This window comes from Pseudomonas sp. ACN8 (genome assembly GCF_002303925.1).
GTDB lineage: Bacteria > Pseudomonadota > Gammaproteobacteria > Pseudomonadales > Pseudomonadaceae > Aquipseudomonas.
On sequence record NZ_MRCS01000006.1, the window covers coordinates 115344 to 158940 of the forward strand.

40 protein-coding genes and 4 pseudogenes (1 of these 44 running past the window's edge) are annotated in these 43597 nt (G+C 62.1%); 17 read left to right on the forward strand and 27 right to left on the reverse strand.

Translation table 11 applies throughout. The features are described 5' to 3' along the window. From paaZ to paaF, 15 genes are all read right to left on the reverse strand, one after another. Positions 1-556: the 5' end (the start) of a phenylacetic acid degradation bifunctional protein PaaZ gene (gene paaZ, locus BSF44_RS05110; RefSeq protein ID WP_095942559.1), read on the reverse strand. It extends 1514 nt beyond the left edge of the window; only the first 556 of its 2070 coding nucleotides appear in the window; the start codon lies at positions 554-556; its stop codon lies beyond the left edge, outside the window. A 58-nt stretch (positions 557-614) separates the two neighbouring features. Then, a complete protein-coding gene (locus BSF44_RS05115; protein ID WP_095942560.1) occupies positions 615-1868 on the reverse strand; it encodes an OprD family porin in 1254 nt (417 codons plus the stop codon). A 22-nt stretch (positions 1869-1890) separates the two neighbouring features. Further along, positions 1891-3537, reverse strand: coding sequence for a cation acetate symporter (locus BSF44_RS05120; protein ID WP_056722557.1), 1647 nt, complete (start codon positions 3535-3537; stop codon positions 1891-1893). Beyond that, positions 3534-3842: a DUF485 domain-containing protein gene (locus tag BSF44_RS05125; RefSeq protein WP_095942561.1), complete on the reverse strand. Its 309-nt coding sequence runs from the start codon at positions 3840-3842 to the stop codon at positions 3534-3536. The genes BSF44_RS05120 and BSF44_RS05125 overlap by 4 nt, the downstream gene beginning before the upstream one ends. A gap of 168 nt (positions 3843-4010) precedes the next feature. Then, complete coding sequence (paaE, locus tag BSF44_RS05130; RefSeq protein WP_095942562.1) at positions 4011-5087, reverse strand: 1,2-phenylacetyl-CoA epoxidase subunit PaaE; 1077 nt, start codon at positions 5085-5087, stop codon at positions 4011-4013. Between the two features lie 34 nt (positions 5088-5121). Beyond that, positions 5122-5655 (reverse strand): 1,2-phenylacetyl-CoA epoxidase subunit PaaD, encoded by a 534-nt coding sequence (gene paaD / locus BSF44_RS05135; protein WP_095942563.1) that lies wholly within the window; start codon positions 5653-5655, stop codon positions 5122-5124. Further along, on the reverse strand, positions 5642-6403 hold the full coding sequence (gene paaC, locus BSF44_RS05140; protein ID WP_095942564.1) for a 1,2-phenylacetyl-CoA epoxidase subunit PaaC: 762 nt from the start codon (positions 6401-6403) through the stop codon (positions 5642-5644). The genes paaD and paaC overlap by 14 nt, the downstream gene beginning before the upstream one ends. A gap of 8 nt (positions 6404-6411) precedes the next feature. Then, the gene (gene paaB / locus BSF44_RS05145) at positions 6412-6693 is read right to left on the reverse strand and encodes a 1,2-phenylacetyl-CoA epoxidase subunit PaaB (RefSeq protein WP_007943393.1); all 282 of its coding nucleotides are present in this window, start codon (positions 6691-6693) and stop codon (positions 6412-6414) included. Positions 6694-6721: 28 nt separating this feature from the next. After that, a complete protein-coding gene (paaA, locus tag BSF44_RS05150) occupies positions 6722-7711 on the reverse strand; it encodes a 1,2-phenylacetyl-CoA epoxidase subunit PaaA (RefSeq protein ID WP_095942565.1) in 990 nt (329 codons plus the stop codon). A 441-nt stretch (positions 7712-8152) separates the two neighbouring features. Next, entirely contained in the window at positions 8153-9478 is a 1326-nt protein-coding gene (gene paaK, locus BSF44_RS05155) for a phenylacetate--CoA ligase PaaK (protein WP_095942566.1), read from the reverse strand. A 99-nt stretch (positions 9479-9577) separates the two neighbouring features. After that, positions 9578-10789 carry a 3-oxoadipyl-CoA thiolase gene (gene pcaF, locus BSF44_RS05160; RefSeq protein ID WP_095942567.1) on the reverse strand — a complete coding sequence of 404 codons (1212 nt, stop codon included), beginning with the start codon at positions 10787-10789 and terminating at the stop codon, positions 9578-9580. After that, positions 10782-11231: a hydroxyphenylacetyl-CoA thioesterase PaaI gene (gene paaI / locus BSF44_RS05165; protein ID WP_095942568.1), complete on the reverse strand. Its 450-nt coding sequence runs from the start codon at positions 11229-11231 to the stop codon at positions 10782-10784. Before paaI ends, pcaF begins: the two co-directional genes overlap by 8 nt. Next, positions 11224-12741 carry a 3-hydroxyacyl-CoA dehydrogenase PaaH gene (gene paaH, locus BSF44_RS05170; protein WP_095942569.1) on the reverse strand — a complete coding sequence of 506 codons (1518 nt, stop codon included), beginning with the start codon at positions 12739-12741 and terminating at the stop codon, positions 11224-11226. Before paaH ends, paaI begins: the two co-directional genes overlap by 8 nt. Before the next feature lie 3 nt (positions 12742-12744). Beyond that, positions 12745-13536 carry a 2-(1,2-epoxy-1,2-dihydrophenyl)acetyl-CoA isomerase PaaG gene (paaG, locus tag BSF44_RS05175; RefSeq protein ID WP_095942570.1) on the reverse strand — a complete coding sequence of 264 codons (792 nt, stop codon included), beginning with the start codon at positions 13534-13536 and terminating at the stop codon, positions 12745-12747. A gap of 39 nt (positions 13537-13575) precedes the next feature. Then, the gene (gene paaF, locus BSF44_RS05180; protein WP_095942571.1) at positions 13576-14349 is read right to left on the reverse strand and encodes a 2,3-dehydroadipyl-CoA hydratase PaaF; all 774 of its coding nucleotides are present in this window, start codon (positions 14347-14349) and stop codon (positions 13576-13578) included. Positions 14350-14697: 348 nt separating this feature from the next. Here paaF and paaY point away from each other — a divergent pair, with 348 nt between their 5' ends. The 3 genes from paaY to feaR all read left to right on the forward strand — a co-directional run bounded on the left by paaY (position 14698) and on the right by feaR (position 17391). Beyond that, complete coding sequence (paaY, locus tag BSF44_RS05185) at positions 14698-15294, forward strand: phenylacetic acid degradation protein PaaY (protein ID WP_095942572.1); 597 nt, start codon at positions 14698-14700, stop codon at positions 15292-15294. Positions 15295-15451: 157 nt separating this feature from the next. Further along, positions 15452-16375 (forward strand): phenylacetic acid degradation operon negative regulatory protein PaaX, encoded by a 924-nt coding sequence (gene paaX / locus BSF44_RS05190; RefSeq protein ID WP_095942573.1) that lies wholly within the window; start codon positions 15452-15454, stop codon positions 16373-16375. Positions 16376-16476: 101 nt separating this feature from the next. Then, on the forward strand, positions 16477-17391 hold the full coding sequence (feaR, locus tag BSF44_RS05195) for a transcriptional regulator FeaR (RefSeq protein ID WP_095942574.1): 915 nt from the start codon (positions 16477-16479) through the stop codon (positions 17389-17391). A 137-nt stretch (positions 17392-17528) separates the two neighbouring features. Here feaR and tynA read toward each other — a convergent pair whose 3' ends face one another. Then, complete coding sequence (gene tynA / locus BSF44_RS05200; RefSeq protein WP_095942575.1) at positions 17529-19817, reverse strand: primary-amine oxidase; 2289 nt, start codon at positions 19815-19817, stop codon at positions 17529-17531. 232 nt (positions 19818-20049) lie between these two features. On the opposite strand from tynA, the gene BSF44_RS05205 reads away from it, so the two are divergent. The 3 genes from BSF44_RS05205 (at position 20050) to BSF44_RS05215 (ending at position 24096) form a co-directional block, all read left to right on the forward strand. Beyond that, complete coding sequence (locus tag BSF44_RS05205) at positions 20050-20550, forward strand: sigma-70 family RNA polymerase sigma factor (RefSeq protein WP_095942576.1); 501 nt, start codon at positions 20050-20052, stop codon at positions 20548-20550. Positions 20551-20590: 40 nt separating this feature from the next. Continuing rightward, complete coding sequence (locus BSF44_RS05210) at positions 20591-21574, forward strand: FecR family protein (protein WP_095942577.1); 984 nt, start codon at positions 20591-20593, stop codon at positions 21572-21574. Between the two features lie 98 nt (positions 21575-21672). Then, positions 21673-24096 carry a TonB-dependent receptor gene (locus BSF44_RS05215; RefSeq protein ID WP_095942578.1) on the forward strand — a complete coding sequence of 808 codons (2424 nt, stop codon included), beginning with the start codon at positions 21673-21675 and terminating at the stop codon, positions 24094-24096. A gap of 111 nt (positions 24097-24207) precedes the next feature. On the opposite strand, the gene BSF44_RS05220 is transcribed toward BSF44_RS05215, so the two are convergent. After that, positions 24208-25359 carry an MFS transporter gene (locus BSF44_RS05220; protein WP_095942579.1) on the reverse strand — a complete coding sequence of 384 codons (1152 nt, stop codon included), beginning with the start codon at positions 25357-25359 and terminating at the stop codon, positions 24208-24210. A gap of 164 nt (positions 25360-25523) precedes the next feature. Here BSF44_RS05220 and BSF44_RS05225 point away from each other — a divergent pair, with 164 nt between their 5' ends. After that, the gene (locus BSF44_RS05225; RefSeq protein WP_095942580.1) at positions 25524-26516 is read left to right on the forward strand and encodes a diaminopimelate epimerase; all 993 of its coding nucleotides are present in this window, start codon (positions 25524-25526) and stop codon (positions 26514-26516) included. Between the two features lie 111 nt (positions 26517-26627). Here the strand turns inward: BSF44_RS05225 and codA are convergent, their stop codons facing one another. The 4 genes and pseudogenes from codA to BSF44_RS05245 form a co-directional block, all read right to left on the reverse strand. Next, positions 26628-27872 (reverse strand): cytosine deaminase, encoded by a 1245-nt coding sequence (codA, locus tag BSF44_RS05230; RefSeq protein WP_095942581.1) that lies wholly within the window; start codon positions 27870-27872, stop codon positions 26628-26630. Between the two features lie 182 nt (positions 27873-28054). After that, positions 28055-28153, reverse strand: a pseudogene (locus BSF44_RS05235) (alpha/beta hydrolase); the annotation flags it as partial. Positions 28154-28404: 251 nt separating this feature from the next. Next, positions 28405-28761 (reverse strand): 6-carboxytetrahydropterin synthase QueD, encoded by a 357-nt coding sequence (queD, locus tag BSF44_RS05240; protein ID WP_008049817.1) that lies wholly within the window; start codon positions 28759-28761, stop codon positions 28405-28407. 75 nt (positions 28762-28836) lie between these two features. Then, positions 28837-29916 carry a hypothetical protein gene (locus BSF44_RS05245; RefSeq protein ID WP_095942582.1) on the reverse strand — a complete coding sequence of 360 codons (1080 nt, stop codon included), beginning with the start codon at positions 29914-29916 and terminating at the stop codon, positions 28837-28839. Positions 29917-30239: 323 nt separating this feature from the next. Between BSF44_RS05245 and BSF44_RS05255 the strand changes: the two genes are divergently transcribed. From BSF44_RS05255 to BSF44_RS05265, 3 genes are read left to right on the forward strand one after another with little or no spacing between them, the layout of a single operon-like run. Next, positions 30240-30560: a PepSY domain-containing protein gene (locus BSF44_RS05255; protein ID WP_095942584.1), complete on the forward strand. Its 321-nt coding sequence runs from the start codon at positions 30240-30242 to the stop codon at positions 30558-30560. A gap of 3 nt (positions 30561-30563) precedes the next feature. Beyond that, positions 30564-31232 carry a response regulator transcription factor gene (locus tag BSF44_RS05260; RefSeq protein WP_095942585.1) on the forward strand — a complete coding sequence of 223 codons (669 nt, stop codon included), beginning with the start codon at positions 30564-30566 and terminating at the stop codon, positions 31230-31232. Continuing rightward, entirely contained in the window at positions 31229-32545 is a 1317-nt protein-coding gene (locus tag BSF44_RS05265) for a sensor histidine kinase (protein ID WP_095942586.1), read from the forward strand. The genes BSF44_RS05260 and BSF44_RS05265 overlap by 4 nt, the downstream gene beginning before the upstream one ends. A gap of 120 nt (positions 32546-32665) precedes the next feature. Here BSF44_RS05265 and BSF44_RS05270 read toward each other — a convergent pair whose 3' ends face one another. The 3 genes and pseudogenes from BSF44_RS05270 to BSF44_RS31010 all read right to left on the reverse strand — a co-directional run. Continuing rightward, positions 32666-34342 carry an MFS transporter gene (locus BSF44_RS05270; RefSeq protein WP_095942587.1) on the reverse strand — a complete coding sequence of 559 codons (1677 nt, stop codon included), beginning with the start codon at positions 34340-34342 and terminating at the stop codon, positions 32666-32668. Positions 34343-34660: 318 nt separating this feature from the next. Then, the gene (locus BSF44_RS31005; protein WP_371918219.1) at positions 34661-35416 is read right to left on the reverse strand and encodes a methyl-accepting chemotaxis protein; all 756 of its coding nucleotides are present in this window, start codon (positions 35414-35416) and stop codon (positions 34661-34663) included. 102 nt (positions 35417-35518) lie between these two features. Then, positions 35519-36808, reverse strand: a pseudogene (locus BSF44_RS31010) (HAMP domain-containing protein); the annotation flags it as partial. 240 nt (positions 36809-37048) lie between these two features. Between BSF44_RS31010 and BSF44_RS05280 the strand changes: the two are divergent. The 4 genes and pseudogenes from BSF44_RS05280 to BSF44_RS05290 all read left to right on the forward strand — a co-directional run bounded on the left by BSF44_RS05280 (position 37049) and on the right by BSF44_RS05290 (position 40621). Continuing rightward, entirely contained in the window at positions 37049-38365 is a 1317-nt protein-coding gene (locus BSF44_RS05280) for a Na+/H+ antiporter family protein (protein ID WP_095942589.1), read from the forward strand. Between the two features lie 198 nt (positions 38366-38563). Next, positions 38564-39382 (forward strand): annotated as a pseudogene (locus tag BSF44_RS31015) (cache domain-containing protein); the annotation flags it as partial. 102 nt (positions 39383-39484) lie between these two features. Beyond that, on the forward strand, positions 39485-40240 hold the full coding sequence (locus tag BSF44_RS31020) for a methyl-accepting chemotaxis protein (protein WP_371918220.1): 756 nt from the start codon (positions 39485-39487) through the stop codon (positions 40238-40240). A gap of 225 nt (positions 40241-40465) precedes the next feature. After that, positions 40466-40621: a metallothionein gene (locus BSF44_RS05290; RefSeq protein WP_007998919.1), complete on the forward strand. Its 156-nt coding sequence runs from the start codon at positions 40466-40468 to the stop codon at positions 40619-40621. 27 nt (positions 40622-40648) lie between these two features. Here BSF44_RS05290 and BSF44_RS05295 read toward each other — a convergent pair whose 3' ends face one another. Both BSF44_RS05295 and BSF44_RS05300 read right to left on the reverse strand, forming a co-directional pair. Continuing rightward, positions 40649-40927: a hypothetical protein gene (locus BSF44_RS05295; RefSeq protein WP_095942591.1), complete on the reverse strand. Its 279-nt coding sequence runs from the start codon at positions 40925-40927 to the stop codon at positions 40649-40651. A gap of 33 nt (positions 40928-40960) precedes the next feature. Beyond that, positions 40961-41188, reverse strand: coding sequence for a DUF6555 family protein (locus tag BSF44_RS05300; RefSeq protein WP_095942592.1), 228 nt, complete (start codon positions 41186-41188; stop codon positions 40961-40963). A gap of 146 nt (positions 41189-41334) precedes the next feature. On the opposite strand from BSF44_RS05300, the gene BSF44_RS05305 reads away from it, so the two are divergent. From BSF44_RS05305 to BSF44_RS05315, 3 genes are all read left to right on the forward strand, one after another. Continuing rightward, positions 41335-42114, forward strand: a complete 780-nt coding sequence (locus BSF44_RS05305; protein WP_095942593.1) for a helix-turn-helix domain-containing protein — start codon at positions 41335-41337, stop codon at positions 42112-42114. Between the two features lie 106 nt (positions 42115-42220). Further along, entirely contained in the window at positions 42221-42394 is a 174-nt protein-coding gene (locus BSF44_RS05310; protein ID WP_008049832.1) for a DUF1427 family protein, read from the forward strand. A 27-nt stretch (positions 42395-42421) separates the two neighbouring features. Beyond that, on the forward strand, positions 42422-43378 hold the full coding sequence (locus BSF44_RS05315; protein WP_095942594.1) for a zinc-binding alcohol dehydrogenase family protein: 957 nt from the start codon (positions 42422-42424) through the stop codon (positions 43376-43378). Between the two features lie 40 nt (positions 43379-43418). Here the strand turns inward: BSF44_RS05315 and BSF44_RS30605 are convergent. Then, positions 43419-43597 (reverse strand): annotated as a pseudogene (locus BSF44_RS30605) (IS110 family transposase); the annotation flags it as partial.

Sequence of the window (43597 nt, forward strand, 5' to 3'; positions counted from 1 at the left end):
TGCACGGCATGCCGGCGAGGAAGCTCGGGGCGAACTTTTCCAGCATGCCCCAGATCGGGAAGTTGAACGCGTTGATGTGTACTGCCAGGCCACCACGAGGCACCAGAATGTGCGTACCGGCAAAGGTGCCCATTTTGCTCAGCTGCATGGCCGGGCCTTCGTGGACGATGTTGCCCGACGGCAGCTCGCGGGAACCGAGGCTGGCGTAGGTGAACAGCGTGCTGTTGCCGCCTTCGATGTCGATCCAGCTGTCGGCACGGGTCGCGCCGCTGTGGTGGGATATCGCGTAGAGCTGTTCCTTGCGCTCGCTCAGGTACAGGGCCAGGGCCTTGAGACGCTGAGCGCGCTGCTGGAAGTCCAGCGCCATCAAGCCACTGATGCCCTGGCGACGGCCGTGCTCGATGGCTTCGGCGAAGTCTGGGCGCTCCTCATGGGTGCGGGCGATTTCATGGCCGTCGATGGCGCTGCGCAGCACTTGTGCGCCCTGTTGACCGATCCAGCGACCGGCGATGAAACTCTGCAGGGTAGGGGCATGCAGTGTAGGTGAAGAGGACATCACGATTGCTCCTGGTTTTGAAGGGTTGTGGCGCGGTCGCGACCGCGCCATTCAGGGATTACCAAAGCGCCAGGGTGTAGCCGACGATCAGCCGGTTTTCATCCAGGTCGGTCGTCAAGCCATTGCCGGATCGGAAGGTCACGTTGCGCCAGCGCAGGCTGACGTTCTTCAACACACCGCTCTGGATGACGTAGCTGATATCGGTGTCGCGCTCCCATTCGCTTCCGTTGTCGACGGTGCCTGCCTTGACATGGGTGCCGTCGGTGTAGCGAGTCATGAAGGTCAGGCCGGGAATGCCTTGCGCCGCGAAGTCATAGTCGTAACGCAGCTGCCAGGAATCCTCGTCGGCGCGGGTAAAGGTGTTGAACGTCACCAGGTTGACCACATACGGATCGCCGCCGTTGAGGAACGGAAAGGCGCTGTCGCCGGACAATTGCTGGTAGGCGGCACTGACCTTGTGGGCACCGTGGGACACCGTGAGCATGCCGTTGAAGTTACGGTTGTCGATGCGCCCGGCCTTTTCCGCGCCGTCACCCCGGCTGTCGAAATAACGCAGGTCGCTGCGCAGGTTGAAGCCGTTGCCCAACGGTTGCGTATGCACCAGTCCGGCGAATTGCTGGCGATAGATCTGGTCGAGCTTGCCGTAGTAGTAGCTCAGGTTCAGTTGCGGACTGAACGCGTAGCTGCCGCCGCCGAAGTCGAAGTGATCGCTGGTGGCGGCGCCGAAGCCGATGTCATCGTTGCTGGAGGAGTCGCGCAGGTTGTCCTTGGTCAGGCGCCCGGCATTCACCGTCAGGCCGTCGATTTCCTGGCTGGTCAGCAAGCCGCCTTCAAAAGTCGAGCCCAGCAGGCGCGTGTCGTTGTAAGTCGCCACTGGCAACAAGGGTTGCAGGGTGCCGAGTTTCAATACGCTTTTGGAGACCCGCACTTTGCCGGTCAGGCCCAGTTCGCTGTACTCGTCGTCGGGCTCATGGCTCTGCGGGCCGAACGGCAGCAGGCCGGTGCCACGGCGATCCGGGCTGGAGTCGAGCTTGAGCCCCAGTTCGCCCAGTGCGTCGAGACCGAAACCGAAGGTGCCGTCGGTGAACCCGGATTCGATGCGCGCAGTGAATCCCTGAGCCCATTCTTCGGCCTTGGATTGCGGCGCGTTGTCCTGACGGAAATCGCGGTTGATGTAGTGGTTGCGCATATCAATGCGGGCCTTGCTGTCGCCGATGAAGTCGGCCATGGCGCTGGGGGCGATCATGGGCAGACTCATTGCGGCGGCCAGCGAAAACAGTGATGGGTAAGACGTGGTACGTGCGGGCTTCATTATTTTTATTCCCTGCCAATATTTAGTGTTTGCTGGCGCCGGTGGCACCGATGCCGGTCATCGAGCGGATGAACTGCGCCAGATAACGGCCACGCTCAAGGGCTGCACGAGGCGAGGTGTCGGTGACGGAAAACAGCCATGCACTAAAGAACGCCAGGCTCATGGAAAACAGCGCCGGGTTGGAGTACGGGAACAGCGCCTTGTCGTGATGCATCACGTTGACCCACACCGCCGGGCTCAGCACCAGCAAGACAATCGCCGAGACCAGTCCGGACAGACTGCCGAGAACCGCGCCGCGGGTGGTCAGGCCTTTCCAGTACATCGAGAGGAACAGCACCGGGAAATTCACCGACGCGGCGATGGCCAGCACCAGACCCGAGAGGAAGGCGATGTTCTGCGACTCGAACAGCAGGCCGAGGATGATCGCCAGCACACCGATGCACAGGGTGGCGATGCGCGACACGCGCATTTCTTGCTGCTCGCTGGCCTGGCCTTTGCGCATCACGCAGGCATACAGGTCGTGGGACACCGCCGAGGCGCCGGACAGCGCCAGCCCGGCAACCACTGCCAGGATGGTGGCGAAGGCGACCGCCGAGATGAAGCCGAGGAACAGGTTGCCGCCTACTGCCTGGGCCAAGTGCACGGCGATCATGTTGCCGCCGCCGATGATCGCGCCGCTGGCGTCACGGAACGCTGGATCGGTGCCGACCATGACGATGGCGCCAAAGCCGACGATGATCAGCAGCAAGTAGAAGTAGCCGATGAAACCGGTGGCGTAGAACACACTTTTACGCGCTTCCCTGGCATCGCTGACGGTGAAGAAACGCATCAGGATGTGCGGCAGGCCGGCGGTGCCGAACATCATGCCCAGCCCCAGGGATATCGCGTCGATCGGGTTGGACAGCAAGCCGCCGGGGGCCATGATCGCATTGCCCTTGGCATGCACGGCGGTGGCGCCGGCAAACATCGCCTCAGTGCTGAAGCCGAAGTGCTTGAGCACCATGAACGCCATGAAGCTGGTGCCGAACAACAGCATCACCGCCTTGATGATCTGCACCCAGGTGGTGGCGAGCATGCCGCCGAAGGTCACGTAGAACACCATCAACACGCCGACCAGCATGACTGCGTAGAGGTAGTCGATACCGAACAGCAACTCGATCAGCTTGCCGGCGCCGACCATCTGCGCCACCAGGTACATCAGGGCCACTGTCAGGGTGCCGAAGGCCGAGGTCAGGCGCACCGGGGTCTGTTCCAGGCGATAGGAAACCACGTCGGCAAAGGTGTACTTGCCCAGGTTGCGCAGGCGTTCGGCAATCAGGAACAGGATGATCGGCCAGCCGGCCAGCACGCCCAGGGCGTAGAGCAAACCGTCGTAGCCATTGAGGAACATCATCGCGGAAATGCCGAGGAACGAGGCGGCCGAGATCATGTCGCCGGCAATCGCCAGACCGTTCTGGAAACCGGTCATGCCGCCGCCAGCGGTGTAAAAGTCGCTGGTGGAGCGGGTGCGAAGAGCCGCCCAGCGTGTCACGCCGAGGGTGAACAGCACAAACACCAGGAACATGCCGATGGCGTTCCAGTTCAATGGTCGGGACGCGCCGTCGGCGGCCATCGCAACATCAGTGACAGCCGCCAGCGGCAGCAGGAACAACGCAAGAAGGCGGTTCATCGGGCGCACTCCTGCTTGAGTTTTTCATTCAGCGGATCGATCACGTTGTTGGCGCGATAGACATAGAACCCGGTCAGCGCAAAGGCCAGCCCGACGATGACGACACCCACCAGCATGCCCACGGTGGTCACGCCGCCGCTCAGGGATTGACCGAGGGTAGAAGGGGAGAAAGCTACCAGCAGCACGAAGCCGTAATAGATCACCAGCATGGCCAGGCTCAATGACCAGTACAGCTTCTGTTTACGGCGAACCAGCTGGATGAAATCCGGGTGCTGGCGAATGAGTTCTACTTCATGGGGTGTCATGACGCGCGCTCCTTTGTTGTTTTTGTTTTGGGTGAAACTACGGCTCGGCCCCTGTAGGAGCGAGCCTGCTCGCGATGGTCGTCAACGATAACGCTGGGTGCCTGATACCCCGTGGCGATCTCGGGTCCATCGCGAGCAGGCTCGCTCCTGCAAGGGTTTTGTGTTGATTCAGAGCTGATCGAAATCCAGCACTACCTTGTCGCTGACCGGGAACGCCTGGCACGACAGCACATAACCGGCCGCCACTTCGTAGTCTTCCAGGGCGTGGTTGCTGTCCATTTCCACTTCGCCTTCGATGACCTTGCACTTGCAGGTCGAGCACACGCCGGCCTTGCACGAGTAGGGCAGTTCCGCACCTTGCTCGTTACCCGCTTCGAGGATGCTCTGGCTGTTGCGCGGCAGGTCGAACGCCAGGGCGCGGCCGTCGCTGATCACAGTGATCTGGCTGACCGCCGCATCCACCTGGCGGGCGGCTTCACGGGCGGCGCGTTTTTGCTCGCTGCCGACGGCGGCGAACAGTTCGAAATGGATGCGCTCTGGTTGCATGCCCTTGGCCTTGAGGCTGTCGCGCACGGTCTCGGTCATTTCCTGCGGGCCGCAGATGAAGGCGGCGTCGAGGGCCTTGACGTCGAGCCAGCGGCTGAACAGTTGCTCGCATTTCTCGGCGTTGATCCGGCCGTTGTACAGGTCGACATCCTGCTGTTCGCGGCTGAACACGAAGATCAGGTTCAGGCGTTGCAGGTAGCGGTTTTTCAGGTCTTCGAGCTGTTCGCGGAATAGCGCCCCGGAGCTGGAGCGGTTGCCGTACAGCAGGGTGACGCGGCTGTGGGGCTCGGTTTGCAGGGTGGTCTTGATGATCGACAGGATCGGCGTGATGCCGCTACCCGCCGCCACAGCCAGGTAATTGCCATGGCGCGCCGGGTCGAGCTCGACGCAGAAGTGCCCGGCCGGTGGCATCACTTCCAGGGTGTGCCCGGCTTTCAGCTGTTCGTTGGCAAACGCCGAGAAGCGCCCACCCGCCACACGTTTGATGGCGACACGCAGTTCACCGTCGTTGACCCCGGTGCAGATCGAATAGGAGCGGCGTACTTCTTCGCCGTCCAGTTGGGTGCGCATCACCAGGTGCTGGCCTTGGGTAAAGTGGAAGCTGTCCTGCAAGTGCTGCGGAATCTCGAAGGCGATGGACACCGCGTCACGGGTCTCGGTGCGCACGTCCTTGATGGTCAGGCTGTGAAATTTGCTCATTGTTGTTCTCCAGCTGGGACGGCCGATTCGCCGCTCAGATGCACTTGAAATAGTCGAACGGTTCCCGGCAATCGATGCAGCGGTACAGCGCCTTGCAGGCGGTGGAGCCGAACTGGCTGAGGACCTCGGTGTGGGCGCTGCCGCATTGCGGGCACACAACCTGCGGGCTCTCACAGAGCAGGCTGCGTTTGCTGGTGCTGCCCTCGGGCGGCGCGATGCCATAGGCGCGCAGGCGTTCGCGGCCGCTGTCGCTGATCCAGTCGGTGGTCCAGGCCGGGGTCAACTTGCGCTCCAATTGCGGCGCCTTGAATCCAGCCAGTTCCAGGGCTTCGCGGATGTCGCTCTCGATCACTTCGGTGGCCGGGCAGCCGGAGTAGGTCGGCGTGACCACCACGTGAAGGTGACCGGCCTGCCAATCCAGATCGCGGACGATACCCAGGTCAACCACGCTGACCACCGGCACTTCCGGGTCCATGACCTCTGCCAGAATCGCCCACGCGGCTGCCAGGTCGGTCGGTTGAGCCGGCCGGGCGCCGAGGTCGCTGGCGATCAGCTCACCAGGTTGCATCGGGGTACGCTCGCGGCAGGAACTGCATTTCGGCCAGCAGGATGCCCAGGTGTTCGGTGTGCAGGCCTTTGCGTGCATTCAGGTAGAAGTAGTTCGGCGCCGCAGGAACGGGCAGGGTGGCGCCGGTGAAAATCTGCTCGACCCTGACCTGCCACTGAGCGGCCACGCTGGCGATGTCCGGGGTGATGCCGGCTTCGCAGAGGCGTTGCTCGCTGGCATCAAAGGCGATCAGTTCAACGGTGAAGCGCCAGACCTCGGGAATCGCCGCGAGCATGCGCTTGTGGCTTTCCTCGGTGCCGTCGCCCATACGCTCGATCCATTCGCCGGAGCGGCGCAGGTGATAGGTCACTTCCTTCACCGCCTTGGCGGCGATCCCGGCGATGCGTTCGTCGCTGGACTGGCTGAGGCCCTGCAGCACCGGCAAATGCCAGGCGTCATAGAGGAACTGCTTGAGCATGGTCACCGCGAAGTCGCCGTTGGGTTGTTCCACCAGCAGCAGGTTGCGATAGGCGCGCTCGTCACGACGAAACGCCAGGTGATCGGCATCACGGCCGTCGTCCAGCAGTTCGGCGGCGTATTCCAGCCAGTTGCGCGCCTGGCCCACCAGGTCCAGGCCGACGTTCATCAGCGCCAGCTCTTCTTCCAGCGCCGGGGCCTTGCCGCACCACTGGCACAGGCGCTGGCCCTGGATCAGGGCGCTGTCGCCGAGGCGCAGCAGGTATTCGATCAGATCGGTCTTGTTATTCATGGTCGACCTCACATGTGCCCGACTTCGGCCGGCAGCTCGTAGAAGCTGGCGTGGCGGTAGACCTTGTCGTCCGACGGATCGAACAGCGGGTCTTTTTCATCCGGCGACGAGGCGGTGATCAATGCCGAAGGCACCACCCACAGGCTCACGCCTTCGCTGCGACGGGTGTAAAGCTCGCGCGCGTTCTCGATGGCCATGGTGGTGTCGGCGGCATGCACGCTGCCGACGTGCTTGTGGTTGAGGCCGTGCTTGCTGCGCACGAAGACTTCGAAGAGGGTCCACTCGGACATTTCAGTTACTCCACATCAGGTGGCCGGATCAGGCGGCGTTCTTGTTTTGTTTTTTGCGGGCGTGGGCGACGGCGGCTTCACGGACCCAGGCACCGTCTTCCATCGCCTTGCGGCGGGTGGCGACGCGTTCCTGGTTGCACGGGCCGTTGCCCTTGAGCACTTCGTAGAATTCGTTCCACTGGATGTCGCCGAAGTCGTAGTGACCGCGTTCGGCGTTCCATTTCAGGTCCGGGTCGGGGCAGGTGCAGCCCAGCAGCTCAAGCTGCGGGATGGTCTGGTCGATGAAGCGCTGGCGCAGTTCGTCGTTGCTCTGGCGCTTGATTTTCCAGGCCATGGACTGGGCGCTGTTCGGCGAGTGTTCGTCGCTCGGACCAAACATCATCAGCGACGGCCACCACAGACGGTTGATCGCGTCCTGGACCATGTCTTTTTGCGCCTGATTGCCGTGGCGCATCATGGTCAGGAGGATTTCGTAGCCCTGGCGCTGGTGGAAGCTCTCTTCCTTGCAGATGCGCACCATGGCCCGGGAGTAGGGGCCGTAGGAGGTGCGCTGCAGCACCACCTGGTTAACGATCGCCGCACCATCCACCAGCCAGCCCACCGCGCCCATGTCGGCCCAGTTCAGGGTTGGGTAATTGAAGATGCTCGAGTACTTGGCCTTGCCGCTGTGCAGCTTGGCGACTTCTTCATCGCGGTCGGCACCGAGGGTTTCCATGGCGCTGTACAGGTACAGGCCGTGGCCGGCTTCGTCCTGGATCTTGGCCATCAGTTGCAGTTTGCGTTTGAGGCTTGGTGCGCGGGTGACCCAGTTGCCTTCGGGCAGCATGCCGACGATTTCGGAGTGGGCGTGCTGGGAAATCTGCCGGATCAGGGTCTGGCGATAGGCATCTGGCATCCAGTTCTTGGCTTCGATCTTGATTTCTGAATCAATTTTTTCCTGGAAGGCGCGTTCCTGTTCGGACATCTCCGAGAGGTCCTTGATGCGCTTGACGCCTGTTTCTACGAGCTGTGCGTACATTTTTGAGTTCCCGCCTTGAATCTGTTCTGGGGCATGGGGAACTTTATAAGCGATACAGAATTTAATATCAAACACAAAATGACGTGTCGTATTTGTTTTTTGTATCGCTTTGGGTGGGTGGGCTGTTTTTGGGGGGTGCAGGATAGTCGGTGTGCATATCCATTTCTGCGGTAACGGCCACCTGTGGGGCGAGCCTGCTCGCGAAGACGGCCTGACAGCCAACCAATCCCTTACAGGCATACTCGGATCAACTGTAGGAGCGAGCCTGCTCGCGAAAAACCTCCAGACAACGCATACCTCCAGACAGCGCGCGTCATCGTTGACCTCCATCGCGAGCAGGCTCGCTCCCACAGAAAAGCTGATGGGTGTGCACCCAAAACCCAAAAAAAGAGCCCCGCAAAAGCGGGGCCATAAGGGGTGCAGCAGTCATGCTTTGGGAGGTCATGCTTTCGGACGTTTATCCACCACGTGGCAAGCTTTGCCTTCCGATCGCTTGATCGAATGAAACGGCTGCAAAACAATCCGCGAACTGATCCCGATATACGTCTTGATGTGCTTGCTCAACTCCCCGCAAACAGCCTTCTGCTGTTCATCGCTCAGGTGCTGGTGCTCAGCCTTGAGCTCGACATGCACATCAACACTGTCCAGGTTGCCATTGCGATACAGATGGATCTCATAGCACTCGGCAAGTTGTTTGACTTTGAGAACCTGCTCCTCGATCTGCGTCGGAAACACGTTGACCCCGCGGATGATCAGCATGTCATCGCTGCGCCCGGTGATCTTGTCGATGCGTCGCATCGGCCGTGCGGTGCCCGGCAGCAGGCGCGTCAGGTCGCGGGTGCGGTAGCGGATCATCGGCAGGGCTTCTTTGCTGAGCGAGGTGAACACCAGTTCGCCCATCTGCCCGTCCGGCAGCACTTCGCCGGTGACCGGGTCGATGATTTCCGGGTAGAAGTGGTCTTCCCAGATGGTCGGGCCGTCCTTGGTTTCGGCGCATTCCATGGCCACGCCCGGGCCCATGATTTCCGACAGGCCGTAGATGTCCAGGGCGGTGATGCCCATGCGTGCCTCGATGGCGCTGCGCAGCTCGGCGGTCCACGGCTCGGCGCCGAAGATGCCCAGGCGCAGGGCCAGTTTGTGCGGGTCGATGCCTTGGCGCTCGATTTCATCGGCGATGTTGAGCATGTAGGACGGCGTGACCATGATGATGTCCGGCTGGAAATCCTTGATCAGTTGCACTTGTTTTTCGGTCTGGCCACCGGACATCGGGATCACCGTGCAACCCAGGCGTTCGGCGCCGTAGTGCGCGCCGAGGCCGCCGGTGAACAGGCCGTAGCCGTAGGAAATGTGCACCTTGTCGCCACGGCGGCCACCGCCAGCGCGGATCGAGCGCGCCACCACGTTGGCCCAGGTGTCGATGTCGTTCTGGGTGTAGCCGACCACGGTGGGTTTGCCGGTGGTGCCGCTGGAGGCGTGCAGGCGCACGATGTCGTGCATCGGCACGGCAAACATGCCGTAGGGGTAGTTGTCTCGCAGGTCGGACTTGGTGGTGAAGGGGAATTTCGCCAGGTCGTCGAGGGACTTGATGTCGTCCGGGTGCACGCCCAGCGCATCGAAACGCTGACGGTACAGCGGCACGTTGTTGTAGGCGTGGTTCAGACTCCAGCGCAGGCGCTCCAGCTGATGCTGGCGCAGCTCGTCGATGCTGGCGGTTTCCAGCGGGTCCAGCACAGGGTCCAGCACGGCTTTGGCAATTGGCATGTTCATGTGTTCACTCGAATTGTTTTTGTGTTCCAGCCCTTTTGCACAAGGGCTTTGAGTGCATGCCCCAAGGATACCTCTCGGCTCCTTGGGAATCGCGATTCTTTAGTGGGATAGACGCTCGATAATCAGCGCGATCCCTTGGCCGACACCGATGCACATGGTGCACAGGGCGTAGCGGCCGTTACGTTCTTCCAGCTCGTGCAGGGCGGTGGTCACCAACCGTGCGCCGCTCATGCCCAGTGGATGGCCCAGGGCGATGGCGCCGCCGTTGGGGTTGACCCGCGGGTCGGTGTCGCTCAGGCCCAGTTCACGCAGTACCGCCAGACCCTGTGCGGCGAAGGCTTCGTTGAGCTCGATCACGTCCATGTCGGCCAGGCTCAGGTTGGCCACCTCCAGCACCTTGCGGGTGGCCGGCACCGGGCCGATGCCCATGATCCGTGGTTCGACGCCGGCAGTGGCCATGGCCACGACCCGGCCACGGGCGGTCAGGCCGTGGCGTTTGGCGACTTCCGGGCTGGCCAGCAGCAAGGCGCAGGCCCCGTCGTTGACCCCGGAGGCGTTGCCGGCGGTGATGCTGCCGCCTTCGCGGAACGGCGTGCCCAGCTTGGCAAGCTGTTCAAGGGTGGTGTCGCCGCGTGGGTGTTCGTCGTGCTCGACCACTTTGGCCGGGCCTTTGCGCTGCGGAATTTCTACAGCGACGATTTCCTTGGCCAGACGCCCGCTCGCTTGGGCGGCGGCAGCGCGTTGCTGGCTGCGCAGGGCGAAGGCGTCCTGGTCGGCCCGGGAGATGTTGAACTGTTCGGCGACGTTCTCCGCCGTTTCCGGCATGGAGTCGATGCCATAGGTCTTTTTCATCAGCGGATTGACGAAGCGCCAGCCGATGGTGGTATCGAAGATCTCGGCCGACCGGGAAAACGCCTGCTCGGCCTTGCCCATCACCAGTGGCGCGCGGGACATGGATTCGACGCCGCCGACCAGCATCAGCCCGGTTTCGCCGCTGCGAATCGCCCGGGCGGCGGTGCCGATGGCATCCAGCCCGGAGCCGCACAGGCGATTGAGGGTGGTGCCCGGCACGCTGACCGGCAACCCGGCCAGCAGCGCCGACATGCGTGCGACGTTGCGGTTGTCTTCGCCGGCCTGGTTGGCGCAGCCGTAGATCACGTCGTCGACCGTGTTCCAGTCCACTTGCGGGTGACGGCGCAGCAGTTCGCGCAACGGTACCGCGCCGAGGTCGTCGGCGCGCACGCTGCTCAGGACGCCGGCGTAACGGCCAATCGGGGTCCGGACTGCGTCGATGATCAGGGCGTCATTCATTGGGGGTCTCCTGCGTCAGCACCGGGCCGCGCACTTTGTAGGATTTGCCGTGGAACAGGGCGATCAATTGGCCCTGCTGGTTTTCGATGCGCACGTCGTAGTTGCCGGTGCGCCCGGAACGGCTCTGCTCGATGCAGTCGGCGTTCAGCGTGTCACCCAGGCGCGCCGGGGCGATGTAGTCAATGCTGCAACCGATGGCCACGGTGGCTTCGTTGTAGCTGTTGCAGGCAAAGGCGAATGCCGAATCGGCCAGCGCGAACAGGTAGCCGCCGTGGCACGTGCCGTGGCCCTGGACCATGTCGGCGCGCACTGTCATGCCCACTCGCGCGCAGCCGGGGCCGGCCGAGAGCAGGCGCATGCCCATGGCCTGGCTGGCGGCGTCGCGCTGGAACAGCGATTGCGCGCATTCACTGGCCAGGGACATGGCTTCATGGTTAGTCATGGAAGTTTCTCCCTTCGGCGACGCGACGGCGCAGCAGCAGCGACGGCCGGTAGCGTTCTTCGCCATAACTGGCTTGCAGGTTTTCCAGCGTTTCAAGAATGTGCGACAGGCCAATGGCATCGGCCCAGGCCAGCGGCCCTTGCGGATAATTGACCCCGGCGCGCATGGCCAGGTCGATGTCGGCGGCCGAGGCCACGCCTTGCAGCAGGGCGTCGGCGGCTTCGTTGGCGAGCATGGCCACGGTGCGCAGGACGGCGAGGGCGGGGCTGTCGCTGAGCAGGCTGACCTTCAGGCCGGCCCGTTGCAGCAGGGCAACGCCTTGTTCGAGTGCCAGCGGGTCAATGCCTGCCGCATGGCTGATGGCGATGCGTTTGGCATGACAGTAATCGAATGCCAGATCCAGCAGGATCAGGTTGCGCAGCCCGTCTTCGTGAGCCCTCTGGCAGGCCATGCGCCCGTCGCTCAGGGCCAGCACGGCATCACCGACCCGCAGCAAACCTTGGCCGTCGCGCTGGATGATCTCGACGCCTTGTTCATGCAAGCGTGCGAGCAAGCCTTTAGCGATACCGAGGTCGCCTTCCACAGCACAAACCTCGACCTTCGCATCGCTGCTGATTTCAGCGGCGTGCGGGCGCTCCGCACCTTGGGCGTAGCTATAGAAACCCCGACCGCTCTTGCGTCCCAAACGCCCGCCGTCCACCAGTTCTTTCTGGATCAACGACGGCAGGAAGCGCGTGTCCTGGTAGTAAGCGTCAAACACCGAGCAGGTTACGGCGTAGTTGACGTCATGGCCGATCAAATCCATCAGCTCGAACGCGCCCATGGCGAAACCGCCAGCCTCGCGCATCAACGCATCCAGTGTCGGGCAGTCGGCCGCGCCTTCCTGCAGCATCCGCAGGCTCTCGGCGTAGAACGGCCGGGCCACGCGGTTGACGATGAAACCCGGCGTCGAACGGGTGTGCACCGGTTTTTTGCCCCAGGCCTTGGCGGTGTCGTACAGGCACTCGGCGAGTGTCGGATCGCTGGCCAGGCCGGAGACGATTTCCACCAACGCCATCACCGGCGCCGGGTTGAAGAAGTGCAGGCCGAGCAGGCGTTGTGGATGATCAAGCTGTGCGGCGATGCTGGTGATCGATAGCGACGAGGTGTTGCTGGCGAGGATGCAATGCGTGCCGCAGATGCCTTCGAGCTGACGGAACAGCGCGCGTTTGACCTCGAGGTTCTCGACGATGGCTTCGATGATCAGATCGCAGTCGGCCAGGGTCTCGATGGCTTCTACCGCTTGCAGGCGGGCAATCGTCGCGCTGCGCAAGTCGGCGGACAGTTTGCCGTTCTCGACCCGCTTGCCCAGTTGGCGGTCGATGCCTTCAATCGCTTGAGCGGCAGCGCCGGGACGATTGTCCAGCAGCAATACCGGATGGCCGGCCTGGGCCGCGACCTGGGCGATACCGGCACCCATGGCCCCGGCGCCGATCACGGCGATGCGTGCGTTGGTGTTCAGTGCGGTCATGACTCAGCGTCCCTTGAAGCTTGGGGTGCGTTTTTCCATGAAGGCGCCGACGCCTTCGCGGTAGTCCTCGCTGCGCCCGGCCAGACGTTGCAGATCTTTTTCCAGCTCAAGCTGCTCGTCGAAGCTGTTGCTCAGGCTGGCGTTGAGGCTGCGCTTGATCAGTGCCAGGCCGTAGGTCGGCTGGGTCGCCAGGTGGCGGGCCAGTTTCAAGGCTTCGTCGCGCAAATCGGCGTCGTCCACACACTGGTAGATCAAGCCCCATTGCTCGGCTTGTTCGGCGCTCAGGCGGTTGCCCAGCAGCGCCAAAGCCTTGGCCCGGGCCATGCCGACAAGACGCGGCAGGGTCCAGGTGCCGCCTGAATCAGGGATCAAACCAATCTTGCAGAACGCCTGGATGAAACTGGCCGAACGCGCCGCCAATACCAGATCGCAAGCCAGCGGAATGTTGGCGCCAGCCCCGGCCGCCACACCATTGACCGCGCAGATCACCGGCAGCGGTAGGTCGCGCAACTGGCGGATCAACGGATTGTAGAACCTCTCGATGGACTCGCCCAGATCCGGCACGGCGCTGCCCGGCGCGACATTGCGGTCGCTCAGGTCCTGCCCGGCGCAGAAGCCGCGGCCTTCACCGGTCAGCAACAACACGCGCACGTCCGGGTTCTGCCGTACTTGCTTGAGTGCTTCCTTCACTTCGCCATGCATCTGGGTGTTGAAGCTGTTGAGCTGGTCTGGCCGATTGAGGCTGAGCAGGGCGACGCCGGCGTCGATGGAAAACAGGATGTGTTCGAAGTTCATGGTCTTGGCGTTCTCTTGGCAGTCGTTCGAATTCAGTGGTTACTGGCCGGTGAAGGTCGGCGTGCGCTTTTCCTGGAAGGCGGCAATGCCTTCGTCGCGGTCGCGGGTGCCGGACAGCACGGTGAAGGCGTGGCGCTCGAAACGCAGGCCGCTGGCCAGGTCGGTGTCCATGGCCTTGAGCAGCGACTCTTTGGCCAGGCGCACCGCCAGCGGTGCCTTGGCCGCGATGCTGCGGGCGATGTGCAGGGCGCGCTCGACGGTGAGTTCCGGTTGGGTGACGTCGCTGACCAGGCCGGCGCGCTGGGCCTGGCGGGCGTCGATCGGCTCGCCGGTCAGCACCATCTGCATGGCCATGGATTTGCCGACGGCGCGCAGCAGGCGTTGGGTGCCACCGGCGCCAGGCATGATCCCGAGGTTGATTTCCGGCTGGCCGAAACGGGCGTCTTCACCGGCAATGATGATGTCGGCGTGCATCGCCAGTTCGCAGCCACCGCCGAGGGCGAAGCCGTTGACGGCGGCGATCAGCGGTTTGCTGAAGCGGGTAATGGTTTGCCACGAGGCCTGGCGCGGGTCGTCGAGGATCCCGACCAGATTTCGTTCGGCCATTTCCTTGATGTCGGCGCCGGCGGCGAAGGCCTTGCGGCTGCCGGTGAGGACCACGGCGCGGGTGTCGGGGTCAGCTTGCGCAATGCTCAGTTCGGCGGCCAGTTCGCCCAGCAACTCGGTGGTCAAGGCGTTCAGGGCTTGCGGGCGCTGCAGTGTAATCAGACGGACGCCAGGCTCGATCAATTCGACGGCAAGGGTCAGAGGCATGGCGGATGCTCTCACGGTGCACGCTCGGCGTGGTGCCGGCTCGTTATTGGATCGGCCGCGGGGGCCGGTTTTGCCCAAGTATAGCTATAACGTGATACGTAAATGCAATATGAAAATAGATTTAATGTGTCTTATTGGTGAGTGTTTCGATTTTCAGGCTTCCTGCCGAAGGGGGGCTGATGGCGGGTTTTTTCTAGAAAACATTGGGTTTGGCGGCGATTTTAGAGACGCGTTGGCATTCGTCGGAAAGGTGCATTTCAAGTGATACGGTTTTTAGTCTTTGTACTGTTAAAACTGATGTGATACAAAATTAGTAATTATTTGCATCGCTTTGTGAGGGACGCGTTCATGACCTGCTACAGCCTTGATGGCCTGACTCCGGTGGTTGACCCGAGCGCTTATGTGCACCCGTCCGCCGTATTGATCGGTGACGTGATCATCGGCCCCCATTGCTATGTCGGTCCGCTGGCCAGCCTGCGTGGAGATTTCGGGCGGATCGTGCTGGAGGAGGGCGCCAACCTGCAGGACACCTGCGTGATGCACGGTTTCCCCGACAGCGACACCGTGGTCGAACGCAACGGCCACATCGGCCACGGCGCTGTGCTGCACGGTTGCCGGATCGGCGCCGATGCGCTGGTGGGCATGAATGCGGTGGTCATGGACAACGCCCGGATCGGCCCGCGTTCATTCGTTTCGGCGGCGGCGTTCGTCAAGGCCGGCTTCGAATGCCCGGAGCAGTCGCTGGTCATGGGTGCACCGGCCAGCGTCAAGCGCAGCCTCAGCGATCAGGAAGTGGCGTGGAAACAGGCCGGCACCCGGGAATATCAGCAACTGGCCCAGCGTTGTCTGACGCAGATGCAGGTCTGCGATCCACTGAGCGAACCGGAGCCGGATCGCCCGCGTATCAGTGACAGCGGGTTGCGCCCGAAAGGCAGTGCCTTGTGAACACGGCCCCTTGTAGGAGCCAGCCTGCTGGCGAAGGTGGGTCAACTACCTTGGCGTTGACTGACACACCTTCGCCAGCAGGCTGGCTCCTACAAGGGGTTGGGCTTAACCGGTTGGCTTTCGGTATATTCCTTTTCTTTTTTCGCACGGAACGCCCATGTCGTCCCTGACTCCCTTGAACCATCTGATTACCCGCTTCCAGGAACAGACGCCAATCCGCGCCAGTTCCTTGATCATCACGTTGTACGGGGATGCCATCGAACCCCATGGCGGCACCGTCTGGCTGGGCAGCCTGATTCAGTTGCTCGAGCCCATCGGCATCAACGAACGACTGATCCGTACCTCGATTTTTCGCCTGACCAAGGAAGGCTGGCTGACCGCCGAAAAAGTCGGTCGTCGTAGCTATTACAGCCTGACTGGCACCGGTCGCCGGCGTTTCGACAAGGCCTTCAAGCGGGTCTACAGCACCACGATGCCGGCCTGGGATGGTTCCTGGTGCCTGGTGATGCTCTCGCAGCTGACACAGGACAAACGCAAACAGGTGCGCGAGGAGCTGGAGTGGCAAGGTTTTGGTGCGATCTCGCCGGTGGTGCTGGCTTGTCCGCGCAGTGACCGCTCTGATGTCAACGCGACGCTGCTCGACCTCGGCGCCCAGGAAGACACCATCGTCTTCGAAACCACCGCCCAGGACGTACTGGCCTCCAAGGCCCTGCGCCTGCAGGTGCGCGAGAGCTGGAACATCGAGGAGCTGGCGGCGCACTACAGCGAGTTCATTCAGCTGTTCCGGCCGCTCTGGCAGGCGCTTCGCGAGCAGGAAAACCTGCAACCGTCCGACTGCTTCCTGGCGCGGATCCTGCTTATTCATGAATACCGCAAACTGCTGCTGCGCGACCCGCAGCTGCCGGACGAATTGTTGCCCGGCGATTGGGAAGGCCGTGCGGCCCGGCAGTTGTGCCGTAATATTTACCGTTTGATCTATGCCAAGGCCGAAGAATGGCTGAACGCCGCGCTGGAAACGGCCGACGGCCCGTTGCCGGATGTGGGTGAAAGCTTCTATCGGCGTTTTGGCGGACTGAAATAGCACGTCATTGTTCAGGGAATGGTGCGGTTCAGGAGACTCGAAGCATCCGATGTCGTGTGGATTGACGTAGACAATAAAAATAAGCCTGCGTGAGGCCTGACATGATTTCTACAACAGCACAGCGCCATGATGGGTTCGACCAGTGGATCCATCAGATCAACCAGATCTGTGGCGCCTTCAACGCACAACCCCTGGGCAGCGAATTTGCCGGGCGTATCCGCGAATACCAGAGCGATGCGCTCAAGCTCAGTTTCGTCGACGCGTGCCAGGCGCGGCTGTACCGTACGCCCCAGGAAGTCGCGGCGGGCGAGGGTGGCAAGTATTTTGCGGTGTTCCAGCTCGACGGCACGGCGGGCATGGCCCAAGGCGACGACAAGGTCTTGCTGTCCCCCGGCGACATCACGCTGATCGATGCCGCGCGGCCCAGCGACTTCACCTACGGCGAAAACTCCCGGCAGTTGTCGCTGATCCTGCCGTATCAACTGGTCGAACAAACCCTGCGCTTCAATCAGGTCAAGTGCGGCCACCGGATTGCCGCGACCTCGCCCATTGCGATGCTCTCGCACCGGCTGATCCTTGATGCCACCCGCCAGCAGCACCTGACCCGCCAGGAAAGCGAAGCGACCCTGGAGGCGATTGTCAGCCTGCTGCGCCCGGCGATCAGCCAGACCGACGACTGCACCGATTCCCACGAGCGCATTTTCCGCAAGACGCTCACCTGCATCGACGAAAACATTCGCTCCGAAGACCTGTGCCCGGAATGGCTGGCGCGGGAAGTCGGCATGTCCACCCGCGGCCTGTACCGCATGTTTGCCAAGAAGGGATTGGTGGTGGCGCGCTACATCAAGAACCGTCGCCTGGACCTGTGCGCCGAATCCCTGCGTCGGTCAGGCAGGGACGAGAAGTTGTCGGTGCTGGGGTATTCGTGGGGGTTTTCCGATTCGAGCTACTTCTCCACCGCGTTCAAATCGCGCTTCGGCATTGCGCCGGGAGAGTATCGCAAGCGGTATGCCTGATCGGTTCCGGCCAACCCTGTAGGAGCGAGCCTGCTCGCGAAGAACTCAAGGACACCGCGATTCTATTGAATTGGCGCGTTATCGTTGACGACCATCGCGAGCAGGCTCGCTCCTACAGGGTTTTGCGTTCGGCCTGGTTACTTCGGTGAGCTGAGATTCAAGGTCGGCGTTTCATCGAAGAAGTTCCAAGGCTTGAGCAGCACATGCACCCATTCGGTCGGCATGATCGGCCATTCCTCGGCACGGGCGATGTGGGTGGTGCCGGTGGTCAGCCAGACCACATCGTCGGTGTTCTCGATGGAGTGGTTGTCCTGGGTGAACTGCCCCAGGCCCGAGTCCTTATCCGAGCGGTTCGGGTACTTGCCTTCCGGGTATTTTTCTTCCGGGTTGTATTGCGTCACCCATAGCTGCTTGTCCATGAAACTCAGGCGGTGGTAGAGCCATTCGTCCTTGCCGAAGTTGGCGCCCTTGGCCACCGGGTGCGTGCCGCCGGCGTACGGAATCAGCTGATAGGAAACCGGGTTGCCGACCTTGTTCTCCTTGCTGGAGTTGGTCAGCAAACGCACGGTCGACGGGTCGAATTTCTGCGCCGCCTGTTGCTCGGTTGTGACGACTTTGGTTTCGGTCTGCATGGTGCTGGTGCGCGGGCCGCCACGGTCGTTCGGCAGCACCACCGGGTTCACTTCCACCAGCGAATTCTGCTCGCCGTCCACGTCCATGTCGAGGCGGAAGTTGTAGATGTGCTGGTGCGTGGTGCCGACGATGTTGTGGTCCAGCAGGGTGCCGTAGCGTGTGTCTTCCCTGGCGGTGTCTTCGTGCATGGTTTTCGATTTCACGCCCTTGACCGCTTCGATGCCGGTGGCGCCGGCGTCGATGCCGAGGGTGCCGTTCTGCTGGAAGACCCAGTCGAAGATGTAGTCGTAGTTGCCCACGGTACTGATCCAGCGCACCACCAGTTCACGACGCTCGGTGCTGAGGTTGGGCTGGCCCATTTCCTGGTGTTTGTATTCCGGACCTGCGTAGCGCTCGAACACCGCCATGGCGCGCGGGATTGCCGTCGGTGCGCCGGTATAGTCGGCGATGGTGGCGTCCAGCAACACGGCGTTTTGCGGGGCGTCTTTGCCACGGGCAATCGGTGAAGTCAGGGTGCCCATGCCGTAGTCGCCGGAGTCGAGGTAGGCCTTGAAGTACCAGCCGATATCCGGGTCGCCGTAAGGCACGATCATGCCGCCCAGCGAACCTTCGTACATGATCTTGCGTTTCTTGCCCTTGTCGTCGTAGGTGACGGTGGACAGGACCGGCCCGACTCGCGAGTCGAGTCGAACGTGGAAGTCCCAGTTCTGCCAGTGAATGCTGTTGCCGCTGATGGTGTAGTTCTTGCCCTCGGGCTCGATGATTTCCAGCGGTTTGACCGCCACGCCCTGGCGTCCGCGACCGTCATACGGCGTCGGCTTCATCGGTACCGGGATGAGCGCTTCGTCTTCGATCTTGATCAGTTTCTTCTGTTCCAGGTCGACAATCGCTACCAGGCCCTCGATCGGGTGCGCCCAGTAATTACCGTCACCGGTGTTGAGGTAGCTGACGATTTTCAGCAGGCGCTTGTCCTGAGCCAGGCCGTCCTTACCGTCGAAGTAGCCGACGGTCAGCGGCGTGGCCACGACTTTCTTCACGTCATTGATGCCGCGCTTGGCCAGGGCCTGGGCGTACTCCGGGCTGGTTTCCACGGCGGTTTGCACCGTGGCGAAATCGTCCAGCAGGACCATGCCGTGGGCGCCTTCGATCGGCTTCCAGGACTTGAGTGCTTTGGTGTCGAGATCGACCAGCGCTTCGATCACGTGCTTGCCGTCGAGCACCACGATCGAGGCCTCACGCGGCTGGGCGACGTTCTGCCCGGTAAAGACGAAGTTCCACACCTGATCCTTCGGCGGCTCCTTGATCGAGACTTCGGTGAAGCGGAAACCGGGTTTGTAGTTTTCCGATTTCTTGACGATGTCCACGGCCGTGGTGATTTCGGCCGCGCTCAGGGGATTGAGCGGGTTGGGGCGGGTCTCGACGACGAAGGTCTTGTCCAGCCCGGATTGGAACACCTGGTTGATAAAGTCCTTGGACATGAACGCCGTATGGTCCTTGAACACCACCGGCACCGTCAGCTCGATACGCTTGCCGTTGAGCATCGCCACTTTGCTGTCGGGCTTGACCTTGAGGTAGACCCCGTCCTTGGCGATGGTGAACAGATTGGCGTAATCGTCCCATTTCACCGTGGCGCCAAATTCCTCAAGACCCGCTTGCAGCGGCACCATGTCGGCGTGACCGCCGTGGGCCTGGGCATTGCCCGCCCAGAAAGGCAGGCCGAAGGTGCTCAGGGTGATGGCCAGGGCGAGGCGGGCAAGCGGTGTTCTTTTGGGCGACGCTTTGGGGCTGAACATGGGTGAATTCCTGGGGAAAAGCCGGGTACGGGCACTCCTGCACTTTGTTACAACCCGTCAATGGATGCTTTTGAATGCCTGCCAGATTTCTTGGGTTCCGTGCCGCGATCCAGCTTTCCTGACGGAAGGCACATTGGCAAGCGGACAAAGTGCTCGTTCATTGGAGCGCAGTCATTGCTTCAAGTTAATAGGAAGCATTACTATTCACGCCCCGTCTCCACAGCACACCGCAATGACCTTCAAGCTGCCCCGCAGACACGGCTTTTTCGAGCATTACGAAGAGTTGGTTGGTACCTGGACCCGTCGCCTGAGGAATCGTCAGCAGGCCGAGGACCTGGCCCACGACACCTTCGTGCGGGTGCTTGAGTCCGATTCGGCGGTGGTGCAACAGCCCCGGGCGTATTTGCACCAGACCGCGCGCAACATTGCCGTGGACGGTTATCGGCGTGAGGACCGGCGGGGCGCCATGGAGTCCGAGGCGATTGATCTCAGTGAGTCGCCGACCGGCGACCCGGAGCATTTCATGCACGCGATCCAGCTGGCTGATTCCATCGAACGGGCACTCACCGAGCTGCCGGTCAACTGCCGCAAGGTGTTTGTCTGGCAGAAAATCGAGGGCCTGACCCAGGCCGAAATCGCCGAACGCCTGGGGCTGTCCAAGAACATGGTGGAAAAGTATATGATCCGCACGCTTCGGCACCTGCGTGATCGCCTGGACGGGTTGCAGTCATGACCGGCCGCGCCTTCTCCTCCCCAGCCAAACAGGAACTTCCATGATGGATACTCGTGATTGCGCGTGCGGGCAAACAGCGGTTCGCGATGACGCGGCGCAGTGGTTTGTGCGTTTGCAGGAGCCTGTTGCGGATGTCGAAGTGCGGCGCCGGTTTCAGCTCTGGCTGGACCAGCACCCCCAGCACCGAAGCGAATTCGAAGTACTCCAGGGCTTGTGGAGCGCCGCCGACCTGGTGCCGGCGACGCGTTTGCGGGCCCTGTGTGAAACCCCGCCAGCCCTGAAAAAGCCTCGCCCGATGTTGCGTTACGCAGTGGCCGCCAGCGTGCTGGCCGTGGCGCTCGGCCTGGGTTTGTTCAGCGGCCTGAATCATCCGGCGCCTTACACGGCCGAGTTTTCAACGTCCCTGAATGAGCGACGCCAAGTGGCGTTGCCCGATGGCTCGGTGGTCGATCTGGACAGTCGCAGCCGGATCCAGGTGCGCTTTGAAAAGGGTCTGCGCAACGTTGAGCTGAGCGAAGGCGAAGCGATGTTCAGTGTCGAGCACGACACCAGCCGACCATTCGTGGTCGCGGCGGGCAGCGGCAAGGTCACGGTCACCGGCACCCGATTCGATGTACGCCATGGCGCCAGCGAAACCCGGGTGGTGGTGGAGCAGGGTACCGTCAAGGTTCAAGGGCGCGATGCCGGCGATAACGATTTCATCAATCTGACGGCAGGCCTTGGCACCCACGTCGATGCCCGGGGCAAAGTTGCCGCCGCCTATGCCGTCAACCCGACGGAAATGACTGCCTGGCGCAATGGCAAACTGGTGTTCAACAACGCCAGCCTCACCGATGTCGCCGAGCAGGTCTCGCGCTATCGCGAGAAGCCGCTCAAGGTCGCCAACGCAGCAGTGGGCGATCTGCGCCTGACCAGCGTGTTCAAATCCGACAATACCGACGCACTGCTCAAGGCCTTGCCGAGCATCCTGCCGGTGGCCGTGCGTACCCTTGGCGATGGCAGCCAGGAAATAATCTCAAAATAAAATTCAGGTTTTTTTCGAGTTCATCGTCTTCCTGTTCAACTGCAACTGGTTTGCATTAACAAGCGCACACTCTTGCGATCCACAGGATTACGTTCGACGTGAAAAACTCCACCGCTAAAAACAACAAACTCCCCTGGTTGCCGCTGGCCCTCGCGCTGGCGGTCAATATTGCGTTGCCCCAGGCCTTCGCCGCCGACGGCATCCGCATTGCGGCGCAACCCTTGGGAGAAGCCCTGAGCCAATTGGGCCAGCAAACCTCGCTTCAGGTGTTCTTCAGCCCTGAACTGGTTGCCGGCAAGCAGGCCCCGGCGGTGGATGGCAACCTTTCCCCGGAAGACGCGCTGCGCCAGTTGCTGCAAGGCAGCGGCCTGCAATACCAGATCGATGAAGGTTCGGTGACGTTGATGCCGGCACCGACTTCGGCGGCCAACGGCCCGCTGGAGCTGGGCGTGACGGACATCAAGGTGGTCGGCGACTGGCTCGGCGACGCCGATGCCGCCGTGGTGCAGAACCACCCCGGCGCACGCACCGTGGTCCGCCGCGAAGCCATGGTCGAGCAGGGCGCGATGAACGTCGGCGACGTACTTAAACGTGTCCCGGGCGTGCAAGTCCAAGACGCCAACGGCACCGGTGGCAGCGATATTTCCCTGAACGTCGGCGTACGCGGTCTGACTTCGCGCCTGTCGCCTCGCTCCACCGTGCTGATCGACGGCATCCCGGCGGCGTTCGCGCCTTACGGTCAGCCGCAACTGTCCATGGCGCCGATTTCCTCCGGCAACCTCGACAGCATCGACGTGGTACGCGGTGCCGGCTCCGTACGCTACGGACCACAAAACGTGGGCGGCGTGATCAACTTCGTGACCCGCGCGATCCCGGAAAAAGCCTCGGCGGAAATCGGCACCACCCTGGAAACCTCGCAGCACGGTGGCTGGAAGCACATCGACACCGCGTTCATGGGCGGCACCGCCGACAACGGCATGGGTGTGGCGCTGTTGTACTCCGGCGTGAACGGCAACGGTTACCGTGAAAGCAACAACGGCAACGACATCGACGACGTGATCCTCAAGACCCATTGGGCGCCCACCGATGTCGACGATTTCAGCCTCAACTTCCACTACTACGACGCCAAGGCCGACATGCCCGGCGGCCTGACCCAGGCGCAGTACGACGCCGACCCGTTCCAGTCCGTGCGCGACCACGACAACTTCAGTGGCCGCCGCAAGGATGTGTCGTTCAAGTGGGTGCGGCAGATCGACGATCGCACCCAGGCCGAAGTGCTGACCTACTACACCGACAGTTTCCGTGGCAGCACCATTGCCTCGCGGGATCTGAAGACACTCAATTCCTATCCGCGCAGCTACTACACCTACGGTATCGAACCACGGGTGTCCCATGTGTTTGATGTGGGCCCGACCACCCAGGAAGTCAGCGTCGGTTATCGTTACTTGAAAGAGGCCATGCACGAAGAGGCCAGTCGTGTGGCGCTGGTCAACAACGAGCCAGTCGTGCGTCCGGGAGCGGACGGCCATGTCTATCAGGACCGCACCGGTGGCACCGAGGCCAATTCGGTCTACGTCGACAACAAGATCGACGTCGGCAACTGGACCGTCACCCCGGGCATTCGCTTCGAGCACATCAGCACCGATTGGCACGATCGCCCGGTGCTCGATACCGCCGGTAAACGGGTGCCGGAGAAAAAACGCAGCATCGAAAGCAACGAGCCGCTGCCGGCCCTGAGCGTGATGTATCACCTGTCCGATGCCTGGAAATTGTTCGCCAACTACGAAACCTCGTTCGGCGCGCTGCAGTATTTCCAGCTGGGGCAGGGCGGTATCGGTAATGAGCCCGCCAACGGCCTGGAGCCGGAAAAGGCCAAGACCTACGAGATCGGCACGCGCTACAACGATGACGTGTGGGGCGGCGAAGTGACGCTGTTCTACATCGACTTCGACGACGAATTGCAATACATCAGCAATGACGTGGGCTGGACCAACCTCGGCGCGACCAAGCACCAGGGTATCGAAGCCTCGGTGCATTACGACATGGCTGCGCTGAACCCGCTGCTGGACGGCCTGACCGCCAACGCCGGTTTCACCTACACCCGCGCCACCTACGAAGGCGAGATCCCGGGCTTCAAGGGCCGTGACCTGCCGTTCTACTCCCGCCAGGTTGCCACCGCCGGCCTGCGTTACGACGTCAACCGCTGGACTTACAACCTCGATGCGTTCGCCCAGTCCAAGCAGCGTTCGCCGGGCACCGGCGTGAACGCCGATGGCAGCTTCAACGGCAACTACATCACCGAAGGCAGCGCTGACGGCCAGTTCGGTGATATCCCGGGTTACGTGCTCTGGGACGCACGTGCCGGCTATGACTTCGGTCCGCAGGTGTCAAACCTGAAACTGGGGGCGGGGGTGAAGAACATCTTCGACAAGCAGTACTTCACCCGTTCCAGCGACAACAACTCGGGGATGTACGTCGGTGCGCCGCGCACGTTCTTCGTGCAGGCCAGTGTCGGGTTCTGACAGACCGAGTGGACCCCATCGCGAGCAGGCTCCCACAGTAGATCTTCTGTGCACACAAAATTTGTGAGCGACACAGATCCAATGTGGGAGCGAGCCTGCTCGGGAAGCTTTTCAGACCTTCAACACTCTCCCGCCAACGGCCACCGCCACCAGCAACAACGCCATCAAGGCAAAGGCAAAGCTCAAGCTGCTGCCATGGGCGACGAAGCCGATGACGGCGGGGCCTGCCAGGATGCCCGCATACCCCAGGGTGGTAATGGCCGGCACGGCGATGCTTTCGGGCATGACCGTCTGCTTGCCGACGGCGGTGTACAGCACCGGAACAATGTTCGAGCAACCGCCCCCCAGCAGCGCATAACCCACCAGCGCCGCCTCCCAGCTCGGTGCGAACGTCGCCAGAAACAGTCCTGAAGCGGCTGTCAGCCCGCCGAACACAATCACCCGCGTCGCGCCCAGGCGTCGCACGATTTTGTCGCCGGTCAAACGCCCGGCCGTCATGGTCAGGGCAAACGCCGCATAACCAAGCCCGGCATACGCCGTGTCGATGCCACGTTCCTGCGTCAGGAACACCGCGCTCCAGTCCAGTGCCGCGCCTTCGGCGAGGAACACGATGAAGCACATGCCGCCGATGAACAGGACGATGCCGTGGGGCACCGCAAAGGCCGGCCCCGAACTCTCGCTGCCGTAGGGCAATAGATGCGGCACGGCCTTGGCCAGCGCGATCAGCAGCAACACGATCACCACCAGCGTGGCTCCCAGGGGTGAAATCCCCAGGCCAAGCAAGCCGCTGACACCCGCTGCACCGACAATCCCGCCCAGGCTGAACAGGCCATGAAAACCCGACATCATGTTTTTGCCGCTGGCGCGCTCGACGATCACCGCTTGCAGGTTGACCGTCGAATCCACGGTGCCGAGCCCCGCGCCGAACATGAACAACGCGGCGATCAGCGCCGGAATCGACGACACCGTCGCCAGCAGCGGCAAGGCGACACAGATCAGCAGGGTTCCGCCGGTCGTCACCCGTCGGCAGCCGAAACGTGTGGACAGGATCCCGGCCAACGGCATCGCCAGGATCGAACCCACCCCCAGGCACAGCAGCAACAAACCCAGGGTGCCTTCATCCAGTCCGGCCCGGGCCTTGGCATAGGGCACGAGCGGCGCCCATGCGGCGATGCCCGCTCCGGCGATGAAAAAACCGATGCGCGTGGACATCTGTTCCAGGCGGCCGGGAACGAAGGTGGTCTGGCTGTTGAGGCTGGTCATAATAATCCTTGGCAAAAAGCGTCGCGTCCTCAACGGACAGTGATCGGCCTGTGAGGGTTCGATCAGTGCCCGGAAAGTTTACGGTCAAACAGAGCGACATCGTTGCACAGCGCCGCTGCTTTTCGCGATATGTTGAGCCATTTCAATGACACACGGAGGGCGCCATGGCGCAGCGGTACGATGCACGGGGCAACATCTACATCGTGGTAGCGCCCGAAGAACTGCGCCGCCAGGGCATTGACCTGCCCGATCAGGCCAGCCAGGCAGCGCAAACCCTCGAAGCCTGGGCGATGGCGGCGGTCGAGGCTTGCTGCAGCTGGGCGCCAGGTACCCAACCGTCCGGCAGCAAGGATCATCGCAGCGACGGTTTGCTGGTCGGACCGTTTCAGTCCTCGTCACCCTTTGATCTGTTGATCGTCAACACCGACGGCACCCTGGCCGAACGCAGCGGCAACGGGCTGACGATTTTTTCCCAGGCCCTCAGCGATCAAGGGTTGTTACCGCAGAACGAAGCTTGTCTGCTCAGGGTTCACCACGACAAGGCTGATACGCCTTCGCCAGGGCAGACTTCAGTGAAAGCCGCTCAAGTCGAGGGCGTGCAGGGTTTCTGGCTTGACCTTGGCCAGCCCGGGTTCGGACCGACGGCAGTCAGTGCAGTCGGCGTTGAAACGGTGCTGTTGAATGGCCGCGAACTCAGCCATGTTGTGCAATTGTCGGCACTCAATGACCCATGGTCGCGCAGCCAGTTCGTGCGGGTCGGCAATCCCCATTGCGTGACGCTGGTGGACAGTGCCGAGGACCTGCCGAGCAACGAGCAGATGCGCGAGCCGGCGTTGGGTGAGGGGCTGACGCGAATCGCCTACGCCATGCCGATGGGTGCAGGCAAACCTTGTCCGGCGGGAATCAATCTGCAATGGGCTATGCGCGTGTCCGAAGGGCACATCGCCGCGCGGGTATTCGAGCGCGGCGAGGGGCCGACGGCGTCGTCGGGGACCAGTGCAAGTGCAGTGGCCTGTGCGGCGTGGTGGGTGGGTTGGGTGACTGCCGGGGAAGTGAAGGTGACGATGCCGGGTGGCACGGCGCCGATCTTGCTGGAGGAAGAGCTGGGGGAGTTGAGTCGGGTCAGCCTGTTTGGTACGGCTCGATTGATCGAGTGAAGCTGATATCGCCATCGCGAGCAGGCTCGCTCCTACAGTGGTTTTATGTCGTTCACAAAACCTGTAGGAGCGAGCCTGCTCGCGATGGGGCCAATCCGGTCAACGCAAATTTCAGCTCAGCCCACTGAACTCCACCACCGGCATCGTCCGCTTCATCAACACCTTGCCCTCACGCACCGAGTACAGCGGCAACCCCTGGCTGCGGATCATTTCGTAATCACTTTCCGCCGACAGAATCAGCAGGTTCGCCGGCCGCCCGCGCTCCAGGCCGTAGCGATCGCCGAGGTTCATGGCTTTGGCGCTATTGTCCGTCACCAGGTCCAGCGCACTTTGCAGGTTGCGATAACCGAGCATGTGGCAGATGTGCAGACCGGCTTCGAGCACCCGCAGAATGTTGCCGTTGCCCAGCGGATACCACGGATCGACGATGGAGTCCTGCCCGAAGCACACGTTCATGCCCGCTTCCAGCAACTCGTTGACCCGGGTCACGCCCCGGCGTTTCGGGAAACTGTCGAAGCGACCTTGCAGGTGGATGCTTTCAGTGGGGCAGGAGACAAAACTGATCCCCGAATGCCCGAGCAAGCGAAAGAGTTTGGCGCAGTAAGCGTTGTCGTAGGAGCCCATGGCCGTGGTGTGGCTGGCCGTGACCCGCGAACCCATGTCGCGGCTGCGGGCCTCTTCGGCGAGCACTTCGAGAAAGCGTGAATGCGGGTCGTCGGTTTCGTCGCAATGCACGTCCACCAGGCAACCGCTGCGTTCGGCCAGGTCCATCAGGAACTTCACCGAGCTGACGCCCTGGTCGCGGGTGTACTCGAAATGTGGAATGCCACCCACCACATCCGCGCCCATGCGGATGGCTTCTTCCATCAATTCGCGGCCATTGTGGTAGGACTCGATGCCTTCCTGGGGAAAGGCGACGATTTGCAGGTCGACCAGGTGCCGGCTCTCCTGGCGCACTTCGAGCATCGCCTTGAGCGCGGTCAGTTGCGGGTCGGTGACGTCGACGTGGGTGCGCACATGCTGGATGCCGTGGGCGGCGAGGGTCTGGATGGTTTTCTTCGCCCGGGCCTTGGTGTCTTCGTGGGTGATGGTCGCCTTGCGTTCGCCCCAGCACTCGATGCCTTCGAACAGCGTGCCGCTCATGTTCCAGCGCGGCTCGCCGGCGGTCAGGGTGGCGTCGAGGTGGATGTGCGGCTCGACAAAGGGTGGCACCACCAGATTGCCGCCGGCATCCAGATCGTCAGGGCCCAGGGTCCGGGCTTCGGTCTGGCGGCCGATGCTGCTGATCAGGCCGTTTTCCAGGTTCAACTCATGCAGGCCTTCCTGGTTGCGCAGACGGGCATTGATGATGTGCATCGGGCGAGTCCTTTTCGTGAATCGTGTAGGCAATATCCTTACGTTAGCTCGCCTGTGGCGAATCCCGCCAGTTCAAAATGTGGGAGCGAGCCTGCTCGCGAAGGCGGAGTGTCAGTCACCTTGGTGCTGAATGTGCCAGCGTCATCGCGAGCAGGCTCGCTCCCACAGGGGATTGGGTTTATTCAGGAAGATTTCTGCAGTGGCAAAAACCGTAGCAGCGCAGCGACTATGGCTTCAGGTGCATCTTCCTGAACCAGATGACCGGCGTTGGGTATCTGATGTCCGTTGAAGTCGAAGACCTGATCCAGTGGCCAGTCAGTCATGGGTTTGTCCTCTTGGCGGGGGGAAGAGGCAAAAAGGATAGGCATAAAAAAACAGCCGATGAAGGCTGTTTTCTTTTTCTCTGACAAAACGCTGTTCCCCTGTGGGAGCGAGCCTGCTCGCGATAGCGGTGGGTCAGGCACATTGATGTTGGATGTGCCGCCGTCATCGCGAGCAGGCTCGCTCCCACAGGTTATTTGTGTTGCCTGGCTTACTCGCCGCGATAGATGCAGCCGCTGGTGCAAGTCTCGTGGATACGGATCGCACTGAGCTCTGGCAGCAGAGGCTTCATTTCCTGCCAGATAAACTTGGCCAGCACTTCGCTGGTCGGGTTTTCCAGGCCGGGAATGTCGTTCAGGTAGTTGTGGTCCAGGCGCTCGTACAGCGGCTTGAAGATCGCCTTGATTTCCGAGAAGTCGCGGATCCAGCCGGTGTGCGGGTCGAGGTCGCCGCTCAGGTGGATGGCCACTTTGAACGAGTGACCGTGCAGGCGCCCGCACTTGTGGCCGTCCGGTACGTGGGGCAGGCGGTGGGCGGATTCGAAAGTAAATTCCTTGAAGATTTCCACAGTGTTTTCAGCTCTGTTCAGGTGGCGTTCGCCGCAGCGATTCGGGCAGGCGGCGAGTTTACCAGTTTGTCCTGACTAAAGGGTCAGCAAGCGCTCGCCGAGGCGACCGTTGGCGGCCAGTTCGAGGAATTCGTCCCCCAGGCGGCGGCTTTCGTTCATGGTCGTGCGCCAGTATTTCTGCCGGCTCGGGGCATCGCCCATGAAGCGCTTGAAATCGTTACGGTCCGGCAGTTTGCCGTGGGGCAGGCGCGCCAGGTATTCCTTCGAGGGCGCCAGCAACAGCACATTCTGCAAGCGAGCCGGGCAGGCGCGGCGCCATGGCAGGGTCTTGTCGAACCAGCCGGGGATCACCCGGTCGGTGAAGTGCGGGTAGAGCACGATGTCATTGCCGCTGTAGGGCAGGTCCAGGTGGTAATCCAGCAGACCGCCGTCGCGGAAGGTCCCGGCGCCGGCGCCCGGCAGGTCGCGCACGCCCTCCATCACCATCGGGATCGAGCCCGAAGCCAGCAGGGCCTGGCGCAAATTGCCGGTATTGAGGGCGACGAAGCGCGACGGGAAGTCCGTCAAGGCATTGACCGGCGGCGCCAGGCGCGGGTCGTGGATGATCAGGCGTTCGAAGTGCCGTGCCAACCGTGCCCGGCCACGCAGGTTGTCGGCGATGACCGATGACAGGCCCAGCCCGAGGCGGCCGCGATGATCGTCGGCCAGCAGACCGTGGCTTTTGACCACCATGATGTTCAGGCGGTAATGGTTGTTGCCGAGGATCGAGGCATCGCGACCGTCGAGCAGGTCATTGAGCATGCGCTGTGAGCTCTGGCTGATCTGCGCCATGGTCACGCCCTTGGCGAAGTGTTGCTCGGTGTACAGTTGCCCGAGACGCCGGATGCCCTCGGCGGCGTCCGGCAGGCAGGCGCTGGCGAAGCGCCAGGAACCCACCGATGCGCCAATCAGCGAGCGTTCCCGCGGTGCCGCCGGCAGCCACTCGCCGAACAGCGCCAGGTCCAGACCCTGAATCCCCAGCGCCTTCGGACCGCCGGCCGCGCCAGGCAGGGTGCCGACGTCGGCGGCGTTCAGGCCGTTGGCGCGGATGTGCGCAATGGCGCGCGGACCGGCCTTGAGGGTCAGGGAAGGGAACTTGATGTGGATGGCGGTCATTGCGCTCTCGATGTATGGCCAGCGGACAGATTATGTGGGAGCGAGCCTGCTCGCGAAAGCAGTGTGTCAGTCACCGCTGAGTTGGGTGTACCGCCGCCTTCGCGAGCAGGCTCGCTCCCACAGAGGGGGGGTGTTGTCGATGATGGCAATTCAGTTTCAATTAAGTTCAGCGGGTTAGGGTGGCTCGCCTGGACCCCCGACGCAACGCTGGGATAGCGCATCGCTGGTACCATTGTGGCTTTCGAGAAGCTCACACCACTGGCACTGGGCATGGAATTAGACCCGGTCAGCGGGCAGTGACTCAAGGATCATCAGGATTGGTAATGAAGGTGTTTCTACTCAATCGATGTTGCGCACGCAGGATGGCGCTGCTGCTTCTGGCATTTTGCTCGGCAGTGATGGCCCGCGACCTGGATCAGGATGAAGCCCTGCGCCTGCGTCAACAGGGCGTGATCCTGCCGCTGGAGCAACTGCTGCAGCAGGCGATGGATCGCTACCCCGGCGCGAAACTGCTGGAAGCCGAGCTCGAAGAGAAGCACAACATCTACCTTTATGATGTCGAGTTGCTGACCCCCGAAGGCGTGGTCCGTGAGCTGCACATCGATGCGACTGACGGCCGATTATTGAAAGACGAGGAAGACTGATCCATGCGTTTGCTCCTGGTGGAAGACCATGTGCCCCTGGCCGATGAACTGCTGGCCGGCCTCAATCGCCAAGGGTATGCGGTGGACTGGCTGGCCGACGGTCGCGATGCGGTGTATCAGGGCAGCACCGAGCCTTATGACCTGATCATCCTCGACCTCGGTTTGCCGGGCGTGCCGGGACTTGAGGTGCTGGCACAATGGCGGGCGGCGGGGCTGGCCACGCCGGTGCTGATCCTGACGGCCCGGGACTCCTGGGCCGAACGCATCGAGGGCCTCAAGGCCGGCGCCGACGATTACCTGACCAAGCCATTCCACCCCGAAGAGCTGTTTTTGCGCATCCAGGCGTTGTTGCGCCGCTCCCATGGCCAGGTCAACCAGCCAACGCTCAAGGCCGCCGGGCTGCATCTGGACGAAGGTCGCCAGTGCGTTGTGCGCGACGGTGCCGACATTCAGCTCACCGCAGCGGAGTTTCGCCTGTTGCGTTATTTCATGCTGCACCCCGAGCAGATCCTCTCCAAGGGCCATCTCGCCGAACACCTCTACGACGGTGAAACCGAGCGCGACTCCAATGTGCTGGAAGTCCACGTCAACCACTTGCGCCGCAAGCTCGGCAAAAGCGTGATTGAAACCCGTCGCGGCCAGGGTTACCTGTTCGGCGGGCAAGCCCGGTGAAATCGATTCAGCGCCGCTTGAGCCTGGGCCTGATCAGCGTGATGGTGGTCGTTGGCCTGGTGCTGGCGCAAACCAGCCTGTGGCTGTTCGAAATGGGGTTGCAGCGCTACCTGGAAGCCGGGTTGCGCAATGACAGCGAGAACCTGCTGGCGGCACTGGTGCGCGGGCCGCAAGGCTTGCAACTGGATGAGCGACGCCTGTCACCGGCCTACCAGCGGCCGTTTTCCGGGCATTATTTCCGCATTGATTTCGTCGACGGCCACTGGCGTTCCCGTTCCCTATGGGATCAGGAACTGCCGGTGCTCGATCACCCCGGCCTGCACGGCAACCTGCAACTGGGGCCGGAGGGGCAACAGTTACTGGTGCTGCGCACGGACTATCGACGTTCGGGGGTGCCGATCTCCATCAGCGTCGCCGAGGACTACACGCCAATTCGCGAGAGCTTCCGGCGCATGCAACAGCTCGGGTTCGGCCTGGGTTTGACAGCGCTGTTGCTGATTCTGCTGCTGCAACGGATTACCGTGCGCCGGGCCTTGCGTCCGCTGGAGCAGGCCCGCGAGCAGATCGCGCAGTTGCAACAGGGCCAGCGCTCGCAACTCGATGATCAGGTGCCGGTGGAGCTGGAGCCACTGGTGGCGCAGATCAACCATCTGCTGGCCCACACCGAGGACAGCCTCAAGCGCTCGCGCAATGCCCTGGGCAACCTCGGCCACGCCTTGAAAACCCCGCTGGCGGTGCTGTTGAGCCTGGCTTCAAGCGAGCAACTCGACGCGCATCCGCAACTGCGCAAGACCCTCAAGGAACAACTGCAACAGGTCGAGCAACGGCTCAATCGGGAACTCAATCGTGCGCGGTTGTCCGGCGATGCCTTACCGGGCGCACTGTTTGATTGCGATGCCGAACTCCCCGGATTGCTGGCCACCCTGAACATGATCCATGGCGAACACCTGGCGCTGAGTTACCGCGCACCCACCGGCCTGCAATTGCCCTGGGATCGTGAGGACTTGCTGGAACTGTTGGGCAATCTGCTGGATAACGCCTGCAAATGGGCGGATGCCGAGGTTCGCCTGACCGTGGCCGAGAATGCAGAGGGCTTTGAACTCAGCGTGGAAGACGACGGCCCGGGCATTCCCGAAAAGCGTCGCGATCAGGTGTTCGGTCGAGGGACGCGGCTGGATGAGCAAACCCATGGGCATGGTTTGGGGCTGGGTATCGTGCGCGACATCGTCGACAGCTGGGGCGGCAAACTGTCGTTGCTCGAAAGCGAGTGGGGCGGGCTGATGGTCGTCATCGAGTTGCCAAAACACACTTGAAGCCACACCAGGAACCCTGTGGGAGCGAGCCTGCTCGCGATGAGGCCATGTCAGTCAACATTAACTGTGGCTGACACACCGCTATCGCGAGCAGGCTCGCTCCTACAGGGACGGCGCCGGTCAGGTGTGATGAATCTCCCGATCCTTGGTTTCCGGCATGAAGAAGATACCCAGCACCGCCGTCATCACCGCGATGACAATCGGATACCACAGCCCGTAGTAGATATCCCCCGTGGCCGCCACCATGGCAAACGCCACCGTCGGCAGGAAGCCACCGAACCAGCCATTGCCGATGTGATAGGGCAGCGACATGGAGGTGTAGCGGATGCGTGCCGGGAACAGTTCCACCAGCCAGGCGGCAATCGGCCCGTAGACCATGGTCACGTAGATCACCAGGATCGTCAGCAGCAGCAACACCATCGGGTAGTTGGTCTTGGCCGGGTCGGCCTTTTCGGGGTAGCCGGCGTCCTTGAGGGCGGTGACCAGGGTGGCGGTAAAGGCGTCGTTTTTGGCCTTGAAGTCGGCGGCCGGCATGCCGGTGCCCTCGAAGCTTTCGATCACTTTTTCGCCAATGCGCACCTGCGCAACGGCGCCCGGCTCGGCGTTCTCGTTCTTGTAGGGGATGGCCTTTTTGGCCAGCACGGTCTTCGCCAGGTCACAGGAACTGGTGAATTTGGCCTTGCCCACCGGGTCGAACTGGAACGAACACTGGGCGGGATTGGCGATGACCGTGACCGGATTCTTCTCCTGCGCAATGAACACGTCGGGGTTACCGTATTGGGTCAACGCATGGAAGATCGGGAAATAGGTCACGGCCGCAAGGATGCAGCCAGCCATGATGATGCCCTTGCGCCCGATGCGGTCGGACAGGCTGCCGAAAATGACGAAGAACGGCGTACCGATCAGCAGCGAGCCGGCAATCAGCAGGTTGGCGGTCTGTGGGTCGATCTTCAGCGTCTGCAACAGGAAGAACAGCGCATAGAATTGCCCGGTGTACCAGACCACCGCCTGACCGGCGGTACCGCCGAGCAGGGCCATGATCACGATCTTGAGATTGCCCCAACGGGCGAAGGACTCGGTCAACGGTGCCTTGGAGGACTTGCCTTCGGCTTTCATTTTCTGGAACACCGGCGACTCGCTGAGCTGCAGGCGGATGTACACCGAGACGATCAACAACAGGATCGACAGCAGGAACGGAATCCGCCAGCCCCAGGCCTCGAAGGCTTCGGTGCCCAAAGCGGTACGGCAGGCGAGGATCACCAGCAGCGAAAGAAACAGGCCGAGGGTGGCTGTGGTCTGGATCCACGAGGTGAAGAAGCCGCGTTTGCCCTTGGGTGCATGTTCGGCCACGTAGGTCGCGGCGCCGCCGTACTCACCGCCCAGCGCCAGGCCTTGCAACAGGCGCAGGCTGATCAGAATGATCGGCGCGGCCACGCCGATGGTCGCATAGCCGGGCAGCAAACCCACCACGGCCGTGGAAATACCCATGATCACGATGGTGATGAGGAACGTATGCTTGCGCCCGATCATATCGCCCAACCGACCGAACACGATGGCGCCGAAGGGTCGCACGGCGAAGCCGGCGGCGAAGGCGAGCAGGGCGAAGATGAAGGAGGTCGTTTCGTTGACACCGGCGAAGAAGTGCTTGGCGATGATCGCCGCGAGGGAGCCGTACAGGTAGAAGTCATACCATTCGAACACGGTGCCCAGGGACGAGGCGAAGATGACCTTGCGCTCCTCCCGGGTGAGCCCGCGGTTGGGCGTGCTGCCGGTGGCTGTAGTGTCGATTGTTGCCATGAGTATTCTCCGTCTTGCTCTTGTTGTAGGCCGGAGTTCCCACCATCACTAACCGTACCCAGGCCCTGGGGCTGAAGTCATCGGATTACGTGGCTTGCATTCAGGTTGACGCCAGAAAACGCTGTAAGGTTCCATGAAGCATAATCAAGGTCCGGCAGATATCCACTCGCCATTATTTGATTGAGTCGGGCACAGAATCAAATGTGGGAAAAATGTGGGAGCGAGCCTGCTCGCGATGGCGGAGTGTCAATCAACAAAGATGTTGTCTGACCCACCGTTATCGCGAGCAGGCTCGCTCCTACAGGGGACTTGCAAGGCTCAGACGCGGAACTGATCCATCAGGCTCTGCTGCTGGTTCGCCAGGCTGTTGAGCGACTGGCTGACCCGCGCCGATTCATTGGCCTGGCCCGACAGCGACTCGGTCACGTCGCGGATGGTCGCCACGTTGTTGTTGATCTCCTCGGCCACCGCGCTTTGCTCTTCGGCGGCGCTGGCGATCTGCATGTTCATGTCGTTGATCACGGTGACCGCGTCGCCGATCTGGCGCAGCGCCGTCACCGCCTGGCCAACCTGCTCGACACTGCCCTGGGCCTGACGATGGCTGTTGTTCATCGAACCCACCACCTCCTGGGTGCCGGTTTGCAGTTGTTCGATCACCAGACGGGTTTCTTCGACGGATTCCTGGGTACGCCGGGCCAGGTTGCGCACTTCATCGGCCACCACGGCAAACCCGCGTCCCGCTTCACCGGCACGGGCCGCTTCGATCGCGGCGTTGAGGGCCAGCAGGTTGGTCTGCTCGGCAATCGCACGGATCACTTCCAGTACCGTGCCGATCTTCTCGCTGTTGGCGGCCAGGCCTTCGACCTGGATCATGGCCGCGCTCATGTCGGCGGCGAGGTTGTCGATGCTGGCGGTGGTGCGGTCGATCACGGTCAAACCCTGACGGGTCGCCTGATCGGCATCCCGCGCTGCATGGGCCGCTTGCGCGGCGCTGCGGGCGACGTCCTGGGCGGTGGCGCTCATTTCGTGGGAGGCGGTCGCCACCTGGTCCACCTGACGGTACTGCTGTTCCATGCCGGCGCTGGTTTGTGCGGCGATGGCGGACGACTGGTCAGCCGTACTGCGGGCGTCTTGCACCGAGCGTTTCACTTCGGCAATGATCGGTTGCAGCTTGTCGAGGAAACGGTTGAACCAGCCGGCCAGTTGGCCCAGTTCATCCTGCTTGTCGTAGGCCAGTCGGCGGGTCAGGTCACCTTCGCCGCTGGCGATGTCTTCGAGCATGTGCGCCACGCCGAGGATCGGTCGGGTGACGCTGCGGGCCATCAACCACACCAGCACCAGGCCGAGCAGTGCGGCGAGCACGCCCAGGCCGAGTTCGACCAGCGTACCGGCGGTGTTGCTGTCATCGAGTTGCTTTTTCAGGGCTTCGGCGGGGCCGACCAGGACTTTCTCCGGCACGTCGAGCAGCACGCCCCAGGATTTGCCGCCGGGAATCGGCTGGAACGGCGCCAGCACTTTCAGTTGCTGATGGCTGTGCAGGCTGGCGGTTTTGCTGCCGGCGGCGAGCATGCTCAGCAGTTCGGCACCGCTGGCCTTGTCCACGACGTCCAGGCGCTGGCTGAGTTTGCTGGCGTCCGGGCTGTAGCCGGCGAGCAGGCCGGCCGGGCTGATGATGCTGACGCTGGTCTGGCCGTCATAGAGCTTCTTGCTCGCGCCCAGGCTGACCGCTTGCAGGCTGTTGAGGTTGATGTCCACCGACAGCGAGGCGATGACCTTGCCGTTGACCATCAGCGGGAAAACGATGCTGGTCATCAGCACGTTCTGACCGTCGATCTCATAGAAGTAGGGTTCGATCACGCACGGCTTGAGGGCGGTGCGCGGGCAGGTGAACCAGGCGTTGGCCGCTTCGCCGCTGGGGCCGGTGCTGGTGTCGGCCATGTCCTTTTCCGGCAGCGCCATGGAGGTTACCTTGCCCGGCGTCGGCTGCGACCAGTAGAGGGCGAAACGGCCCTTGTCGTTGCTGCCCAATTCGGCCTGCCCTGCGAACAGTTCGTCCTTGCCGTCCAGCCCATTGGGTTCGAACACCAGGGATAGACCGAGCAGCTCCGGGTTGGCTTGCAGGGCCGACTTGACCTGGCGGGTCAGGTCTTCGCGCAGGTCGAAGGCATCGAGAAAGCGCTTCTCGGCCTGATCACGCAGGAACAGCACCTGCCGGGAGAAGCCGTGGCCGTACTGATAGGCGTCCATGAACTGCTGGCGAATCCCCAGCGCCTGGTTTTCCCCCTGGGACTCGATCCGGGCCTGGGCCGCTTCGGTCAGCATCTCCATGCTCGAGGCTTTCACCAACTCGGAGCTGTGCTCCATGCGGTACAGCGAAAGACCCACCAGCAGGGTCACGATGCCCGCCAGGCACAGCCCGGCCAGCAGGGTGATTTTCCATTGAATGGAAAGTTGTCTGAGCGACATGGAGGCGTCCTTATTCGATAAATATCTGAGACTTTGCACTGTAGCGGCCAACAGACAGCATTCTTGAGCCGCAAGCGGCAAGCTTCAGGTAAAAAGCGTAAAAGCTTGTCGCTTGAGGCTTGCAGCTTGAAGCCGCTTCATTCAAAGTGCGCGCCCTCTAATAAAACCCATTCCTTTTATCCGCTGGCGGCTCTCGCAGACTGCCGGCCGGACTCTTTTCGCTTGCCCAGAGGTATGACAATGAATGCAGTAATTGCCGCGGTCGGCATCATGCTGATCCTCAGCCTGTCCCGCGTGCATGTGGTGATCGCCCTGATCGTCGGTGCGCTGGTCGGTGGCTTGACCGGTGGCCTGGGGATCGAGGCGACGCTCAAGGCTTTCAACAGCGGCCTCGGCGGCGGGGCGACGGTGGCGTTGTCCTACGCCTTGCTCGGCGCGTTCGCCGTGGCCATTGCCAAGTCCGGCATGGCTCATGCGCTGGCCGACAAGGCCCTGGCGATGGTCGATCGCCAGCACGCCAATGGCGGTGGCCAGGTCAAGTGGCTACTGATCGGTCTGCTCTGGGTCGTGGCCATTGCCTCGCAGAACATCTTGCCGATCCATATCGCGTTCATTCCGTTGCTCGTGCCGCCGCTTCTGTATGTGCTGACCAAGCTGCAACTGGACCGCCGCCTGATCGCCTGCGTCATGACTTTCGGCCTGATCACGCCCTACATGTTCCTGCCGGTGGGTTTCGGCAACATCTTCCTCAATGAGATCCTGCTGGCCAACGTCGCCCGCAGCGGTGTGGACATCAGCGGCATCAACGTGACCCACGCCATGGGCATTCCGGCCCTGGGCATGGTGGCGGGCCTGCTGATCGCGTTTGTCAGCTACCGCAAGAAGCGTGTCTACGACCTGGCGAAGATCGAACAGGTCGAGCAAGTGGCGGTGCAATACAACCCGTTGAGCCTGGTGGTGGCTGGCGTGGCCATCGCGGCGGCGTTCATCATTCAGTTGCTGCTGGATTCGATGATTATCGGTGCGCTGGCCGGCTTCCTGATTTTCTCGGTGTCGGGCATCGTCAAATGGCGCGACACCGATGACCTGTTCACCGAAGGCATGAAAATGATGGCGATGATCGGCTTCATCATGATCGCCGCCTCCGGGTTTGCCGAAGTGATGAAGGCCACCGGTGAGGTGCAGACGCTGGTCGAGTCGTCGGCGGCGTACATCGATCACAGCAAAGGCATTGGCGCCTTGCTGATGTTGCTGGTGGGGTTGCTGGTGACCATGGGCATCGGCTCGTCGTTCTCCACCGTGCCGATCCTGGCGGCGATTTTCGTGCCGCTGTGCGTGCAACTGGGCTTCAGCCCATTGGCGATCGTGTGCATCGTCGGCACGGCCGGTGCCCTGGGCGACGCCGGTTCACCGGCTTCGGACTCGACCCTGGGCCCGACCTCCGGCCTGAACATCGACGGCCAGCACCATCACATCTGGGACACCGTGGTCCCGACCTTCCTGCACTACAACCTGCCGCTACTGGTGTTTGGCTGGGTAGCGGCGATGGTCCTGTAACCCCGATACCCCTGTAGGAGCGAGCCTGCTCGCGATGGTGTGTCAGCCGACACCAAGGTAGCTGACACACCTTCGCGAGCAGGCTCGCTCCTACAAGGGATCTTCAGTGCTCCTGATGACTGAATTCAACTTTTGATTTGTCGTGCCGTTAAAGCTTTTAACCACGCTAACAAAATCAAAAGAGTGAACGTCATGCGCATGAGCCTCAAGGCCAAAGTCCTGTCCCTTGCCGTCCTCCCGGTGTTGCTGTTTGCGCTGGTCATCAGCCTGACCACGCTGTTCATTCTGCAGGATCAGGCACGCAAGGAAGTCGAGCAGACCCGCGAGCGCCTGCTCAGTGATGCCAAGGCAACCCTGCAAAGCTACGTGGCCGTGGCCATGACCACGATCAAACCGCTCTACGACGCGGCCGCCCCCGGCGATGAGGCGGCGCGGGCCCAGGTGATCAAGCTGCTGTCGAGCATCACCTATGGCAAGGACGGCTACTTCTTCGGCTACGACTCCAACACCGTGCGCCTGTTCAAGGCCAACAGCCCCGAAGGCGTGGGCCAGAGCTTCAAGGACAACCGCGACCCGAACGGTGTCTACGTCAACCGCGACCTGGTGAAAGTCGCCAAGGACGGTACGCACTACCTGCAATACAGCTCGCCATTGCCCGGCAACACCCAGGTGCTGGTGCCCAAGCTCGGCTACACCGAATACCTGCCCAAGTGGGACATGGCGGTCGGCACCTCGGTCAACCTCGACGGCATTGAAGCACAGGTGGCGGTGGTCGAAGCCAAGGTTCAGGAGCGCATGCAAGGCATGGTGCTGAGCATTGTTGGCGTAGCAGTCGTGGTGCTGCTGGTGATCGCCGCTGCCGGGATGCTGCTGGCCAATACCATTCTGCGTCCGCTGCATCTGATGAAATCCAACCTCGACGACATCGCGGCAGGCGAGGGCGACCTGACACGCCGCCTGACCATTACCAGCCAGGACGAGCTCGGTGAACTGGCCGGCTCGTTCAACCGTTTCGTCGACAAGATCCATGGCCTGGTGCGGCAGATCACCGAAATGACCTCGCAACTGACCGGACTGGTGAATCAGGTGTCCGACCAGGCCAATCGCTCGGACCAGGCCATGGAGCGTCAGCGCCATGAGACCGATCAGGTGGCCACGGCCATCAACGAAATGTCGGCGGCGGCCCAGGAAGTGGCCAAGAGCGCGCAGAATGCCGCGGTGGCAGCCCAGCAGACCGACGAAGAAGGCCAGGCCGCCAAGCGTGTGGTGGCCGGCAGCATCGAGAAAATTCATGCCCTGGTGGACGACATCCGCAGCAGCGGCGTGTCCCTGGACAGCCTGCAAAAAGACGTGTCGTCGATTGTCAGCGTGCTCGGGGTGATCCGCTCGATTGCCGAGCAGACCAACCTGCTGGCCCTCAACGCCGCGATCGAAGCGGCCCGCGCCGGCGAGGCCGGGCGCGGCTTTGCGGTGGTGGCCGATGAGGTACGGGCGCTGGCCAGCCGCACGCAAATCAGCACCCAGGAAATCCAGGGCATGATCGACCGCTTGCAGGCCGGCACCCAGTCGGCGGTGGAGGCGATGCGCCGCTCCAGCGAGGCCGGCGACGGCACCTCGGCCCAGGCCAATGAGGCGGGGGCTTCGCTGGACACCATGGCTCAGCTGATCGCGACCATCAACTCGATGAACGCACAAATCGCCAGTGCCGCCGAAGAACAGACTGCCGTCGCCGAGGAGATCAACCGCAGCGTGCATCAGATTGCCGTGGCGGTGGATAACGTCGCCGACGAAACCCAGCTTGGCGCGCAGACTTCGCGCAGCCTGGCCGACCTCGGTCAGCGCCTGGGTGGTCTGGTGGGGCAGTTCCGGATCTGACAGAACAGAGACAAAACCTGTGGGAGCGAGCTTGCTCGCGATGACGGCAGCACATTCAGCATTGATGTTGGCTGAGCCACCGCTATCGCGAGCAAGCTCGCTCCCACAGGGTTCACGCCAAATCGATCCGACAGCCGACCGGTTCCGTTGGATGGTAGCTCCTACACTGACAACACGGGTTGTACCTCAACGTCCCCGAAGATCAGTACCCAAGGAGTCAAACCCATGACCGAACGTACTTGCGACTGTCCGAAATGTAACTGCAAGCTCGGTGAACATCCGATCGTGCGTCACGGCAAGCATTACTGCTGTGAAGCCTGTGCCAAGCATCACGAGCACGGCGAGGAGTGCGCATCCCAAGGCTGCAAGTGTGCCCACTGAAAACCACGGCACACGCCAAAGTGGAGCCTAATCCGGTTCCACTTCCAGCCTGAGGCTGTCATCTTCCAGGCGTTCGCTGTGGCGCACGGTGCCTTGCAAGCGCCGCCCTTCGACCCGCAGCACCAGGGTCCTGGCTTGCTCCAGATCTTCCGGCAGTGGCGCCGGGACGCGTATGGCGAAGCAGAATGGGGCATTTTCGACCTGTTCCAGCCCGATCCGGCACTCGGCGCTTTTGGTGATGCGGCCGAACAGTGTGTCCAGACCGTAGTCCAGCTGCGCAGGGCTGTTGACGGATGTTGCGCTCATATCCCTTCCCCCGAACCTGATGGTTACCGGATATTAGTTCGTCGGTCGCCACTTGACGTTTTCCACGCCGAATTTTTCAGCCATCGGCTTGCTGGTCTTTTGCACCTTCTCGCGTCCGAAGCGGGGGATTCGCCCCACCCCCGCATCACAGCTCGCCCAATGCCAGGCTTCTGCGTTATCCATTTTGTCCAGGCGGATGATGAATGATTTCGGAGCGCCATGGAGGGTGTACTCGATGACGAATAATTTTGCACTGTTCATAAAGCCCCGGTTCCTCCCTGTTGTACATAGAAGGATCGCGCGCCGTCAGGAAAATTCATTCGGATTGTCGGACGGCGGCGATTGCTGGCGACAAGTTCTACGCCCCGTTACCATTGAGCCTCCCGCACCCCCAATGAACATTGACCATGGCCCTCGCCGCACCGCCTGACCTGAGTGACACCGATGTGCCTGTGCAGCCGCTGGCGCGCACCTATCCGCGCGGGTTGTACATCGAGCCCCATGAGCACGTCTGGGGCCAGTTGCTGTATGCGATGAGCGGGGTGATGTGGGTCGAGACGCCACACGAGGCGCTGGTGGTGCCGCCGCAGCGGGCGGTGTGGTTGCCGCCCGGCGTACCTCATGGAATTCGTGTGGTGTCCGACCTGCAAATGCGCAACATCTACCTGCGGCCGTCCCTGGCCGCGACCCTGGATGACCGCGTTCAGGTGATCGAGGTCGGCGGCTTGCTGCGCGAACTGATCGTCGGCCTGGTGGAGCAGGGCAACGACGGTGCGCCCGAGTATTACGATGCGCTGGTGGGCCTGGCGCTGCTGGAACTCAAGCGGGCCAGGCGCTCGTTGCTGAAAATCCCGCTGCCGGACGATTCCGACCGGCGATTGATGAATTTGTGTCAGGCGGTCATGGCCGCGCCTTCACTGGATATTCCTTTCGAACAACATGCGGATAACGCCGGAGCCAGCGTGCGCACCCTGGCGCGACTGTTCAAGGACGGCTTGGGCATGGGCTTCGCCGAGTGGCGGCGTCAGGTGCAACTGGCGACGGCGGTGGCCGAGTTGATCCAGGGCGTACCGGTCAGCGCGATTGCCCGGGAGCTGGGCTATTCACCGAGCAGCTTCAGCGACATGTTTCGTCGTGAACTGGGCGTTGCGCCTTCGCAGTTTCCGGCGGCGCAACGCCAGGACTGAGTTCGCCGAGGCCAGGCTTTGGCCGAAATTCAGAAGCACTTGGCCGATGCTCAAAGGCATCGCCTTCTAGACTCAGCGCATACCTCAATTGCCCCCGGAGTCTGCCATGAACTACCTCGTGTCAGTGGCCATCGGTCTGGGCGTCGGTTTGCTCTACGGCGCCCTGGACTTTCGTTCCCCCGCACCCCCGGCCATCGCGCTGGTGGGCCTGCTCGGCATGCTTGCCGGCGAAAAGCTCTGGCCGATGGGGCGGGGGCTGGTGGCTGGCTGGATCTCCTGAACCCTTTTCGACTCGATGGATACGCCCATGAAAGCTCTGCAATTCGATAAAACCGGTGATCTCTCGGCCCTGCGCTACGTCGAGGTGCCTACACCTGTGCCAGGCACCGATGAAGTGCTGGTCCAGATCAAGGCCGCCGGCCTCAACCCGAGCGATGTCAAGAACGTGCTGGGGCGTTTTCCCTACACCACCTTGCCGCGGATTCCCGGTCGTGACTTTGCCGGTGTTGTCGTGGCCGGCCCGCAGGCGCTGATCGGTCAGGAGGTCTGGGGCACGGGCAAGGAACTGGGGTTTTTCGCCGACGGTTCACACGCGCAGTTCGTCAAGCTGCCGGCCAACGGCGTGGCGCTCAAACCCACGCATTTGAGCTTCACGCAGGCCGCCAGCCTTGGTGTGCCCTACACCACGGCGTGGGATGCTCTGGAACGCAGCCTGGTGACGGCCGAAACCCGATTGCTGGTCATCGGTGGCGGGGCAGTCGGCAGTGCCGCGCTGGCCTTGGCCAAGGTGCGCGGTGCCCGGGTGCTGGCGGCCGCGCGGCGTCCGGAGCAGGTCAAGGACTTGCAGGATCAGGGTTATCAGACCCTGCAACTGGATAAACCCGAAGACCTCGGGGCTCAGGTCAACGCCGTCTATGCCGGCGGCGCCGACGTGATTTTCGACACCACCGGTTTCTGGCTGCCGGCCTCGGTACCCGCTCTGGCCGCGTTCGGCCGCATCGCGATCATCGCGGCGCCTGTGGACGGTCACGTGCACTTGCCGTCGCTGGCGTTGTATCGCAAGGGTGGCTCGGTGGTGGGGATCAACTCGTTGCTGTACGGAGTGCAGGCGTGTGCGGCGATGCTCGACCAGTTCGGCCGGTTCTTCGACCAGGACCTGTTGCCGTTATCCCAGGGTTTGTTCGAGTCGCCATTGGCCGAAGGCCTTGAGCGTTATGCCGAGGTGAGTCAGGGCAGTGGCGACAAGGTGATTCTGCTGCCCTGACCCAACCCCTGTGGGAGATTCTATGGTTGAGGGAAAGTCCTCAACTGGCTTTTGGCTGATATTCGCTTTGCCCTTTCAGCAAGGCGAATACAACCCGAGCAAGCTTGCGAGCCAGCATCACTAGCGCCTGAGTGGTGCTGAACCCCCGAGTTCTTTGTTCTTCGTAATACCCTTTCCAGGCTTTCGTACGGCTAGCCGACATCGCTGCATTGTGCAGAA

Coding starts and splice junctions, on each gene's coding strand:
- paaG (WP_095942570.1), bottom strand. CDS start 13,536: ATGAACTTCGAACACATCCTGTTTTCCATCGACGCCGGCGTCGCCCTG.
- BSF44_RS05280 (WP_095942589.1), top strand. CDS start 37,049: ATGAATGCAGTAATTGCCGCGGTCGGCATCATGCTGATCCTCAGCCTG.
- BSF44_RS05125 (WP_095942561.1), bottom strand. CDS start 3,842: ATGACACCCCATGAAGTAGAACTCATTCGCCAGCACCCGGATTTCATC.
- BSF44_RS05300 (WP_095942592.1), bottom strand. CDS start 41,188: ATGAACAGTGCAAAATTATTCGTCATCGAGTACACCCTCCATGGCGCT.
- BSF44_RS05120 (WP_056722557.1), bottom strand. CDS start 3,537: ATGAACCGCCTTCTTGCGTTGTTCCTGCTGCCGCTGGCGGCTGTCACT.
- BSF44_RS05245 (WP_095942582.1), bottom strand. CDS start 29,916: ATGACCGCCATCCACATCAAGTTCCCTTCCCTGACCCTCAAGGCCGGT.
- BSF44_RS05315 (WP_095942594.1), top strand. CDS start 42,422: ATGAAAGCTCTGCAATTCGATAAAACCGGTGATCTCTCGGCCCTGCGC.
- paaK (WP_095942566.1), bottom strand. CDS start 9,478: ATGAACATGCCAATTGCCAAAGCCGTGCTGGACCCTGTGCTGGACCCG.
- paaI (WP_095942568.1), bottom strand. CDS start 11,231: ATGACTAACCATGAAGCCATGTCCCTGGCCAGTGAATGCGCGCAATCG.
- BSF44_RS05270 (WP_095942587.1), bottom strand. CDS start 34,342: ATGGCAACAATCGACACTACAGCCACCGGCAGCACGCCCAACCGCGGG.
- BSF44_RS05290 (WP_007998919.1), top strand. CDS start 40,466: ATGACCGAACGTACTTGCGACTGTCCGAAATGTAACTGCAAGCTCGGT.
- paaC (WP_095942564.1), bottom strand. CDS start 6,403: ATGAATAACAAGACCGATCTGATCGAATACCTGCTGCGCCTCGGCGAC.
- BSF44_RS05255 (WP_095942584.1), top strand. CDS start 30,240: ATGAAGGTGTTTCTACTCAATCGATGTTGCGCACGCAGGATGGCGCTG.
- BSF44_RS05310 (WP_008049832.1), top strand. CDS start 42,221: ATGAACTACCTCGTGTCAGTGGCCATCGGTCTGGGCGTCGGTTTGCTC.
- paaA (WP_095942565.1), bottom strand. CDS start 7,711: ATGTACGCACAGCTCGTAGAAACAGGCGTCAAGCGCATCAAGGACCTC.
- BSF44_RS05115 (WP_095942560.1), bottom strand. CDS start 1,868: ATGAAGCCCGCACGTACCACGTCTTACCCATCACTGTTTTCGCTGGCC.
- BSF44_RS05225 (WP_095942580.1), top strand. CDS start 25,524: ATGGCGCAGCGGTACGATGCACGGGGCAACATCTACATCGTGGTAGCG.
- paaB (WP_007943393.1), bottom strand. CDS start 6,693: ATGTCCGAGTGGACCCTCTTCGAAGTCTTCGTGCGCAGCAAGCACGGC.
- tynA (WP_095942575.1), bottom strand. CDS start 19,817: ATGTTCAGCCCCAAAGCGTCGCCCAAAAGAACACCGCTTGCCCGCCTC.
- paaE (WP_095942562.1), bottom strand. CDS start 5,087: ATGAGCAAATTTCACAGCCTGACCATCAAGGACGTGCGCACCGAGACC.
- paaX (WP_095942573.1), top strand. CDS start 15,452: ATGTCGTCCCTGACTCCCTTGAACCATCTGATTACCCGCTTCCAGGAA.
- pcaF (WP_095942567.1), bottom strand. CDS start 10,789: ATGAATGACGCCCTGATCATCGACGCAGTCCGGACCCCGATTGGCCGT.
- paaD (WP_095942563.1), bottom strand. CDS start 5,655: ATGCAACCTGGTGAGCTGATCGCCAGCGACCTCGGCGCCCGGCCGGCT.
- BSF44_RS05305 (WP_095942593.1), top strand. CDS start 41,335: ATGGCCCTCGCCGCACCGCCTGACCTGAGTGACACCGATGTGCCTGTG.
- paaY (WP_095942572.1), top strand. CDS start 14,698: ATGACCTGCTACAGCCTTGATGGCCTGACTCCGGTGGTTGACCCGAGC.
- BSF44_RS05260 (WP_095942585.1), top strand. CDS start 30,564: ATGCGTTTGCTCCTGGTGGAAGACCATGTGCCCCTGGCCGATGAACTG.
- paaH (WP_095942569.1), bottom strand. CDS start 12,741: ATGACCGCACTGAACACCAACGCACGCATCGCCGTGATCGGCGCCGGG.
- BSF44_RS31005 (WP_371918219.1), bottom strand. CDS start 35,416: ATGGAACAGCAGTACCGTCAGGTGGACCAGGTGGCGACCGCCTCCCAC.
- BSF44_RS05210 (WP_095942577.1), top strand. CDS start 20,591: ATGATGGATACTCGTGATTGCGCGTGCGGGCAAACAGCGGTTCGCGAT.
- BSF44_RS05295 (WP_095942591.1), bottom strand. CDS start 40,927: ATGAGCGCAACATCCGTCAACAGCCCTGCGCAGCTGGACTACGGTCTG.
- BSF44_RS05205 (WP_095942576.1), top strand. CDS start 20,050: ATGACCTTCAAGCTGCCCCGCAGACACGGCTTTTTCGAGCATTACGAA.
- paaF (WP_095942571.1), bottom strand. CDS start 14,349: ATGCCTCTGACCCTTGCCGTCGAATTGATCGAGCCTGGCGTCCGTCTG.
- BSF44_RS05220 (WP_095942579.1), bottom strand. CDS start 25,359: ATGACCAGCCTCAACAGCCAGACCACCTTCGTTCCCGGCCGCCTGGAA.
- BSF44_RS31020 (WP_371918220.1), top strand. CDS start 39,485: ATGGAGCGTCAGCGCCATGAGACCGATCAGGTGGCCACGGCCATCAAC.
- codA (WP_095942581.1), bottom strand. CDS start 27,872: ATGCACATCATCAATGCCCGTCTGCGCAACCAGGAAGGCCTGCATGAG.
- feaR (WP_095942574.1), top strand. CDS start 16,477: ATGATTTCTACAACAGCACAGCGCCATGATGGGTTCGACCAGTGGATC.